The organism is Actinomadura rugatobispora, assembly GCF_055379765.1.
In genome coordinates this window covers 12104160-12159525 of sequence record NZ_AP029191.1, presented here as the reverse complement: position 1 = coordinate 12159525, position 55366 = coordinate 12104160, and the positions used below count along the sequence as shown (strand labels likewise).

Here is a 55366-nt window from a genome sequence, read left to right as displayed (position 1 = left end):
GCGACCGGGCTGGTCCCGCGCAGGCTGCCGCACCAGCCCGAGGGGGTGGCGACGTTGCGCACCCTCGACGACGCTTTGGCGCTGCGGAAGGCCCTCGGCTCCGCCCGGTCCCTGATCGTCATCGGGGCCGGGTTCATCGGGGCGGAGGTCGCCTGGGCCGCCCGCCGCGCGGGCGTCGAGGTGACCGTGCTGGAGGCGCTGAGCGTGCCGTGCGAGCGGGTGCTCGGGCGCCGGGTCGGCGCGCTCGCGGCCCGCCTGGTCACCGGCGCCGGGGTCGACCTGCGCTGCGGGTCGCGGATCGCCCGGCTGGTGGACGGGCGCACGGTCGAGATGGCGGACGGCACCGTGCTGTCGGCCGATGTCGTGCTGGCCGCCGTCGGCGCCGTCCCCGACCTGACCTGGCTCGGCGGCGCGGGGGTCCGCGTCCAGGACGGCCTGGCCTGCGACGAGCGCGGCCGCGTGGTGGGCATGAGCGGCGTCTGGGCGGTCGGGGACGCGGCCGCCTGGTGGAACCCCGCCGCCGGCCACCACCACCGCGGCGAGCACTGGACCATGACGTGCGACCAGGCGGCGACGGCGGCGTGCGACATCCTCGGCGCCGAGCTCCCGCCGACGAGCCCGCCCTACGTGTGGTCCGACCAGTTCGAGCTGAAGATCCAGGCGATCGGGCGGACCGACCTCGCGGACGAGGTCGTCCCGCTGCACGGTGACGGCCTGGGCGGCGGCCCCGTCAAGGGCACCGTCGCCGCGTACTTCGCGGGGGACACGCTGACCGGGGTCGTCTCCTTCGGCGCCCCGGCGCTCGTCATGCGCTACCGGCCGCTGGTCGTTGCACGCGCCGGCCGTTCGGAGGTCCTCGCCCGGGCCGCCGGCGGCAACGGGCGGGTCCCCGGCTGAGAGCCCCGGCCGGTCAGCCGAGCCGCCCGGAGCGGACGGCGGCGACGACGCCCCCGTCCACGAGCAGGTCGGTTCCGGACAGGAAGCCCGCCGTGGGGCCGAGCAGGAAGTCGGCGGCGGCGGCGATGTCGGCGGGCGTGCCGAGGCGCCCGGCGTTGGAGGCGTCGACCATCGCCTTCATGCCGGCGCCGTGCTCGCCGGCCAGTTCGGCCTGGCCCATGGGGGTGGCGATGACGCCGGGGCTGATCGAGTTGATCCGGGCGCCGCGTGCGCCCCAGGACGGGCTCGCGCCCTGGACGCGCAGCAGGTTGGCGTACTTGGCGAAGGAGTAGGCGGCGCCGGAGTCGGCGAAGGCCGCGGCGTCGGCGGCGGGCAGGGACAGCAGTTCGTCGGCCGGGGCCGTGGCCAGCCGCAGCGCGTCCTCGGGAGGGAGGCCGGGGTGGAAGTGGCCGGCCATGCTGGCGATGACGACCCCGGCCCCGCCGGGGGCGACGACCTTGCCGAACTCCTCCAGGACCAGGGCGACCCCCAGCAGGTCGACCGCCAGGATCGCCGCCACCGGCGCCTGGACGGGGGACAGCCCGGCGGTGTGCGCCACGGAGTGGACCTTGCCCAGCGAGGCGGCCCGCCCGGCGAGCGCGGTGACCGACTCGCGGGAGGAGACGTCGACCGCCTGGGGGGTCACGTCGTAACCCTCGTCGCGGAGCGAGCCGGTCACCGTCTCCAGCAGATCCTGGTCGAAGTCCGCGGCCAGGACGCGGGCCCCGACCCCCTGGCGGCGGGCGATGGCCTGCCCCATCCCGCCGACTCCGATGACCACCGCCACGTTCCGGGTCATGCGATCGCCCCTTCCCCGCTCGTCTCCGCCGGCACCGCCTCTACTCCGACATATGCCGGTTTTCCAACATCTGTCGGAAACAATACAGTAGGGAGTGTGCACGCCCACCGGTCCACCGATCCCCGCGTCCACCGCTCCCGCACCGCGCTCGAGACGGCGGTGCTGGACCTGATCAAGGAGCGGGATCTGGCGCGGATCACCATCCGGGACATCACCCGGCGGGCCGGCGTCAACCGGTCGACGTTCTACGAGCACTACAGCGGCGTGGACGACCTGGCGGCCGGCGCGTGCGCCGCGCTGTTCGACGAGCTGATCGCCGCCGCCCCCGTCGTCGGCCGGTCCTACCGGCCCGGCGGCGAGGACTTCGCCGCCGGCGCGCTGACCGCGGTGTTCGCGCACGTCGCCGAGCACGCCCGCCTGTACCGGGCGCTGGTCGGGGACGGCGGCAGCGCGCGCGTGATCAACCGCATGCACCAGCGGCTCGCCATCGCGATCCACGTCAACTTCACCGGTGCCGAGGACGGGCGGCGGACCCACGTCGACGACCCGCTCGAGATCCCGCACGACTCCGACGCGGCGTTCCTCGCCGGCGCCCTGCTCGGGACCATCCTGGACTGGCTGCGCCGCGGCTGCCCCGGCGGCGCGGACGAGATGAGCGCCGCGGTCTGGCCGCTGCTCCGGGCCGTCGGCGAGGCCGATGGCGGGGGCCCGGGACCGTCAGTCGATATCGGTGTCGAGTAAAGTCCGGGCGGGGACCGTACCGGACGGTGCGCCGTGAACGATGGGACGAACCGCATGGCAGGGGACGAGGCCGCGGAGCGCGCCGCCGACCGGGAGTGGCTGGCGCTGAAGGTGGACGAGCGCGGCGAGACCGCCACGGTCGAGCTCGGCGAGCGGCATCTCGCGCCGTTCGGGCGGATCTACGGCGGCACCGGCGCCGCGCTGGTGTCCGCGCTCATCGAGGCGTCGACCGGCCGGCGGCTGCTGTGGGCGACGACCCAGTTCGTCGGGGCGTGCGGCGAGGGCGACCGCCTCGACCTGAAGGCGGACGTCGTCGCGGCCGGGAGGCGGACGTCGCAGGTCCGCGTCACCGCCCATGTCGGCGACGAGCTCGTCCTGCAGGCTTTGGGGGCCTCCGGCGAGGCCGGGACCGACATCCCCGAGGGCGCGGTCGCCGAGGCCCCGGCCGTGCCGCCGCCCGCGGACTGCCCCGAGATGGAGCTGGCGATCCCCGACGGCCTCCCGGCGGGGTTCTTCGGCGGCATCGAGCGGCGTTCGGTGGACGAGGGCGCCCACCGCTGGTGGATGCGGCTGCCCGACCGTCCGCTGGCCCGTCCGGCGCTGCTCGGCCTGGCGGGCGACTGCCTGCCGCCGATGGTGATGCGCGAGCTCGGCGAGCCGGGCGCCGGGACGAGCCTCGACCTCACGGTCCGGGTCGGGGTGCCCTCGGCCGCCGAGTGGCTGCTGATCGACGGGCGGCCGGACATGGCGGCCGGCGGGTACGGTCACGGCCGCGTGCGGCTGTGGGCGGAGGACGGCGCGCTCGTCGGCACGGTCGCGCAGACCACCGCGCTGTGGCGCGCGCTGGGCTGACACGGGCGACCGGGCCCTCAGCCGCCGGCCGCGCCCTCCATCCACTCCGGGTTCGGGGTTCGGCGCAGGTCGACGGCGCGGATCCAGATGTCGTTGACCGTGGCGGCGGCCCCGCCGATGTCGAGTCGGCCCTCCTCGTCCCCGGCGACGAACAGCCAGTAGGCGACGTTCGAGATCATCGAGATCAGCGCCGCCGCGGTCGGGATCGGGTCGACCCGCGGATCGGCGACGCCCCGGTCCTGCCAGCGGCGGATCAGGTGGCCGACCCGGTCGATGGTCTGGTTCCGGCGCCGGACGGAGGTGGCGTGGAGGTCCTCGCCGATGTGGGCGAGCTGCTCCCGCAGGGCGTAGATCCGGGCGTTCTCGCGGTACACGTCGAAGTAGCGCAGGTTGGCCCGGCACAGGGCGTCGACCGGATCGAGGCCGTCCTCCCCGTCCACCCGCCGGCCCACCGCCTGGTCCACGACCTCGGAGACCTCGGCGCAGACGACGTTGAACACCTCGAGCTTGGAGGAGAAGTAGGTGTAGAAGCTGCCGTGGGCGACGCCGGCCTCGCGGGCGATGTCGGCGACGCCGACGTCCAGGTAGCCGTCCCGTTCGAAGACCCGGCGCGCGGCCTCCATGATCCGCCGCCGGGTGCGCTCGCCGCGGGCCGTGCCGCGCTCGGCGTGGACGGCGCGCCGCTCCGCCGCGGTCCCGGCCGGGGTCCATCCGCCGCGGGTGCGCGGGCCCTCCGCCGTGGCACGGGCGCCGCGGCCTCCCTTGCGGGTGCCGCCGGACGGGGATGCGGGTCGTGCCACGTGGACCGGATCTCCCTTCCCTTTCTGGGCCGCGCCGGCCGGGGCGGGCCGCCTCGACTATATCGGCGCGACATCGCGGGCAGGGGTGACGGTCGACATCGATGTCGAAAGGCGATAGACCATACAACTTTAGACTTGTGTCCTGTCTAGCTGGACGGTACGTTGATCGCGTGCGGACTCACGGATGGGGCGGCTCGCCCCCCGCCAGCGACGAGGAAGCGGTCGGCCGGATCAAGGAGGCCACCCACCGCTGCGTCCAGGAGCTGGGCGGCGCCACCACCATCGCGCACGTGGCGTCGGCCCTCGGGGTCAGCCGCCAGACCGTCTACCGCTACTTCCCCAGCACGGACGCGCTGCTGATCGCGGCGGCCCTCGACGGCACGCAGGACTTCCTGGCCCGCCTGGCGCGGCGGCTGCGCACCATCACCGCCCCCGACGAGGCGCTGGTCGAGGCCGTGGCGTACACGATCAACCAGATCCCCGGCGAACCCTACCTGCGCCTCCTGCTGGACTCCGGCAGCGGACGATCCCTGCTGCGGAGCGTCACCTCCGACACCTCGCGCGCCATCGGCCGGTCCCTGCTGGACCAGACCGCGGTGGACTGGGACGCCTCAGGGTTCGGTCCCGAGCGGCGCAACGAACTGATCGAATGGACGCTGAGAATCGTGCAGTCCTTCCTCCTGGACCCCGGCGACCCGCTGCGGACCAGCTCCGAACTCCGCGAGTTCCTGCGGCGCTGGCTCGCCCCCGGCGTCGCCGCCCTCACCGCCGGGGCCGGCGACCCGAGGGTGGCCTCATGACCGTCGGAAGCGGGCCCGCCCCGGCCCCCGAGGCCGTCACCGAGCCGGCCGTCCCCGGCGGCGCCGCCCTGTACGAACGGGACGGGGCCCTGGTCGTGCCCACCGACCGCGCCCGCGGTCCGTGGCGCCGGGACGCGCTGCACGGCGCCGCCGTCGCGGCACTGCTGGCCGCCGCCGTCGACGTGCCGGGATGGACGCCCGCACGCATCACCTTCGACCTGCTCGGGCCGGTCCGGGCCGTCCCGATGACGCTGTCGGTGACCCCGCCCGAGGGCGGCCGCCGGGTCGTGCGCCAGGACGTCACCCTGCTGGAGGGGGACGAGCCGGTGGCGCGCGCCCGGTGCCTGGCGGTGCGCCGTGCCGACCTCGACCTGCCCGAGGGCGCGACCGACCACCCGGATCCGTTCGCGGGCGCGGCGGTGCCCGACCTGACCACCCCCAAGACCGGGGTCAGCGAGTACGTCGGCTGGGAGTGCTTCGACAGCTCCGCGGTCAGCGTCCGCTCGCTGCGGTCGCCCGACCTCGGCCCGGACTCGGTCGGCCTGTGGATCAACCTGCTGGTCCCGGTCATCGCCGGCGAGCCGACCCCCGCGATCGCGCGGGCCGCCGCGGCGGCGGACTACGCCTCCACCGCCACCCACATGCGGCTGCCCTTCGACCGGTGGAGCTTCATGAACGCCGAGCTGAGCCTGCACGTCTCCCGCGAGCCCACCGGCCCCTGGGTGGGCCTGGTCTGCGCCGGCGTCGTCCAGCCCGTGGGCTGCGGCTTCAGCGCGGCCACCCTCTACGACTCGGCCGGACGCCTCGGGCAGTCGGCGCAGGCGCTGGTCGTCGAGGCGCGGGAGCAGGCGGCCCGGAGCCGGTGAGCGCCGGAGGCCGGCCCGCCGGCTCAGGGCGACTGGCAGGGCGTGGAGATCAGCGAGTCCGGGGTGATGCAGGGAGGGGCCCCGGCCCGCTGGATGAGCCTCCTGGCGGAGTCCCCGGCGAGGAAGGTGAGGAACGCCGCGGCGGGGCTGTTGTTCGGCGGCGTCCCGTAGGTGTAGAAGACCTCGGGCGCGACGAACGGGTAGCGGTGCTCCGCCGGGGAGGTGTCCGCCCTCCTGCCGTCGAGGGTGAGGATGCGCAGGTTGGGGTAGCGGCGGGTGTCGGTGGCGATCTGCAACTCGGCGTAGCCGATCGCGCCGGGGAGCCGGTTGACGGTGTCGAGGATCTGCGCCTGGCTGCTGCGCTCGCAGCGGATGACGCGGGCGGCGGCGCGGATCTCGTCCTTGCGCCGGCAGTCCCGGGACGACAGCTCCGGTTCGGGCTCGTTGAGCACCTGCTCCTCGAAGATCGTACGGGTGCCGGAGCCCTCGGTCCTGCTGACCATCCGGATCGGAAGGCCGGCTCCGCCCCTGAACCGCTTCCATTCGGTGGGCGCGCCGTCCCGCGCGTAGATGGAGCGCAGGTCCCGCACCGACAGGCCGGTGAGGCCGGTGTCCTTGTGGACGACGACGGCGAAGGCGGTCAGCGCGACGGGCAGGCCGCGGAAACCCCGCAGCCTGATCTCCTCGGAGTCGCGTTTGAGATGCCCGTCGTGCATCGCGATCGTCGTCGCGGCGTTGGCCGCGGTGAGGGTGCGCACGCCCTCGTTCGAGCCGATGGAGCGCACCTCGATCCGCGCGTCCTCGCACTGGGCCTCATAGCCTCGCCGGATGGCGTGGGCCGTCCGCTCGAAGGCGGTGGAGCCGACGAGGCGGAGCGTGCCGCTGAAGCACACGGAACGTTCCCGTGGGGAGCCCTCCCCGCCGGCCACCCGGCCCACCCCGACGCCGCCGGCGAACACCAGCGCGGCCAGTCCCACCGCCAGCGGCCGCCGCCCGCGGGTGACCCACCGCGCACGCCCGCGGGGCTCTCGCGCGACCGGGACGGCCTCGACCGGCTCGGCGGGCTCGCCGGGCTCGGCGGGTGTGATGGCCTCGGCGGCCGCCAGCCGCGCGCGCAGGTCTTCGGCTTCCGCCTCGGCGCCGGACAGCCGCCGCCGCAGCTCGGCCGCCTCGGCGCGGGCCTGGGCCAGGTCGTCGGGCGGGGCGATGTGCCGGAGCCGCTCGTACGCCTCGACCCAGCGCGCGACCTCCGCCTCGGGCAGCCCGCAGGCCGCCGCGAAGTACCCGACCCTGACCCGCTCGCGGTCGTTGGTCGTGCGCCACCGGTCCTTCTGGAGCATCGCGCTGATCGTGGCGTCGGGCAGCGTGCCCCACGAGCGCCGCTCGATCTCCGACTGCCTGGGCGACCCCGCCCACCCGCGCAGCCCGGCCAGCAGCCGGTAGAAGTCCCGGATGTCACCGGCCTCCGCCGGGTCGGGCAGCCTGCGCCCGGTGCCGAACGCCGGAACCGTCCAGGGCTCGAAGGTCACCGGATGCCGGGAGGCCAGCCGCCGCCACGGCGCCTTCTCCCGGTGCGCCCCGACCACCGCGGCGGGCTTGCCGTTCCTGTTCCGCTCGAACGCCGCGCGCAGGTCGTCGCCCCGCTCGTCCCACTGGGCCTGCTCGGCCGCCGACCACCGGTCGCGCACCGCCGCCGCCCCGCCGCCGTCGACTCCCGCGGCCGCGAGGCAGGCGCTGACGACCTCCCAGGACATCAGTTCGCCGTCCCCGGCCAGCAGCGTCCGGACCGTCTTCTCCCGCAGGCCCGTGCGCCGCGCCAGCGCGGCGGGCTCGTCACCGTCCAGGCGGTGCCGCAGGTCGCGGGTGAAATCCGCCTTCCGGTCGAGATAGGAGGTCAACGCCCGCTCCGTCCGTCTCCCGCAACTCCGCACAGGCGCCCGTCCAGGGGCGATCACTCAACCCGATCACTCATCATTCCGCCGGTATCGGCATACCCTCCGCGAGTTGTCCAGAAGTTCGCGAACTGGTGTCCGACTGGACACCGGGGCGGCGGCCTCGCGCCGCCGCGAAGGGCCCGTTCCGGACGTGCCCGGCGGGTCTTGACTTCTGGGCCCGCCGGACCCGAAATTAAACGAGACAGTCAAGTATCAAAACTCCGCCCGCCCCGGCGAACGGCCGTCCCCGGCGGCCCGCCGCCTCGAAGGGAGCATCCATGAAGCTCGAGGACATGATCCTGGTCAGCATCGACGACCACATGATCGAGCCGCCGGACATGTACAAGAACCACGTCCCGGCCAAGTGGGCCGACGCCGTCCCCAAGGTCGTCCGGAACGAGCAGGGCGTCGACGAGTGGGAGTTCCAGGGGCAGAAGACCTCCACGCCCTTCGGCATGGCGGCGACCGTCGGCTGGCCGCGCGAGCAGTGGGGGTTCAACCCCGGCGCCTACTCCGAGCTCCGCCCCGGCTGCTTCGACGTCCACGAGCGCGTGCGCGACATGAACGTCAACGGCGTGCTGGCCTCGATGTGCTTCCCGACCATGGCCGGCTTCAACGCCCGCACCTTCCACGAGTCCCGCGACAAGGAGATCGCGCTCGTCATGCTCCAGGCGTACAACGACTGGGCGATCGACGAGTGGTGCGGCACCTACCCGGGCCGCTTCATCCCGCTGGGCATCGTCCCCATGTGGGACGTCGACCTCGCGGTGCAGGAGATCCACCGCCTCGGCAAGAAGGGCTGCCGGTCCATCAGCTTCCTCGAGACGCCGCACGTCCAGGGCTTCCCGAGCTTCCTGTCCGGCCACTGGGACCCGATGATCAAGGCGCTGGTCGACGAGAACATGGTCCTGTCGCTGCACATCGGCGCGGGCTTCGACGTCATCAAGCGGGCGCCCGAGGCGCCGGTCGACCACCTGATGGTGCTCGCCTGCCAGATCAGCGCCATCACCGCCCAGGACCTGCTGTTCGGGCCGACGCTGCGCAAGTTCCCCGACCTCAAGGTCGCCCTCTCCGAGGGCGGGATCGGCTGGATCCCCTTCTACTTCGACCGGGTCGACCGGCACTTCCAGAACCAGGCGTGGCTCGGCAACGACTTCGGCGGCAAGCTCCCCTCCGAGGTCTTCCGCGACCACATCCTCGCCTGCTACATCACCGACCCCTCGGGCCTGCTGCTGCGCGACCGGATCGGCATCGACAACATCGCCTGGGAGTGCGACTACCCGCACACCGACACGACCTGGCCGGAGTCGCCGGAGTTCTCCTGGAAGGAGTTCCAGGACGCCCGCTGCTCTCCCGCCGAGATCCACAAGATCACCTGGGAGAACTCGACCAGGTTCTTCGACTGGGACCCGTTCAAGCACACCCCCAAGGAGGAGGCGACCGTCGGCGCCCTGCGCGGCCTGGCCGAGGACGTCGACACCACCCGCATGTCCCGCGAGGAGTGGAAGCAGCGCAACGAGGCCGCCGGCGTCGGCGTCTTCTGACCGGCCCGCCGCGGCTCCGCACGACGCCCGGTGCCTAGGATGATGCGCGATGTCACCGCGTCCGCGTAGCTCAGAGAGCGCCGTCATCCGCGCCACCCTCGACCTCATCGCCGAGCACGGCGTCACCGCGGTCACGGTGGACGCGGTGGCCGACCGCTCGGGCGTCAGCCGGCCGACGATCTACCGTCGGTGGGGCTCGCGCGACAGCCTCATCCGCGCGGCCTACGCGCGGATGCTGCGGTCGCTGGTCGAGATGGACACCGGATCGGTGCGCGGCGACCTCCTCGCGCTGCTGCGGCAACTGGTCGCCTACCTCAACCGGGTCCGCGTGTTCCCGTCCCTGATGGAGGCCGCGGCACGCGACCCGGAGCTGGCGGCGATGAGCGAGCAGGCCGAGCGGAGGACCCGGGCCATCTACGAACGGGTCCTCCGCAGGGGCGTCGAACGCGGCGAACTGCCCGCCGGCGTGGACGTCCTGCTGTTCACCGAGCTCGTGGTGTCCCCGTTCGTCTACCGGCGGGTCGTCAGCCGGGACGAGATCGACCCGGCGAGCATCGAACCCGTCGTCGACGCCGTGCTCGCCGCCTTCGGCCGGATCCCCGCCCGGCCCCGGCAGCAGGACGTTCACACTGTGTGAACCGAGATGCTTGTCTTCCGACAACTTGTGTCATGTGGTTAGGGTGGTCCGGTAGATCCACATACGAGCGGTCGGCTTCAGGGAAGGAGAGTCCCACCGCAGGCTCACGCGCATGGAACCCACTCAGGGCACGAACGGTCCTCATGATGTCCTCGAACCGGTGCCGCGGCGAGCGGCGTACGCGGCGGTGGTCGTGGACGCGGCCGGATCCGTCGCGCAGCTCAACGACGCGGCGCGCCTGCTGCTCGGGGCGTCGCCCGGCGTCCTGCTGGCCGACGCCGTACCCCGCTGGCTCGCCGAGGCCCACCGGTCGCTCGGCGGTCGCCGCGGCGCGTCCGGCCGGGCGGAGTCCGGAGGGGCGGAGGCCGGAGGGGCGGAGGCGTCCGGGACCGGGTCCGTCGCGCGGGGGCCGATCGGCGAGGCGGTGTACGAGGCCCACCCGATGCCGGCGCTCGGCGTGCCGGGCGGCGCGGCGTCCACCACGTGGTGGCTGATCGACGTCACCGAGCGGCGCCGGCTGGCCGACGAGCTCGCGACCGAGCGGCGGCGGACGGCGTTCCTGGCCGAGGCGTCCAGCCGGTTGCTGGCGTCGCTCAATTTGGAACGTTGCATGGAGGTGACCGTGCGGCTGGCCGCGCGGCACCTGGCCGACGCGGCCCTGGTCATCGCACCGGCGTCCGGGCGCGCCCATCCCATCTCCTACTGCGGCCCCGGCGACCGGTTCGACCACCGGGAGCTGGTCGTCGACCCCGCGGAGGTGCCCGGCCTGGACGAGGCGATGAAGGGCTTCCCCCCGGTGCCGTCGCGCTGGATCGACCCGTCCGCCGCCCCGGACTGGATCGCGCGCCAGGGCGTGGGCGAGCCCGGCGCGATGGTGGTGACGGCGCTGCCCGGCCACGGCGTCCCGGCGGGGGCGCTGGTGCTGCTGCGCCGGCACGGCCAGGAGGCCTTCTCCGACGGCGAGGAGGTGTTCGCCCGGCTCTTCGCGGCGCGGGCGGGCGCGGCGATGTCGGCGGCCCGGCTGTACGCCGAGCAGGCCTCCATCACCGAGACGCTGATGCGCGAGCTGCTGCCGCCGCGGGCGCGGGAACTGGGCGGCGTGGAGCTGGCGGCGCGCTACCGGCCGTCCGGCGACGGCGAACGCGTCGGAGGCGACTTCTACGACCTGTACCCCGCCGACCCGCAGGACCCCGGCGCCGAGTCGCTGGTGGTCCTGGGCGACGTGTGCGGCAAGGGCCTGGAGGCCGCGGTGCTGACCGGCAAGATCCGCAACACGCTGCACGCCCTGCTGCCGATGGCCGGCGACCACCAGCGCGTGCTCGAACTGCTGAACGGAACGCTGCTGAACAGCGACACCACCCGGTTCGTGACGCTGGTGCTGGCCTCGGTCCGGCGGCGGGGCGCGGAGGTCCGGATGCGGCTCACCAGCGCGGGCCACAGCGCCCCGCTGATCGTCCGGGCCGGGGGCGCCGTCGAGAAGGCGCCGACCGGGGGCTCGCTGATCGGCGTGCTGGAGGAGATCACCTCCACCACGGCGACCGTCTCGCTGCGGCCCGGCGACACCTGCCTGCTCTACACCGACGGCATCACCGAGGCCGTCGGCGGGCCGCTCGGCGACGAGATGTTCGGGGACGAGCGGCTGCACGCCGAACTGGTCCAGTGCGGCGGGATGCCCCCCGAGGCGCTGGTGGAGCGGGTGCACATGCTCGCCGCCGAGTGGGTGCGGTCCGGCGGGCACGACGACATGGCGATGGTCGCGCTGACCGCTCCCCGGCGCGTCCACCTGAGCGCCGTCGGGGGGCAGGGACCCGGAAGGTTCACCGCATGACGCGGGTGACCGAGCGAACGGATCGGCCGGCCGGGCCGGACGCCTGGTCGGAGCGGCTCTGGGCGGCCGTCACCGGCGGCGACGAGTACGCCGCCGCCGACACCGCGACCGCGGCGCTGGACGCCGGCCTGGACGTCGAGGACCTGCTGCTCGACGTCATCGCGCCGCTGCAGGCCCGCGTGGGCCGGGAGTGGGCGGCCAACCGGTTCACCGTGGCGCAGGAGCACACCGCCACCGCCGTCAGCGAACGCGTGATCGGCGCCCTGGCGCATCACCCGGCCGTGCGGGAACGCCTGGACGAGCGGGCCGGGGAGCGTCCCGGCCGGATCGCGGTGGCGTGCATCGACGGCGAGTGGCACGCCCTGCCCGCCCGGCTCGTGGCCGAGGTGCTGCGGCTGCGCGGCTGGCAGGTGGACTTCCTCGGCGCCCAGGTGCCGACCCCGCACCTCATCGCCCACCTGCACCGCTCCGGCCCGGCGGTGGTGGCGCTGTCGTCGTCGCTGGCGCCGCGGCTGCCCGCGGCGCACGCCGCCATCACGGCCTGCCAGGCGACCGGCACGCCCGTCCTGGTGGGCGGCGCCGCGTTCGGCCCCGGCGGCCGCTACGCCACCCTGCTGGGCGCGGACGTCTGGGCGCCCGACGCCCGCGTCGCGGCCGACCGGCTGGCGGACGAGCCGCCGCCCAAGCCGCCGCCCCTGCACCAGGCCATCGACGACCTGCCGCACCTGGCCGACCAGGAGTTCACGCACATCAGCCGGACGGCCCCGAAGCTGGTCCGGCACGTGATGGACGCGCTGCGGTCCCGCTTCCCGGCGATGGCCGGCTACACCGAGCAGCAGCTGCGCCACACCGCGGAGGACGTCGCCCACATCGTCGACTTCCTCGGCACCGCCCTGTACGTGGACGATCCCGACCTGTTCACCGGGTTCGCGGCCTGGACCGCCGCCATCCTCGACGCCCGCGGCGTCCCGGCGCGCAGCCTGCTGCCCGCCCTGGACCTGCTCGCCGAGCGGCTCACCGACTACCCCCGCGCACGGGACCTGCTCGCCCGCGGCCACGCCGCCGTGCTGGAGGCGTCCTGAGGCAAGGAAGGACCGCATGACCGCCCCCGTTCCCGACATCCCGCTGCGCCTGGTCACCGGCACGGCCGGCGGGCGCACGCTGCGGGTCGAGATCCACGGCGAACTGGACTACGCCACCGCGGGCGTCCTGGTGGCCGCCGTCGACGAGGCCCTGGCCGAACACCCCGGGCTGGACGCTCTGGACCTGAACTGCTCGGGGCTGGGCCTGTGCGACTCGTCCGGGCTCGCGGCCCTGCTCATGGCGCACCGCCGCGCGTCCGCGCGCTCGGTCCGCCTCCGGCTGACCGCTCGCAGCGCCCGGCTGGACCGGCTGCTGGACCTGACCGGCACGCTGCGGCATCTGACCGGTGAGACCGCCGCCGCCTCCGACGGGGACGGCGAGGAAGTGCCCCACTGATAGCCCGCACCGCCGGTCTCAGGGGCGGCGGTTGTGGGCGCCGGGGGTGTAGCCGAACGCGCGGCGGAACACGTCGATGAACGCGCTCGCCGAGGACCAGCCGCACCGGTGGGCGACCGCGGTCACCGGCATGCCGTCGGCCAGCATGCGCAGCGCGTGGTACAGGCGCAGCTGGGTGCGCCACTGCGGGAACGTCATGCCCAGATCGTGGCGGAACAGGCGGCTGAGGGTGCGTTCACTGGCGCCCGTCGCCGTCGCCAGGGCCGCCAGCGAAAGCGGATCGGCCGGGTCGCGATGCAGGAGTTCGCAGACCGCCGCGAGGCGCGGGTCGGAGGGCGCGGGCAGGTGAACGGGCTGCTGCGGCGAGGCCCGCAACTGGTCGAGGAGCACCGCGCGCAGCCGCAGCCGTTCGGGGGAGTCGCCGTACGGAGCGCGGGTGCAGGCGAGGATCAGCTCGCGCAGCAGCGGGCTCACGGCCAGCACGGCGGGCGCGTCCAGGGCGAGGGGATTGGTACCGGCGGGCAGGCCGAGCAGGTGCAGGGCGAGGTGGCCGTGGGCGCGATGCGCGTGGACGCACCCGGCCGGGACCCAGATGGCCCGGGTGCCGGGGGCGAACCAGGTCCCGGCGTCGGTGGTGACCGCCACGACGCCCGAGCCCGCGTAGACGATCTGGTGGTCGTCGTGGCGGTGCGCGTCGATGCTCTCGCCGGGGGCCAGCGTCCGGGTGCGGGTGGGCGCCTCGGGAGTGTGGCGAATAATCGGCATACATTGGCATTTTATCGGAAGCGCGCCGGGCCGCTCCGTACCGACGATGGGCGGGTGGCAACCAACAGCGACGCGCGCACCGGCCCCATCACGCTGCTGTCCCTGGGACACGGCTGCGTGGACGTCTACCAGGGCGCGGTGGCCGCCCTGGTGCCGTTCCTCGTCACCGAGCGCGCCTACACCTACGCCGCCGCCTCCGGCGTCGTGCTGGCCGCGTCCCTGCTGTCGTCGGTGGTGCAGCCGATGTTCGGAGCCCTGACCGACAGGTGGGCCATGCCGTGGCTGCTGCCGGTGAGCACCCTCGCGGGCGGCGCGGGGGTCGCGCTCGCCGGCGTCAGCGGCTCCTACGCCCTCACCCTCGCGGTCATCGCGATCTCCGGGATCGGCGTCGCCGCGTACCACCCGGAGGCCGCGCGCGTGGCGCGCGACGCCAGCCGCGGCAGCCACACCGCGATGGGCTGGTTCTCCCTCGGCGGCAACCTCGGCTTCGCCGCAGCGCCGCCGATGGTCGCCGCCGTCATCGCCACGGGCGGCCTGCGCGCCTCCCCGCTGCTGATCGTCCCGGCACTGGCGGGCGCGGTCCTGTGCGCGGCCGCGCTGCGGGGCGTCGCGGCCTCCGCCGCCGCGGAGCCGGGAGCGGTCCGGGTGAGCCGCGCGGGCGCCATGGACGACTGGCCGTCGTTCGCCAGGCTGTCCGGCGCCATCGTCTGCCGTTCGATCGTCTTCGTCGGGCTCAGCGCGTTCATCTCCCTGTACGTCCGGGAGCGCACCGGCGGCGGCGCGGCGTCCGGCACGGCCGCGCTGTTCGTGCTCTACCTCGGCGGGGCGGTGGGGACCGTGACGGGTGGCGCGCTCGCCACCCGTCACGGCCGCCTTTCCGTCGTCCGGTGGTCCTACGCCCTCACCGTCCTCGCCGTGGCGGGCGTGGTGCTCGTCCCGGGACCCGCGCTGTACGCGTTCGTCGCCCTCACGTCGGCCGGCCTGTACGTGCCGTTCTCCCTCCACGTCACCCTCGGCCAGGACTACCTGCCGCGGCGCGTGGGCGTCGCGGGCGGGGTCACGCTGGGCCTGACGGTCAGCATCGGCGGCATCGCCAGCCCGTTCATCGGCGCCGTCGCCGACGTCACGTCCCTGCAGACCGCCCTCGCGCCGCTGATCGCACTGCCCGTCCTCGGCTGGCTGCTCGTCCGGCCCCTGCGCGAGCCCGCCATGCTCGAAGCCGCCCCGGCGTGACCGGGACGGTGCGTCACCAGGGGCTCGTGGGGACTCCCTCGGGCCAGTCCTGGGGCTCGGCGACCCACCCGGCCAGCAGCACGAGGCCGCTGGGACGGTGGCGGGCGAGGAAGCCGAAGGGCCGGTCGAACGCCGCGTGCAGCATGTACGCCTCGTTCAGCGGCGCCCCCGTGGCCAGCACGGTCATCGCGGTGACCGCCGCCGCGGTGAACCCCTCGGCGCTGAAGGTGGCGGTGACGTCCTGGGCGGCCTGGCCGAGCGCCAGCGGTTCCCTGCTGATCCCGGGGAAGTGGCCGGCCGGGTCGTGGGTGGAGACGGTGGCCAGCCCGAACAGCTCGGCGCGGGCCATCAGGTCGTGCTCGGCGGTGACGTCGAACCGCGCGGTGGTCACGCTCAGCGTGGGCTGCGCGTCGAAGGCCGCGATCTTGTGCAGCGTCACCCCGGGCGCCGGATCGGCGTCCGGACGTGCCAGCAGCGTGCCGCGCAGGACCGGGTGCAGGCCGCCGACCGCCTCCACCGCGGCGGCGAGCACCTCGCCGGCCGGGCGCGCTGCCTCGCCCAGGCACAGGTGCACGTCGACGTCGTTCCCGCCCTGCACGGTCAGCAGGGTCACCGGTCCCGCCGGGGTCCGCGCCAGGACGAGCTGGTCGAGGTCCTCGGTCTGGCGCGCCAGCCCGGCCGCCTCCCGGTCCCGCCCCGACCAGGGGCCCCGCTGCGGGCGGAACGGGATGTCGCTGAACGGCTCCAGCCAGCGCGTCTCGATGGTCAGCGCGGTGGCCAGCACCAGTTGCGTGTCCGGCGGCACGCTCACCGGCATCCGCGTCAGCCGGCCGCCGGTGTTCCGGGCGACCCACGCGTCCAGCCGCGCCTGATCGGCGGCCGGGTCACCGCTCAGCTCACCGCGGGCGCCGCCGGGCACGGCGTCGAGCCACCACGGCTCCAGGGGGAGCCCGGCGCGCGCCCACACGCCCAGGGCGCCCTCGACCGCGGTGCTGCGGGCGAGGATCTCCAGCAGTGCGCGGGCGTGCCGGTCCGCGTCCGCGGCGTCGACCCCGACGGCCTCCTGGAGTTCGCCGCGTCCCGGCTCGCGGGCGGCGGCGGCCAGCAGCGCCAGCAGCGGCCACGCACCGGCCCCCGACAGCGCGCCGCCCGCCCCGCCCCAGGACTCCCTCCGCGCCCACTTCGCGGTCAGGGCGTTGGACGCGCGGACGAGTTCGTCGGTCATGCCGTCTCCTTGCTCCGTTGGCCGCCGTGCTGCAGCGAATTGTGCACTCCGGCCGGAATCGGCGCACCGGATTCGGCCGTGGCACGGTCGGCGCCCGCATCGCCGCAAGCCACGCCGACGCCGGCCAACGCCTCCCTAGATTTGGATCAAGCCATCGCCAAATGGTTTTCGGGTGCGGTTGGCGCTAGGCCTCGAATGGGGACTTTCTGCACGTTGGATCCGCGGTGGTCCGACCGTGGATCGCCGATGGGGGAGGTTCCATGACGACTGGCAGTACGGCTCACGGCCCGGCTCCCGCGAGGGAGGAAGGGCGCCGCATGACGTCGGGGTGGCTGGCGTTCGCCGGCACGGTGGCCCTGGTGGTCGGCGCCTTCAACTTCATCGACGGCCTGGTGGCCCTGTTCAACCGCAGCTACTACCTGGTCGGCGACGACAAGATCATGGTGTTCAACTACACCGCGTGGGGCTGGATCTGGCTCGTGGTCGGCATCATCCAGATCGCGGTGGGCGGGGGCATCATGGCCGGGCAGATGTGGGCCCGCGTCGCCGGGGTGGTGCTCGCCGCCCTGTCCGCGATCGGGCACCTGGCCTTCCTGCAGGCGTTCCCGTGGTGGTCGGTGCTCACCATCGCGCTGTGCGTCCTGCTCATCTACGCGCTCACCGCGCCGCCCGCGGGCGCCCGCGGCGCCTGAGCACGGCGCCGCGGCGCCGGTACGGGCCGCGGCCGGGGGGAGAAGGGCGAGCCGTGCACCGGAGGACCCTCCGGTGGCGGGCTCGCCCATCCCCGGCCCGCGGCCGCGTCGTCACGCAGACCGCACACGACCGCGCGAGGTACTCATGCGCTTTCCGATGAAACTGCGGCACGCGCCGCTGCGGCTGGCGGCCGGAGCGGTCATCCTGGACTCCGGTCTCTCCAAACGCGACCTGGACGAGGCGGCCGCGGCGCACCTGCGGGAGATCGCCGCCGGCACCTATCCGTTCCTCAAGAAGCTCGAGCCCAGGACCTTCGGCCGGATGCTGTCCAGCGGGGAGATCGCCCTCGGCACCGCGCTGCTGCTGCCCGCCGTGCCGACGGCGCTGGCCGCGGCCGGACTGGCCGCGTTCTCCTCCGGGCTGCTGGGCATCTACCTGCGCACGCCCGGGATGCGCCGGCCGGGCAGCCTCGGCCCCACCCAGGAGGGCATCCCGATGTCCAAGGACGCCTGGATGCTCGGCATCGCGCTCGGCCTCCTCCTCGACGAGGCCACGCGCAAGCGCTGATCGCTCAGGCGGAAGCGGAGGGGGCGGGACCACCGGCCGAGGCGAGCCCGGGCGGCGCGGCGGCCAGGGCCTTCTGGATGGCCTCGATCAGGCCCAGCGCCGCCTCCTCGGTCAGCTCGACCGCGACCCGCGCCGACGGCCCCTCGCCCGGGTTGGTGAAGTCGATGTTCACCGTGTGCTCGTGGCAGGCGTGGTACGGGTGGTCGACGTAGACCGCTCCGTCGGTGAGCGTGAACCAGCCGGACGCCCCCTTGGCCGCGCCGTCGAGCTCCACCTTCTCGGTGAGGTATGTGCACACGGGAGGTTCCCTCCAGATCTCAGGACGGGGACAGGACGAAGGAACGGGACGGTCAGGCCGCGAGGTGGCGGCCGTAGAAGGCGAAGATCTTCTTCCAGCCGTCCACGGCGGCCTTGGCCTGGTAGGACGGCCGGTCCGTCAGGAAGAAGGCGTGCCCGGCGCCGGGGTAGCTGTGGAACTCGTGCTCCTTGCCCAGCCGGGTCAGCTCGGCCGACAGCGCCGCGACCTCGTCGGGGGTCGGGTACTGGTCCTCGTCGCCGAACAGCCCCAGCAGCGGGCAGGCCAGGTCGGGCGCCCTGGAGATCAGCGGGGTCGCCTTGAGCGGGAAGCCCTCGGGCGGGTCGTTCACGACGAACGCGCCGTAGCAGTCGACGGCGGCGTCGATGCCGTCCAGCGAGCAGGCGACCAGGAAGCTCTGCCGTCCGCCCGAGCAGTAGCCGATCACGCCGATCCTGCCGTTGGCGTGGTCGAGTCCGTTGAGGTGCGCGGCGGCCCCGGCGATGTCGCCGACGACCTGCTCGTCGGGCACGCCGCCCTTGGCCCGCGCCGCCGCGGCCTGGTCGTCGGGACTGACGCCGGCGCCCTCGCGCGAGTAGAGGTTGGGGCAGATCGCCGCGTACCCCTCGGCGGCGAAGCGGCGGACGACCTCCTTGGTGGCCGGGTCGTAGCCGGGCATGTGGTGGATCACCACCACGCCGCCGCGCGGCTCGTCGTTGAGCGGCCGTGCCAGGTACGCCTCCAGCTCGGCGCCGTCATGCCCGCCGATCGCGACCGTTCCGGCCCATAGCGCGTCGTTCATCGCCTCAGTGCGCTCCGTTCTCCCGCTTCGCGGATGGGCGTCCTTCCGATCATCCGATCATGACATCCTGCCGCAACCGCGGCGCGGAGGCGGGGCGGGGTCAGCGGCTGAACGCGGTCAGGAAGCGGTCGCGGAAGGCGTGCATGGGCCAGACGGGCACGTTAGGGCCGGGCTTCAGGCCGTCCTGCCAGCCCCACCCGGAGATCCGGTCCAGGACGGCCTTGTCACGGGCGACGATCGTGATCGGCACGTCCCGGCCGGCCCCCTCGCCGGTGACGACCGGGAGCGGCTGGTGGTCCCCGACGAAGACGAGCACGAGGTCGTCGTCGCCGTGCGTCTCCACGTAGGAGACGAGGGTGCCGAGGGTGTACTCGATGGAACGCCGGTACTCGGTGCGGATCCGTGCGGGGTCGCGCCACACGGCGGCCCTTCGCTCGCCCGCGGCCGCGATGGGGTGGTAGACCGAGCCGTCCCCGACGTCCTTCCAGTCGATGAGCCGGGGCAGGGGCGCCCACGGCGCGTGGCTGGAGACGAGCGGGATCTCCGCCAGGACGGGGGCGTGGTCCGGCTTCTCCCGCTCGAGGCGTTCGAAGGCCGCGAGGGTGTACTGGTCGGGCATGGTCGCGAAGCTGAAGCGCGGCCCGCGGTAGCCGAGGTTGTTGGCGTCGTAGACCCGGTCGTAGCCGAAGAAGTCGCCCTCGGGCCAGGCTCGGGTGACGCCCGGCACGACCGCGACGCTCCGCCAGCTCGCCCGCCGGAACGCCTGGTTGAGGGTCAGGCGGTCGCTGGAGACCAGGCTGCGGTAGCGCTGCTGGTTGTCGATCCAGAGGCCGGAGAGCAGGGTGGAGTGCGCCAGCCAGCTGCTCCCGCCCGCGGTCGGCGAGGTGAGCCACCCGCTCCGGGCGCCGACCCCGGCGGCGCGCAGCCGCCGGGTCCCGTCGTCGAGCACCGCGCCGACCTGCCGCGCGAAGAGCGGGTCCTCGACCGCGTCGCGCCCGTAGCTCTCGACGAAGGCCAGCAGGACGTCCTTGCCGCGCAGGCCCCGCAGGAGGTCCGCCCCCGCGGTGCCGCGGAAGGCGTCGACGGCGGCCTGCTCGGCGAACGCCCGCCGGTCCAGCAGGCTCGCGTGCACCTGCCGGGTGTGGGCGAGGGTGAGCCCGGCGGTGTTCCTGGCGGCGACCGGCACGCCCGGGACGACCTGCGCGCCGAGCGCGGCGCAGACGATCCAGACCGTCCCGGCGACCCCCACGGTGGCGGTCGCCGTGGCGTTGTACCGGACCACGAGGCGGGCCAGGCGCAGCACCGACAACGCCATGAGCACGAGCAGCGCGGCCGCCAGCAGCACGATCCCGATGACGGCGGCGATCGCCCCGGCCCGCCCGAACGAGGAGTCCAGGAACTCCACGCCGGAGCCGATCAGCACCCAGTCCAGCACCGGATCGAACGGCCGCGCGAGCACCTGGTAGAAGCCCATGTCGACGACCTTCACGATCGTCATCACGCCGATGGCCGCGCCGGCGAGCACCGCCACCGTCCGTCGCGCCCGCGCCGGGACGATGACGACCAGGGCGACGAGCAGCACCCCCTCGACCGGGACCCGCGCGAACGCCCCCGGCGTCAGGCGCCCGACCTTGTGCGGGAACAGCAGCGCGCCCAGCACGAGCAGGCCCGCCAGGGCGGTGGCCGCCCACCCCGCGGCGCGGCGCGCGCCCGCGAGACGACGACCCGGGACCACATCGTCCGCCGCCGCGTCATCCGCGGGCGTCTCTCCGGGGGAAGGGACGGGCCCGTCGACGTTCTCGTCCGGGACGTGGTCCAGCGGGCTGTCCGCCGTCAGTTCCTTCCTCACGGCCGTCCGCCCTGGGACCGGTGACCGCAGCGCCTGAAGAAAGACAATCCGAAGGTCCTCCCGTGCGAAGCCTGATGACGCCCGTATCGGCGACACCGGCTGTACGCGCGCCGCGCCCCCCGCGGTTCAGCGCGCCGCCGGTCCGGACCGCGAAGGGCGATCGGCCCCTAAAGTGTCGGTTTCACACCGGAGCCGCGACGAGGGGAACGCATGACGACGACGCACGAGCTCGGCGAGGTCGTGGCCGAGCGGCGGGTGGAGGCCGTCGCCGAGGACGGCCGCCGCACGCCGGTGATCCTGAAGTTCGGCAGGCCGCACCCCGACCCCCTGTCGGCCCACGACGACTGGTGCTGCCCCCACCAGATCGTCGGCCTGGGCGACGAGACCGTCCAGGCCGCCTTCGGGGTCGACTCCCTGCAGGCCCTCCTGCTGTCCGTCTACGCCGTCCGGCTGAAACTGGTCGAGCGCGCCGCCGGCGCGTCCGTGAGCCTCGAATGGGAGGGCGGGCCGGATCTGGGCCTGACCGTCGTCCCAGAACCCCACGAGGCCGTCCCGCCCGCGACATGTCGGGGTTTCTGAGGGTGTTGTGCAGTGTGTTGGGCACTGGCATGAGCGCGCTTGTTGTACGGTTTTCTGCCGTGGGGCGGGAGGTCGGGCCGGCCGGATAGCCGGGCGTGCGTTCCAGGGGGTGCCGCGGTCACGTGGTGATGCATCGGCGCGCGGCGAAGAGGCCGCGCGCCCGGACGACGTTCTCCCCGCTCGGCCGCTTCCACCATCCGGCGCAGGTCGTCGTCAGCGGGTTCTGCTCGGCGATCCTGATCGGGACGGGGCTGCTGTCGCTGCCGGCCGCGACCGCGTCGGGCGAGCCCGCGCGGTTCCTGGACGCGCTGTTCACCGCGACCTCGGCCGTGTGCGTCACCGGGCTGGCGGCCGTCGACACCGGCACGCACTGGTCCACCCTCGGCCTGGTGATCATCGCCTGCCTGTTCCAGATCGGCGGGCTGGGCATCATGACGCTGGCCACGCTGCTGGCCGTGGTGGTGTCGGGACGGCTCGGGCTGCGCGCCCGGCTGGCGGTGCAGGCCGAGACCAAGACGCTGCGGATGGCGGACGTGCGGCGGCTGGTCCGCAACGTGGTGCTCTTCAGCCTGGTGTGCGAGGCGGTCGCGGCGGTGGTGCTGGCGGTGCGGTTCGCGACCGCCTACGGGCAGCCCCCCGGGCGCGCGGCGTTCTGGGGCGTCTTCCACTCGGTGTCGGCGTTCAACAACGCCGGGTTCGCGGTGTGGCCCGACAGCCTGGTGCGCTTCGCCGCCGACCCGTGGATCTGCCTGCCGGTCGCGCTGGCGGTCATCGTGGGCGGGCTGGGGTTCCCGGTGGTGTTCGAGCTGGCCAGGTCGTGGCGCAGGCCCGCGGAGTGGACGGTGCTGACCCGGATCACGGTGGGTGTGACGGCGGTCCTGCTGGTCGCCGGGACGCTCGTGCTGACCCTCACCGAATGGAACAACCCCCGCACGCTCGGCGCGCTGTCGGGCGGGGCCCGGCTGCAGGCGGGGTTCTTCGCCGCGGTGATGCCGCGCAGCGGCGGATTCAACAGCATCGACATCGGTCAGATGCGGCCGGAGAGCTGGCTGGTCATCGACGTGCTGATGTTCATCGGCGGCGGCAGCGCGGCGACCGCGGGCGGGATCAAGGTGACCACCTTCGGGCTGCTGGCCTACGTGGTCTGGGCGGAGCTGCGCGGCGAGGCCCGGGTGAACGTGGGACGCCGCCGGGTCCCCGAGGGGACGCAGCGGCAGGCGGTCGCGATCGCGCTGATGGCGGTCGGGCTGGTGGTGTCGGCCACCTTCGCGATGATGGCCCTCACCGGGCACGCCCTGGACCGGGTGCTGTTCGAGGTGATCTCGGCGTTCGCGACCGTGGGCCTGTCGACCGGCATCACCGCCGACCTGCCGCCCGCCGCCCACGGGCTGCTGGTGGCGCTGATGTTCGTCGGAAGGATCGGCCCCCTGACCCTGGGGACCGCGCTGGCGCTGCGGGACCGGACCCGCCGCCACGAGTTGCCGGAGGAGCGACCCATCGTTGGCTGACATCCAGAACGACCCCGTGGTGGTGGTCGGGCTCGGCAGGTTCGGCACCTCGCTGGCGCTGGAACTGGTCCAGCGCGGCACCGAGGTGCTGGCCATCGACGAACGGCCCAAGATCGTGCAGAGCCTGGCGGGGCGGCTGACGCACATCGTCACCGCCGACGCCACCGACATCGACACGCTGCGGGAACTGGGCGTGGCCGAGTTCTACCGGGCGGTCGTGGCGATCGGCGGCGACCTGGAGGCCAGCATCCTGTGCACGTCGCTGCTGGTCGAGCTGGGCATCGACGACATCTGGGCCAAGGCGATCAGCCACCAGCACGCCCGGATCCTGGAGCGAATCGGCGCCCACCACATCGTGCTGCCCGAGCACGACATGGGGGAGCGGGTCGCGCACCTGGTCAGCGGGCGGATGCTCGACTACGTCGAGGTGGACGACAACTTCGCGCTGGTCAAGACCCGCCCGCCCAAGGAGATCGTCGGCGTCCCGCTGGGCGACACCCGGCTGCGCGGCCGGCACGGGGTGACGGTGGTGTGCGTCAAGAGCCCCGGCGAGGACTTCACCTACGCCTCGGCGGACACGATCCTGGAGTACGGGGACGTCATCATCGTGGCCGGTCCGATCGCGAAGGTGGAGCGGTTCGCCGACCGCGCGTGAGCCCGTCCGGGCGGGCCGCGGTCAGTGGTGGCGGCGGCGGAGCAGCAGCATCGCCGCGTCGTCGGTGATCGGCGCGCCGACGTGGCGGAGCAGGTCGGCCTGCAGGTCGTCCAGCGCCTTCTCGGGGTCGGCGGCCCGCAGCACCTCCAGCCGCTCGGCCAGCGGGTAGAACTCGCCCCTGCCGTCGCGCGCCTCGATCACCCCGTCGGTGTAGAAGAGCAGCTGGTCGCGGGGCGCGAACGGCACCTCGTACACCGGGGGGCACTGCCCGGCCAGCGACGCCATGCCCAGCGGCGGGGCGACGTCGGGCGGCTCGGCGGCCTCGATGCGGCCGTCGGCGTGCAGGAGCAGCGGCGGCGGATGGCCGAAGTTCATCAGCAGGATCCGGTCGGCGGAGCCGAGCTCGGCCAGCACCGCCGTCACGAACTGCTCGCTGGTGAGATGGCGGGTGAGCGCCTTCTCCAGCCGGGCCGCGACGCCGTGCAGGTCCTCCTCGTCGTAGGCGGCCTCCCGGAACGCGCCCAGCACGACCGCGGCGGTCTCGACGGCCCCCAGCCCCTTGCCCTGGACGTCGCCGACGATCACCCGCACGCCCTTGGGCGTGGTGACGACCTCGTACAGGTCGCCGCCGATGCGGGCGCGGGCGGCGGCGGAGATGTAGCGGACGGCCGCGTGGATCGGCCCCACCCGGCGCGGCACGGGACGCAGCAGCACCCGCTGGGCGGCCTCGGCGACGGTGCGGATGTCGGCCAGCTCCCGCTCGTTGCGCACCCTGATCGCGCTGGCCAGCATGCCCGCGGCGGTGACCCCGGTGATCGAGATGAACGTGAGGGTGTTCGGCCGGGTGCCGAAGATGTCGTTGTGCGCCGCCAGGCCGACGCACAGCAGCAGGGCCAGCGCGCCGACCGCCGCCGCGCGCCGCACCCCTCCGCTGAGGCTGGCGAACGCCGGGCCCAGGGACAGCAGCGGCAGGTAGCCCGTCCCGGTGCCCTCGAGCAGCTCCAGGACGGCGACGACGGCCATGACCAGGAACGGGAGCAGGCTCAGGAACGGTCTGCCACGCCCCCGCGACGTCGCTGCCACCCCTGCTCCCGCCCGCCATGAATTCCCCGTTCTTCCCGCAGCATAGTGTCACTTCCGCGGTCAAAAACGCACTTCAGGCACGCGTTCGGGGGCGTTCCGGATGTCCGGAGCGGTGGTCGCCATCGGCCCGGGGGGCGCTGCCCGCCGCGCCGTCCCGGACCCGCCGGCGCGGTGCGGCGAAGGTAGCGTGGGCGCGTGACGGGTGGAGCGGAAGGAGGGCAAGGTCGTGCTCTACCGGAGCGACGGGGAACGCTCCGCCCGGGCCCTGGTCGACCTCCAGGCCTACCTGCGGTTCTACTGCTGACGCGGGGGTGTCAGTCGTCGTCCCCGCCGTCGTCGTCGTCCCCGTCGTCCCCGTCGTCCCCGTCGTCGCCGTCATCGTCGCCGTCGTCGACGGCGCAGCCCGCCGCGGAGAGGACGACCGCCGAGCCGACGGCCGCCACGGTGACGACGGCGGGCACGGACGCGGGCGTCAGCGCCGCCACGATCGCCAGCAGGCCCTTGGCAAGAGCGTGCAATGTCCTGGTGAGCATGGATCCTCCAGGGTCCGGTGAACGCAAAGCCTAGGGCACCGCCGGTGATCGTCCGCCGACGTTCGCGTGTACACGGGATGACGGACGGAGAGCGCGCGCACTGCGTCCCCAACGGGCGCGAGTCCACCGCTTCGGCCAGGGCGCGATGTCGCTTAATCTCGGTGCAGGCAGGCCGGGAGGGGATGAACGGGTGGTCACCAAGGCGGCGGCGCGGCGCAGCCAGCAGGAGCGCACCAGGGCGACCACGGCGGCCCTGGTCGCGGCGGCGCGGGAGTTGTTCGTCGAGAGCGGGTTCTCGGGCACCTCGCTGGGCGCCATCTGCGACCGCGCGGGCGTGACGCGGGGCGCGTTCTACCACCACTTCGACAACAAGGAGCAGATCTTCCGCGAGGTGTTCGCGGCCGAGCAGGAGGAGCTGGCCGCGATCGTCCGGCGCGCGTTCCTGGCCGAGCCGGACCCGTGGGACGGGCTGCTGGCCGGGGCCCGGGCCATGCTGGAGAGCTCCCTCGATCCGGCGGTGCGCCGGATCACCCTCATCGAGGCGCCCGTCGCGCTCGACTGGACCGTCCTGCGCGACCTCCAGGCGAGCTGCAAGGAGCAGTTGCGCGCCGGGCTGGCCATCGCGATCGAGGCCGGCTGCATCCCCGACCGCCCGCTGGCCCCGCTGACCTCGCTGCTCTATGGGGGGCTGTGCGAGAGCGCGCTGGACATCGCGCGCGCGGACGACCCGCCCGCCGTCCTGCGCGACACGCTCGCCCAGCTGGAGGCCATGCTCGCGGGCGTCGCCGGCCGGGTCTCCGGCTGCGCCCACACCGGCTGACCTGCTTCTTTCTCTGTCCAGGTGGTTCCGCGGTTCCGCACACCCATTGACATACATTCTGTATGTATGTAAGTTCCGGGACGTACTCCGGGTACGAAAGGGCGGGGCGATGCGCAGAGGGGGGCCCGACCTGTCCGGCCAACTGGAGCCGTCGCCGACCGGCGGCGCTGATGAACGGAGCGAGCGGATGACCACGACGCAGAACCCGCCCCGAGAGGCCACCGTCAAGGGGGCGATCGCCGAGTACGACGCGCTCGCCGCCCTGCTGGACGGGCTGACCCCCGCCCAGTGGGAGACCGCCACGCGCTGCACCGGCTGGCGGGTCCGCGACGTCGCCGGGCACGTCCTCGGCGGCGCGGCCGACATCCTCGCGGGCGCCGTCGGCACCAGAACCGCCGACGAGCAGGCCCGTGCACACGGCGGCGGAAGCCCGGCGGAGACGGCGCGCGACCTTCGTGAGGCGTCCGGGCGCGTCCGGCAGGCGCTGGAGCGGCTCGACGACAAGGTCTGGTCGCTGCCGGGCCCGCTGGCCGACCGCAGCGTCGGCGAGGCCGTGCTGAGCCTGTGGCAGGACACGTTCGTGCACGCCGACGACGTCCGCGCCGCGCTCGGCCTGCCGCCGGACCGCGGGCCGGGGCTGGAGGCCACCGTGCGCTGGCTGCGGCTGGCCCTCGAACGCAAGGGTTGGGGTCCGGTCACGCTGGTCCTGGACGGTCTGGGGACCCACCCCGTCGGGGAGGGCGGGCCGGAGCTGCGCGGCGACCCGGTGACGTTCGTGCTGGTCGCGACCGGGCGCGCGGAGCCGGAGCGGTTCGGCGCCGACGCGGGTGTGAACGTGTACGCCTGACCGCATATTTACTAGTTGGCCGTCCAGCTTGTATCTTCGGTCTCCCATCGCCCTTCAGGGAGAGCGCCGTGCACGCGTGGGACGAGCTGTACATCGGCGGTACCTGGGTCCCCTCGACCGGCCCCGGCCGCATCGAGGTCGAGAACCCCGCCACCGAGCGCACCGTCGGGCGGGTTCCCGACGGCACGCCCGCCGACATGGAGCGGGCCGTGGACGCCGCCCGCGACGCGTTCGACACCGGCCCCTGGCCGCGCATGACCCCGGACGATCGCGCCGCCGCGCTGGAGGACATGGCGGACGCGCTCACCGCCCGCGCCGGCGAACTGGCCGTAACGATCACGATGGAGACCGGCCTGCCGATCACCATCGTCGAGCTCGCGCACGCCCGCCCCGCGATCGCCGCCCTGCGCCACTACGCGCGGCTGGTCAGGACCACCGCCTTCGAGGAGGATCGTCCCGGCGCGCGCTCGCCGTTCCGGCTGCGCCGGCTCCCGTCCGGCGTGGTCGCCGCGATCGTGCCGTGGAACATCCCGGTGCTGGGCGCCTGCGCCAAGATCGGCCCGGCGCTGGCCGCCGGCTGCGCCGTCGTGCTCAAACCGTCTCCCGAGACCCCGCTGAGCGCCTTCCTGCTCGCGGAGGCCGCGCACGAGGCGCGGCTGCCGCCCGGCGTGCTGAACCTCGTCCCCGGCGGGCGGGAGGCGGGCGCCGCGCTGGTCGCCCACCCCGGCGTCGACAAGGTCACCTTCACCGGCAGCACCGCCGTCGGCAAGCGGATCGCCGCCGTCTGCGCGGAGCGGATGAAGCGCTACTCGCTCGAACTGGGCGGCAACGCCGCCACGATCGTGCTGGACGACGCCCCGGCCGAGCGCGTCGCGGCCGGGGCGGTCGCGATGGGGCTGATCAACAACAACGGCGAGGCGTGCATCGTGCAGGGCCGGATCCTGGTGCCGCGGGCCCGCGAGAAGGAGCTGGCCGGCGCGATCGCGGCCGCCGCCGGCGCCATCCCGGTGGGCGACCCCGCCGACCCGCGCACTCTGCTCGGCCCGATGATCACGAGGACGCACCGCGATCGGGTCCTCGGCTACGTCGCCTCCGGGATCGCCGAGGGCGCCGAGCTGGTGCACGGCGGGCGCGTCCCCGCCGGGTTCGACCGCGGCTGGTACGTCGAGCCGACCGTGTTCACGGGCGTCCACAACGGCATGCGGATCGCCCGCGAGGAGATCTTCGGCCCGGTGCTCACGGTCATCCCCTACGACGGCGAGGAGGAGGCGGTCGCCATCGCCAACGACACCGAGTACGGGCTGTCCGGCTCGGTCTGGGCCGCCGACCCCGAGCGCGCCGCCGCCGTCGGCACCCGGATCCGAGCCGGATCGATCTTCGTCAACGGAACGCTGCGCCTGGACGCCGACGCGCCCTTCGGCGGCTTCAAGGAATCCGGGATCGGCCGCGAGGGCGGCCCGGAGGCACTGGCCGAGTACCTGGAACCCCAGGTCATGTTCCTCCCGGCGGGAGAGGGCCGGGCCCCGGGCCCGGCCCTCTCCGGCGACCTCACCTGACCCGCTTCAGCCCGTGGTCAGGTCCCGGCGGCGGAAGCCGGTCAGTCCGGCGGCGCCGAGTGCCAGGACGGCCGCCGTCAGCCACAGCAGGGGCGTCGCGGTCACGTCCGCTCCGGGCAGCTTGGGGATGTGGGTGAACGGCGAGATGTCCATGAGCCACTGGTCGGCCTGGAGGGCGCCGCCGAACAGCATCAGCACGGCGGCGACGGCGAGCGCACCCCAGCCGGCCGAGGAGAAGCGGGGCAGCAGCCCGAAGAACGCGACCGTCACCGCCGCGATCAGCCACACGGCCGGGAGCTGTGCCAGGGCCGCGCCGACGAGCTTGGGCACCTGGCCGCCCACGTCGCCCTCGTCGATGCCGTGGGTCAGGCCCGTCGCGAGGCCGCCGACCAGCAGTGCCGCGGCGGATCCGAGCAGCGCGAAGGCCAGGTGGGAGGCCGCCCACCGGATCCGGCCCAGGGGCGTGGCCAGGAGCGGTTCGGCGCGCAGCGCGGTCTCCTCCGTGCGCAGCCGCAGCGTCGCCGACACCGCGTACCCCGCCGCGAGGAGCCCGGTCATGCCCATGATCGAGGAGAAATATATGTCGACGATGCCGCCCGACCCGCCGATCAGGTCGAAGATCTCCTTGAGGTCGGGGTTCTCCTCCAGCATCTGCTCCACGCCGCCCGCGACGCCGCCGAACACCATGCCGAGGGCGGCGAATCCGGCGAGCCAGGCGAGCAGCGGCCGGCTGTGCAGCCGCCAGGCGAGGGAGAACGGGCCGCGCAGTCCGGGCGACGCGGCCGCCGGGCCCGGCTTGGGCGGCACGAGCCCGGCGCCGACGTCGCGGCGTGCCGACAGCATCCCGGCCGCCACCACCAGGACGAGCGTCAGCGCCAGGGGGAGCGCCGCCACCCACCACCGCTCGTCGCCGAAGGCGCCCAGCCTGGTGCCCCAGCCGAGCGGGGACAGCCAGGACAGCCACGACAGGCCGTTGCCGGCGCCGCCGACGTCGGCGGCCAGCCGGACCACGAACGACGCGCCCAGAACGGTGACGGCGATGCCGCGCGCGGCCCCGGCGCCCTCGGAGATCTGCGCGGCCACTCCGGCGACGCCCGCGAACACCCAGCCCGCCAGCGCGAACTGCAGGCCGAGGGCGAGCGCGCCGCCGAAGCCCAGGTCCTGCCCGGTCATGCCGAGGGTGAGGATCACCCCGATCAGCGCGCTCGCGACGAAGGTGACCAGCAGGGCGGCGGCCAGCGCGGCGCCGCGGCCGAGGACGGTGGCGCCGAGCAGCTCGCGCCGTCCCGCCTCCTCCTCGGTGCGGGTGTGCCGGATGACGGTCAGCGCGCAGATCAGCGCGATCATCACCGGGATGAACCCGGACCGCTGGCCGACGATCCCGCCGATGCCGGTGTCGTGCAGCGGTCCGTACAGCGCCAGGAACGTGGGGTTGTTCCCGGTGGTGCGGGCGTAGCTGAGCTGTTCGGCGGCGGTGGGGTAGAGCTCCTTGGACGCGACCACGAAGTTGAGCGGCATGACGGCCAGGAACAGGATCCAGATCGGCAGCAGGAAGCGGTCGCGGCGCAGGATCAGCCGGACCATGCCGCCGGTTCCGACGAGCGCGGTCATTTCACGGCCCCTTCCGGCACCTCGTCCTTGTAGTGGCGCAGGAACAGCTCCTCCAGCGTCGGCGGCTGGCTGACCAGGCTGCGGACGCCGGTGTCGGTGAGCTGCCGCAGCACCGCGTCCAGGCGGGCGGTGTCGACCTCGCAGCGCACCCGGTTGCCCTCGACGACCAGGTCGTGCACGCCGGGCAGGTCGGTGATCCCGTTGGGCGGGGCGGCCAGTTCGGCCTGGATGGAGGTGCGGGTCAGGTGCCGCAGCTCGGCCAGCGTCCCGCTCTCGACCGAGAAGCCGTTGCGGATGATGGTGACGCGGTCGCAGAGGGCCTCGACCTCGCTGAGGATGTGGCTGGAGAGCAGGACGGTGCGTCCGCTCTGCTTCTCCTCGCGGATGCACTCCTGGAAGACCTCCTCCATGAGGGGGTCCAGGCCCGAGGTGGGCTCGTCCAGGATGAGGAGTTCGGCGTCGGAGGCCAGGGCGGCGACGAGGCCGACCTTCTGGCGGTTGCCCTTGGAGTAGGTGCGGCCCTTCTTCTTGGGGTCGAGCTCGAAACGTTCCAGCAGATCGGCGCGGCGGCGGGGGTCGAGCCCGCCGCGCATGCGCCCGAGCAGGTCGATGACCTCGCCGCCGGAGAGGTTGGGCCACAGGGTGACGTCGCCGGGGACGTAGGCCAGCCGTCGGTGGAGGCGGGTGGCGTCGCGCCAGGGGTTGCCGCCCAAAAGGGTGGCGCTGCCGGCGTCGGGGCGCAGCAGGCCGAGCAGGACGCGGATGGTGGTGGACTTGCCCGCGCCGTTCGGGCCGAGGAAGCCGTGCACCTCTCCGGCGCGGACGGTCAGGTTGAGGCCGTCCAGCGCGCGGGTGCGGCCGAAGGTCTTGACCAGGCCGGTGACGGCTATGGGTGTGTCACTGGATGTGAGGGAAGGCATGGCGAACACCTCGTCTGGGGGGTGGATTCGTTTTCGGGCACGCGACCGCCGCCCCGTTCGCGTTTCGAGGGAGCTGGGGCGGTGCGGTCGCGCACCGGGACAGGAGGTGTGGCGGAGTCAGGCCCGCCGGTGCCCGCGGGGCGGATCGGAGTCGGCCTTGCGCGCGGCCGCGTCCGTGGTGGAGATGCGGCCCGAGACCGTGCCGTCCACGACCTCCGGGGCCCCGGCCGCCGGGTGGCGGGCCCGCGCACCGGACGCGCGTGCGCAGCGCGTGCGCGAGCTAGGCATCGCCGTCTCCGGACGCGCCGTTCCCGGTGGAGTGGCGGTCGCGCATCTCGGCGAGTGCGGCCTTGCCCTTCTGGACGAGGTCGTCGTCCACCACGTTGTCGGTGTAGACGTCCATCATGGCCATGCCCAGGCGGGGGTAGCCCTCCATGGTGAGGGTGTTGGCGCCCAGGGCCCGGGACAGGTGCTCGTGCAGCACGATCGAGCCGAAGGTCATCGCGACCATGGCCGCGGAGTAGGCGTGCAGGTCGGAGGTCCGGGGCTTGCTCAGCCCCAGACCCGGGTCCTCGAACATCGCCTTGGTGACGGCCACCGCCTCGTCGAACAGCTGCGCCGCGCCGGGGGAGCCGTCGACCAGGGCGCGGGCGAGGTAGCGCTGGATGGGCAGGCCGGTCTGCATCGCCAACGCGATGAACCCTGGATCGCCCATTCCTCCCTTGAGCGACTCCTGCTTGGTGGTGCGGAGGGCTTCCATGGCGTACTCGTCGCACGCCTCGCGCAGCTTCTCCTTGGACCCGAAGTGGTGCTGGACGAGACCGGGGGACACGCCCGCCGCGGCGGCGACACCGCGGATCGTGGTGCCGCGCACCCCGTGCGTCGCGAACTGGTCGAGCGCGGCGTCCCGGATCCTTGCCCGGGCCGTCAGGTCCTGGTCGCGCGCCGCCTCGTCGGGTGTGGCCGGGCCGGTCGTGCCGGGCTCTTCGCCCCCCGCCATGGTGCCGCTCCTCGCTTCGCGCGGACCGGTGCGCGGCCGTTCGCGACCGGCCCGCCCCGCGCTCTCCAATACAAGCGTTCAGTTTCCAATACAGTTGTATACCCACCTGGGCGCGGGCGGCAACCGGGGCGGCGGGACCAGTGTGCTAAGACTTCGTTAAGATCGCTCCCGTCGAAGAAAGCGCAGGTCAGGCCCGGCTTCGCGGCGAGCCGAGCCGGGCGTGGCCGCGGACCTCGGCGGCGACGGTCGCCCAGGCGTGCTCGGGCAGGTCGTGGCCGACCCCGGGCAGGACGACCAGGCGGGAGCCGGGGACGGCGGCGGCGATGCGGCGTGCGGCGGAAGGGCGGATGAGCGGGTCGTCCTCGCCGTGCAGTACCAGCGTCGGGGTGCGCAGCGCGGAGATGGGCGGGCCGTGCCACCGGGCGCCGATCTGGCGGCTCTGCGCGCGCTGGTCGCGGATGCCGGGATCGGCGGAGCGCTCGATGCCCGCCCGCGCGGCCTCCTCGTCGAAGGGGCGGGCCGGGGAGGCGAGGATGCGGGCGACGGCGACGCCGGCCTCGACGTCCCCTTCCGGGGTGTCGGGGAACTTCAGGCGGGCCAGCTTGGCCAGCGTGCCGAGGCGGATGTGGCGCAGCGTCCTCAGCCCCGCCAGGTCGCCGGGCACCGCGGAGGACGAGGTGAGGGTGCGGACCCGGCCGGGATGGCGGAGCGCCAGGCGCTGCGCGGCGGCGCCGCCCAGCGAGGCCCCGAGCAGGTGCGCCGACTCCCAGCCGAGCGCGTCCATGACGGCGATCGCGTCGTCGGCCATGTCCTCGGCGGTGTAGGCCTCGCCGCGCCCGTGGAGGAGCGCGTCGATCGGGCCGCGGGACGCGGTGTCCGGCAGGTGGGTGGACTCGCCCGCGTCGCGCTGGTCGAAGCGCGCCACCGCGAAGCCGTGCGCGGCCAGCGCGGCGCAGAAGCCGTCCGGCCACCACCTGCGGGACGCCCCCAGCCCCATGAGCAGGAGCAGTGGCTCCCCGTCCCGGGGGCTGTCCAGCAGCCGGTCGTAGGCGATCCGGACGCCTTTGTTGTCGGCCCAGCGGACGGGGCTCCAGACCTTCGGCGGTGCGGTCACGGCCGGCCTCCAATACTGCGATCGTCGTTCGCAGTTTCTAGGATAGGGGATCCGTCATGAGGAAGGACAGGTGGCCCGTGCCCGACGAACCGGGGACCGTCGACAGAGGAACGGTCTGGGACCGTCCCGAACGGGGCTCGCGCGGCCCCGCCCCCGAGCGCAGCCGCGCCCAGCTCACCGCGGTGGCCGTCGCGCTGGCCGACGCCGAGGGCCTCGCCGCGGTGTCGATGCGCAGGGTCGCCGGGGAGATGGGCACCGGCCCGGCGACCCTGTACCGGTACGTGCGCGGGCGCGACGACCTCGTCGACCTGATGATCGACGCCGCCGCCGGAGAGATCGACGTGACCGCCCCGCTGACCGGCGACCCCGTCGAGGACCTGGTCGCCCTCGCCCTGCAGATCAGGCGGGTGAACCTGCGGCACCCGTGGATGCTCGACCTGCCCCCGGAACCCGAACGCCTCGGCCCGCGGGCCATCGACTACCTCGAGTACGGGCTGCGCGCCCTGGAGCCCGCGGAGTCGATGAACGGCCAGGCCAAGCTGGAGACCATCGCACTGATGAGCGGGATGGTGTCGCTGTTCGCCCGCACCGAGATCCAGGAGCGGCGCTCGCCCACCGAGCGGCAGGCCGCCTTCGCCGCCCATTTCGCGCACGTCATCGCCGAGGGACGCCACCCGCTGCTGGCCGGGCATCTCGCGAACCAGGCGCCGGGCGGGCTCGAGGAGCCGGCGGCCCTGTTCGAACGCCTCGTCCGGCGGGTGCTCACCGGCCTCATCGCCACCGGCTGAGCGGCCCGCCCGCCCGGTTCAGCGCACCAGGGCCAGCAGCATCGCGCCCAGGAAGCCCGCCATGAGCACGCCCTGCACGACGATCGCGGGCGCCGACGCGGCGAGGCGGACCGGCACGGGCCTGCGCCCGCCCCCCGGCATCCGCCGCAGCCGCTCGAGGTCGGCGTCGAAGCCCGGGCTGCGCAGCAGCAGCCCGTTGCGCGGCGCGGCCAAGCTGATCCGGGCGCCGTCGCGCTCCTCGACCTGGACGGAGCGCCCGAAGAGGCTTCGCGTCACGACCAGGGCGTCGACCCGTTCCCACGGCGTCTCGGCGGCGCGCCCGACCAGCCGGTTGCTCAGGCCGTCCGGCCACGCCTCGGTGAGCCCGCCGCACAGGATCAGCGCGCTGCGCAGCAGGGCCCCGCTCAGGCCCAGCCCGACCAGCAGGAGTGTGGAGGAGGGCATCCACGCGCCCGCGCACACCAGCGCGGGCCCGGCCAACGCCGGCGGCACGGCGAGCAGGACGTGGCGCCCCCGCGGCCGCAGCCGCAACGCCGGACCGCCGCCGGTCCTCGGGCTCGCCGGACCCGCCGGGCTTGTCGGGCTCGTCGTCATGCGCCACATGGTGAAGGGCGTGTGCCCGCCGCACAATACGCTCGCGCGGCCTACTCCGGTAGCGCTCCGGTGCCGATCCGGTCGAGCACGGCGGTGTAGAGGCCGCGGCGGTCGGGACGGGCGCGCCCGGCCGCGTGCCGCAGCGCGCGGGCGGCGGGCGTCCCGTACCGCACCAGCCCGTCGGCGGCGGCACGGCGGACGGTGGGACGGGGATGGGAGAGCAGCCCGACCAGCGCCGGGATCGCCGGCAGCCACGCCGCGTACGACACGCTCCTGATCGCCGAGCGGACGATGTCGGGCCGCGGATCGTCCAGCAGCCGGCACGTCTGCTCCAGGTAGGCCGGGGCGTCCAAAACGCGGCGGGAGATGCGGTGGGCGTGCAGCCGGATCCGCGCCTCCCGGTGACCGATCGCCTCGGCGAGCAGCTCCTCCAGCTCCGGATCGCGGTGGCCGCCGCCCCGCTCGTCGTGCCGCTCGGCGAGGACGGTCAGCGCCCGGCGGGCCTGCTCGGTGGTGCCGGTGCGGGCGAGGCCGAGCAGCGCCTCCCGGGACGGGCCCCGGCCTCCGTCCGCGTCGGCGGGCGGCGGGGTGCGGGTGCGGAGCGCGGCCAGCGTCTCGCCGTCCCGGCGTGCGGCGGCGGGGTCGCGGAGCGGGCCGTCGACCAGGTCGATCCGGTCGGCCAGGTCGTCGCGTCCCTCGGCGCGCAGCCGTTCGCGAGCCCGCTCCAGGGCCGGGGTGCGCAGGAGCGGACGGCCTGCGAGGAGGTCGAGCACGCCCCACGCGCCGGAGTCGAGCCGTCCGGCGAGGGCCTCGGCCAGCAGGTCGGGGTCGGCCCGGCGCAGCGCCTGCCCGGCCGGCGTGCGGGTGGCGGGGGCGCCGTGCTCCCACCAGCGCAGCAGCAGCGGGACCAGCCGGGCCAGGGTGTCGGGCTCCAGGTGGGCGGCGACGCGGGCGGCCCGTTCCGCGACGGTGTCGTCCACGGGGTCCTGCGGCCCGGTCCCGCTCAGTACGGAGGGCAGAGCGGGCGCGAGGGCGGCGGTGTTCGCCGGGTCGATCCGGCCGTCCAGGAACGCGCGCAGGACGGTGCGGCGTACGCCGGGCTCCGGCCAGCCCACGAGCGTGCGCGCGGCGGCCTCGCGCCGCTCCCGCGCGGGGTCGTCGAGCATCGCCAGCAGCCGCTCGCGCTGCGCGGCCGAGCGGGGCTGGTCCAGATCGGAGGAACGCGGCGCGCGGGCGTCCGCGACGGGGCGGCCGGCCTCTTCGGCGAGGGTCCAGGCCGGCGCGCCGAGCGGCTGGAGCTCCAGCATCCAGTTCAGGAGGGCGTCGCGGACGGCGGCGCCGGCGTCCGCGTAGACGGCGGCCAGCGCCGCGAGCCGGTGCCGCGAGCCGACCGGACGCTCCGGGAGAGGGGCCGCGTCGCGGAAACGCCGGAGCGCCTCGGGCGTGCGTGCCGCGTCCTCCAGCCGCTTGCTCCATTCGCGTTCGGCGGGCGCGGACGATGCCTCGGTGAGACCGGGGATGAATGCCTCGCGCAGGACCGTTTCCTCGGCCGACCCGGGATCGGGATCGCGTCCTGCCGCGTCCAGAGCGTGTCCCAGGTCGGCGCGGGTCAGAACGGCACCGCAGGCGCGCAGCAGGCTCAGCAGCGACCGGCCGCCGACGGCTTCCAGTGGAAGCGCCCGGAGGCGGGCGGCGATCGCAAGAGCCTCGGCCGCTGCCAGCCGTGGCACCGCCTCCCCGAGCACGGCGACCAGGCCCTTGCGGTCGGCGCCGTCGAGCCGGGCCAGCCCGGAGGTCAGGACCGCCGCCGAACGCGCGAACAGCTCCAGCTCCCGATCGTCCCAGGGCGGCGGGCACAGCCGCAGCGTGAAGCGCAGGACCGGACCCGGATCGCGGTCGGCCCCGGCCAGCTCCAACCAGCGGTCGAGCAGCGGCCGCAGCCCTTTCAGCGACTGCCAGACCGGAAACCCGTCGTGGCCGTCGTGCCGGACGAGCAGGCGCGCCATCTTCGCGTCCCAGCCGAGGCTTTCCAGGGCCTTGATGGCGGCGATCGCGTCGGCGCCGGGCGAGGGGGCGTGGCGCGGTGGGCGGAGGCCGTGCTCGGCCATCGGCTCCGCCAGGTCCGCCACCGTGCCGGAGGCCAGGGCAACCCGCCCGTCCGCGACGAGCGACAGGAGCGTCCGGCCGGACGGGGACCCCTGCGCGGCGAGCGCGGCGATCGCGCGGGCGGGGAGCCGCCGGTCCAGGCGGCGCAGCAGCAGCTCGCGGGTGCGCTCGTCACCGGCGCGGTCGGCCGCCGCGACGAGCGCGGCCGCGAATCCGTCGCCGAGAACGGCCCGCAGCGCGCGGTCGAGCGCGTCCCGCAGCCCGGGGTTGTCGTGGCGGCCGAGCCAGGACAGCAGGGCGGGCACCGCCTCCGGCGCGCCCGCGCGGGCCAGCGCCTCGGCCGCGGCCTTCTTCACGTTCATGACGGGGTGGTCCAGGCACGCGGCGAGTGCGGGCGCGGCCCCGCGGGCGCGGGCGTGGCCGAGAGCGAGCACCGCCTGCCGCACGGTCTGCGCGTCCCCGGCGGATGTCAGCGCGATCAGGCCGGCCGACAGCGCCCGCGCGTCCGTCCCGTCGGCGTCCTGGGCGAGCAGGGCGATCGCCTGCTTGCGGACGTGCCGGTCGCGGTCGCGCAGCAGCGGGTGCACGCGGGCGCGGACGCCGCCGTACGACGGGACGCGCCGCAGCATCTCCAGCAGGATCGCGCGCTCGGAGGGTTCGAGCCCGCCGTCGTCGAGCAGGTCGAGGGCCATGGTCGCGGCGAGTGCGTCGCCCGCCTCCCGGGGGCCGGGCGCGTCGAGCAGGCAGCGCGGCCGGATCCGTCCCCGTGCGTGGAGTCGTCCGCCCAGGTCGCGGATCGCGGCGAGGACCTCGTCCGGGACCTGCGGCACGACCGTCCCCGGCGCGTCCGCGTCCGGCGCCCGCGACGCCGCGAGATCGGACACCACCCGCAGCAGCAGGTCCGCGACGGCCGGGACCGTGCCCGCGTCGCCGTTGCGGGCCAGCACGCACAGCGCCGCGGCCGGTTCGTCCGGGTCCAGCCCGGCGCGCAGCAGCTCCAGCTCGCGCGGGTCGGGACCACCGAGGTCGGACAGGATCCGCCGGGGAAGGTCGCGCGGGTCAAGCCGTGCCAGCAGCGCGTGCCGCTCCCCGGCGTCGGCGGTGAGATGCCACAGCAGCTCAAGGGCCCGGTGGCGGACGGCCCGCAGGTGCGGGGCGATGCCCGTGCCGTCCGGTTCCAGACCCAGGCCCTCCCGGAGCGCCGCGGCCGCCGCCTCCGCGCCGACGGCTTCGAGAGCGTCCAGCGCGGCGGCGGGGAAGCGGGGCAGCAGCGCCAGGACGGCCCGCTCGGCCGGGACGTGGCGCAGCGCCCGGATCGCCCGCAGGAACGGCACCGGGTCGGCCGCCGCGGGCAGCAGCCGGGAGATCGTCTCGCCGATCGGCAGGTTGCCGGTGCCCTGGGCGGCCAGCGCCACCAGCAGCTCCAGGCGCCGCGGCCAGTCGTCCGGCCCCGGCTCCGAACCGTCCGGCGCCGTGCGGGTGAGCTCCCGCAGCGTCTCCGCGCGGCAGGTGAAGAGGAGCGTCGCCACCTCGTCCGCGGGTACCGAGTGGTCGGCCAGCGCCAGGCCCAGGATCGCGGGCACGTGCTCGCCGGACGGAAAGTGGCCGCGCCGGTGCAGGCCCAGCAGGCAGGCGATCCCGGCCCCGGCGAGCAGCAGCGGGTCGGCGGCGGCGATGCCCGCCAGCGCGGCGACGTCTTCGCGCCGGGCCGGTCCGCCCGCCAGTTCGAGCGCCCGGCGGCGCAGGACCGGCGGACGGTCCGCGTCGGCGGCCACGTCCAGGAGCAGGTCCAGGTGCCCGTGGCGGGCCGCCGCCTCGACCGCCGCGCCGGATGCCGCCGCGTCCGATGCGAAGGAGGACGAGTCGAGGAGGCGCCGGAGCGGGCCGTGGGGGATCGGGTCCAGGGCCGCCCAGGGCTCGGCCAGCTCCCGCAGCGCGCCCTCCGCCGCCGGGCCGGAACCGCCGTGCGCGGCGATCTCCAGCAGGAACGCCCTCGTCTTTGAGGGGGCGAGCAGGGCCGCCCGGACGGCCTCGCGCGTGATCCGCAGGGCCTCCGCGCGCAGCGCCGCGTCGCGACGCTCCAGCAGCACGCGGACCAGTTGCTCCGGCTCGTCCACGTCCGTCGCCCGCAACCCGTGAACGGCCTGGTAGAGCGGTTCGCCCGCGGGTTCGCCCGCGACGTTCGCGGGCCGTGCGGCGATCTCGGCGCGCAGCCAGGCGATCCGTACCGGCACGGGCAGATCGGTCTCCCGCCACCGGGGCCACGGCCGGTCCCGGAGGTGGCGCCGCAGCAGGAGGTGGAGGCGCGCCAGCGCGAGGGCGGCCTCGGGCGGCGCGTCCGCGGGCAGCGAGCGGGGGAGCGTCCGGGCGTGCGCGGCGGCGTCCTCGCCGTCCGCGCCGGCGGCATCGAGCCGTTCGGCGAGCCGCGGGAGGTCGTCGGGCGAGGTCATGGCGGCGGGCGTCCGTCAGCCGCCGCTGCGCGAACCGCTGCCGAAGCCCGCCCGGGCCGTGGTCCCGGAGCGTGTGGTGATCGTGCCGCTCGCGGGCGCGGTGAGCTCTCCGCCGGAGACGTAGCCGGAGCGGTGGCGGCCGCCGTAGTACCAGAAGTAGCTGTACCGCGAGCTCGACGCACCGGGCGAACCGGCGGAGGGAGGCGTGGAGTCGGAGCCGAGATCGTCGTCGTCGCACAGGTCGTCGTCCACGACCCGGTAGCCCTGGTCGGGCTCCTCGTCCGGGACCCCGCCCTTGGGACTCCGCACGCAGTAGGCGGTCACCTCGTCGTCATCGTCATCGTCGTCGTCCGAGGGGGACGCGGTCGGCTCCGGTGTGGTCGGCGTCGCCGGGCTGGACGGCGTCGCCAGGCCGGAGGCGGACGGCGTGGTGTCCGAGGAGCAGCCCGCCACGACCAGCGAGAGCACGCTCACCATGCCGACCTGGACCGCCCGCGAACTCAGCCGGCGCCCGGGCTGCGGTGGGATCATCCGCCCGTCCCTTCATCGACTGCGGAAGATCATGCCAGAGAGGAGGGGAGGGCAGGGGGTCAGCCGATGGTCCGCCATTGCTGTTCGATGGCCATCGCGCGGCTGCGCCAGCCGTCCGGGGTCAGGAGCAGGCGGTGGTGGTAGAGGCCGCCGCCCCGGATGAGCCCTGGGGCGTCCGCTCTGACCAGGTCCCGCGAGGGGGAGAGGGTGTCGGAGAACGGCGCCCGGGCCGTGGCCGTGAGGCCGTCGTCCTCGTCCGGGCCGAAGGCGATCGAGGGGACGCCGAGCAGGTGCTGGCGGCCCGGCCAGGCGGGCAGCGTCTCGGCGAGCCAGGCCTTCACCTCCTCCCGGGCGCCCCTGGGGCCGCCGGGGGCGGAGAGGTCGAGCTCGGCGCCTTCCGTGAAGACGGTGTCCAGCAGGTCCCAGTCGCCGTCGTCGACGGCGCGCGCGTACCGGACCAGCAGCTCACCGATCTCGGCGCGATGGAGCGGTTCCCGGTCGGGCATCGGCCACCTCCAGGCTTCTCAAGCAAGCGTTAGGTTACACGTCGCCCGCCGGAAGGGCGGTTCATCCCGATTTGCATAGGCTACTTATATGAGTTACTGATATAAGAGTCTTATGGAACAGTCGCCGTCGTTCGACGAGCTGGAGCTCGCGGCAGCGCTGGGCCGGGTCTCCTCACTGATGAGGGCGCTGGCCCTGCCCCGCGACCTGTCGATGACCACGCTCTCGGTGCTGGCCAACGTGGAGCGGTTCGGCCCTCGCCGGATCACCGAGCTGGCCGGTGACGAGGGCGTCACCCAGCCGGCCATGACCCAGCTGGTCTCCCGGCTGGAACGGCTCGGCCTGGCCGAGCGGCACAGCGAGCCCGGCGACCGCCGGGCCGTGGTGGTGCGCGTCACCGGCGCCGGACGGGCCGAGCTGGCCCGCCGCCGCCAGGTCCAGGCCAAGCGCCTGGCCGAGCTGCTGGCCGAGCTGCCCGCCGCCGACCGCGCCGCCATCGCGGCCGCGCTGCCGGCCCTCAACCGGCTCACCGGCCGCGGCCTGGAGGCCGCGAGGCCGGACGACGACGCCCCGACCCACCGGAGCGATGGATGACCAACTCCCGAACCGGCCGCCGAGCGGGCGACCCGACCGGAACCGGAACCGGGACCGCGGCGGCGCCGCCCGCCGCGGCGCCGAGCCAGAACCCCTTCCGCCAGCCCAAGGCGGTCTGGGCGGTCGCGTTCGCCTGCGTGATCTCGTTCATGGGCATCGGCCTGGTGGACCCGATCCTGCCCGCGATCTCCGATGACCTGCACGCCTCGCCGAGCCAGGTGACCCTGCTGTTCACCAGCTACCTGGTGGTGATGGCGGTGGCGATGCTGGTCACCGGCTGGGTGTCCAGCCGGATCGGGGCCAAGCGCACGCTGATCGCCGGGCTGGTGCTGATCGTGGTGTTCAGCGCGCTGGCCGGGACCTCCGGCAGCGTCGAGGGCATCATCGGCTTCCGCGCGGGCTGGGGCCTGGGCAACGCCCTGTTCGTCGCCACCTCGCTCGCCGTCATCGTCGCCTCCGCCAGCGGCGGGTTCGGCGGCGCCATCATCCTGTACGAGGCGGCGCTGGGCCTCGGCATCGCGGTGGGCCCGCTGCTGGGCGGCGTGCTGGGCGACATCAGCTGGCGCGGCCCGTTCTTCGGCGTCGCCGTCCTGATGGCCCTGGCGCTCGCCGCCACGATCACGCTGGTCCGGCCGCAGCCCGCGCCCGCGCGCCGGACCTCGCTGGCCGACCCGCTCAGGGCGCTGCGCCACCGCGGCCTGCTGATCATGAGCCTGACCGCGCTCTGCTACAACTGGGGCTTCTTCACCGTGCTCGGCTACGCCCCGTTCCCGATGGAACTGGACGCCCTCCGGCTCGGCCTGGTCTTCACCGGCTGGGGGCTGCTCGTCGCGGTGTTCTCGGTGTTCGGCGCGCCGTGGCTGCAACGCAGGTTCGGCCTCGCCCGCACCCTGTACGGCACCCTGGCGCTGTTCGCCGTGGACGTCCTGGTCATCGCGCTGTTCGTGGACTCCAGGCCGGTGCTGATCACGGCCGTGATCGTGGCCGGGGCGTTCATCGGCGTGAACAACACGGTGACCACGCAGGCGGTGATGATGGTGGCGCCGGTCGAGCGCCCGGTCGCCTCGGCCGCCTACGGGTTCGTCCGCTTCATCGGCGGCGGGCTGGCGCCCTACGCCGCCGGGCGGCTGGCCGAGCACTTCAACGTGCACGTGCCGTTCGCCGTCGGGGCCGCCGCGATCCTGGCCGGCGTCGCCATCCTGGCCACCGGCCACCGCGACCTCGGCCGGGCCGAGCGCGCCCAGGCCGAGCTCGACGGGCGGGCCGGCCACGGCGACCCGGACGCGAAGGTGTCCGAGGCCGCCGAGGCGAGCGGCGGCTCCTCCTCCTGACCCGGCGTCAGCGGGCTTCGAGGAGCCCGGCGACCGGGCGGGTGGCCCCGTACCGCACGGGCACGGCGGTGAGGAGCGCGACGGCCGCGAGCGTCACCGGCACCGTGGCCGCCAGCGCGAGCACCGGGACCTCGGTCCGGCTCGTGGAACCGGCGGCGATCCGGGCGGCGGCGTACACCAGCAGGCCCAGCGGGACCCCGCCCACCGCCGCGACCGCCGCGGGGACCAGCTGGGCGGCGGCCAGCCCGGCGGTGACCTGCCGCGGCGTCGCCCCCAGTGCCCGGGTGAGCGCCGCGGCGCGCAGGTTGTCCAGCGAGGTCGTCCAGGCGGTGAGCACCGCGTTGACGGCCGCGAGCGCGACCATGGCCAGCGACAGCACCAGCACGATCTGGCTCACCCGCTCGGTCACCGGGTTGCCCGCGCCCGGCACGAAGTCGGGGCCGAGGAGCACGGTGTTCCTGCGCGCCACGTCGCGGCTCATGACCAGGGCGGCCACGACCATCGCGACGGTGACCGCCATGCTCAGCCCGGCCAGCACCGTGCGGCGCGGCCGACGCGCGGCGATCCGCGTGCCGATCAGCAGCGGCACGGGCAGCCCGGAGGCCGCGGCGGCCAGCCGGGAGCGCCGGCCCGGGCCGCGCACCGGATCGGCCAGCGCCCGCACCGTGCTGATCCGGGCGCCGCGCAGCGCCGGTACCGCCGTCGCCGCCGCGGTGACCCCCACCGCCACGGCCAGGACCGCCAGCGCGGTCCCGGGGGTGGGCGCGGGCGTGCCGGCGTCCAGCAGGCCGGTGATCGGCCCGGTCAGCAGCGGGGCCGCGGCCCAGCCGCCCAGGACACCGACCGCGGTGGCCGCGACCGCCACCGCCAGATGCTCGGCCAGCAGCACGGCCGCGACCAGCGCGGGCGTGGCGCCCGCGACCTTCAGCAGGCCCACCCGCCGGCCCTGCTCGGCCAGCCGCCCGCCGACCAGCAGCGCGACGCTCATCGCCGCCAGCAGCGCCAGCGCCCAGGCGCCGATCAGCAGCGCGCCGTTGGCCCGCCGCAGCTCCGCGGTCGCGTACGCGCCCATGTCCTGCCAGGACCGCACGCCCTGGTGGCGGGCGGCGAAGGCGGGCGCCGAGGCGGGATCGTCCAGCCGCAGCGGCATCGTGTACCGCCGCGGGCCGGGCGCGGCGGACGGCAGCCGCGCCGCGTCGCCGCGGGTCACCCACACCAGCCCGGGGGTGGACGACGGGTACGGCACCCGCCCGGTGCCGATCGCGATCCCCGCGACGGTGAAACCGCGCCCCGCGATCGTCACCCGATCGCCTGGCCGCACCTCCAGCGCCTCCGCGAACGCGCGCTCGACCACCGCCGTACCGGGACGCAGCCAGCGGCCGTCGGTGACCAGCGGGCGGTCGAGCGAGGCGGGCGCCGTGTCGCGGCCGTGCACGACCGCGTTGACCGTGACGTCCCGCACCCGCAGGGCGCCGCTCACCGTCGGATAAGGGCGCCCGGCGGCGGCCACGCCCGGCTCCCTCGCCAGCGCGGCCAGCGTCCGGGCGTCGCCGATCGCCACCGCGTCCGGTCCGGCGGTGGCGGCCCGGGTGCGGTCCCACGGCTCGCCGGCCACGTTTCCCACCAGCAGGCCCAGCGTCAGCGTCGTGGTCGTCGCGGCGATCGCCACCAGCAGCAGCGCCGCCTGCGCCGGCCGCCTGCGCAGGTCGCGCAGCGTCAGCCGCAGCACCGTGCCGATCGCCGGGGCGCCGCGCTCCCCTCGGGCCATCAGAGGTCCAGCCCGGCGAGCGCGGCGGATCCGGCGGCGGGACGGCCGAGGACGGTCTCGTCGGTGAACGCGCCGTCCCGCATCGTGATCAACCGGTCGGCGGTCCCGGCGACCCGCGAGTCATGGGTGACGATGACCACGGTGCGGCCCTCGGCGCGCAGCGCGCCGAACAGCCGCAGCACGTCGGTCGCGGCGGCGCTGTCGAGGTTGCCGGTCGGCTCGTCGGCCAGCAGCAGGCCGGGGTCGTTCACCAGCGCCCGCGCCACCGCGACCCGCTGCCGCTGCCCGCCCGACAGCCGCCCCGGGAGCTGCCCGACGCGGTCGGCCAGGCCCACCCGCTCCAGCAGGTCCTCGGCCCGCCGCCGCGCCGCCCGCCGGGACGTCCCGGCCAGCAGCGCGGGCAGCTCCACGTTCTCCCGCGCGGTCAGCTCGTCGACCAGATGGAAGGCCTGGAACACGAACCCGATCCCGCGCCGCCGGACCCGCGCCGCCGCCGTCTCCGACAGCCCGTCCAGCCGCCGGCCGGCCAGCCACACCTCGCCGCCGTCGGGACGGTCGAGCCCGCCGAGCAGGTGCAGCAGGGTGGACTTGCCGCTGCCGCTCGCGCCGACGATGCCCACCGTCTCGCCCGGCGCGACCGCCAGGTCGACATCGTCGACCGCGCGCACCAGGGACGGCCCGCTCCCGTAGTGCCTGCGCAGGCCACGCGCCCACAGGGTGTACTCCACGTCCTCAATCCCCTCTCGCCGACCAGTGCGCGGCGCACGACTCCAGCCAGGTCAGGTCGGCGCGCAGCCGCAGCACGGCCCCCTCCAGCAGCAGCGCCGCGTCCGAGCCCGCGGGCTGCTCCAGCGCGGCCCGCTGCGCCTCGGCCAGCCGCCGCAGCAGCTCGCGGCGCTGCGCGTCGGCCAGCGCCACCGGATCGGCCAGCCTCGACACCGCCGCGGCCACCAGCTTCAGGTGGAACTCCGCGGGCGCGGGACGGCTCCAGCTCACATCGGCCAGCCAGCCCGCCACCCGGTCCCGGCCCGCCGCGGTCAGCTCGTAGACCTTGCGGTCGGGCCGGTCGGCCTGCACCGCCGGCCGCGACTCCACCAGACCCGCCTTCTCCAGGCGCCGCAGCGTCACGTACACCTGGCCGGCGTTGAGCTCCTCGCCCAGCGGGCCGAGGGCCTCCCGCAGCCGGGCGCGCAACCCGTACCCGTGCGAGGGCTCCTTGGCCAGCAGCGCGAGCACCACGTCCTGCACGGCGCCCACCTCCCTGACGACAGGGCCATAGCTAACCGTTATCCATGGCGCCGGTCAAGCGGAACGGCCGGGAACCGTGCCCGGGCCGGCGGGGGCGGACCAGCCCGTTTTCTCCCGTTATTGTCATTCTCATACAGGCGGGACGACGCGACTTCGATCCGTGGGACAATCCGGGCGCCGGCCCGCCGGGACCGAGGCTGACGTGCGCGTTCTGTCAGAGGCACGCGAGATGATGAGCCCATGACCGAGACCCCAGCCCGTACCGAGATCGTCGACCAGGCGGCCTACGCCGACGCCGTGGAGACCGCCGTCGTCTCCGCCGCCGCCTACTACGGCGAGGGTGACTCCGCGCTCGACGACGACGCCTACGACCGCCTGGTGCGGGGCATCGCCGCCTACGAGGCCGAGCATCCCGAGCACGTCCTGCCGGACTCGCCGACCGGCAAGGTCGCCGGGGGAGCGGTGGTCGGCGACGTGCCGCACACCGTGCCGATGCTGAGCCTCGACAACGTCTTCTCCGCCGAGGGCCTGGAGGGCTGGGTCGCCGGTCTGGAGCGCCGGCTCGACCGCCCCGTCGCGGTCTGGAGCGTGGAGCCCAAGCTGGACGGCCTGGCGATCTCCGCCCGCTACCGCGACGGGCGCCTGGTCCAGCTGGTGACCCGCGGCGACGGCGCCGCCGGCGAGGACGTCTCGCACGGCATCGGCATGGTCGCGGGGCTGCCCGCGCGGCTGGCCGAGCCGGTCACGGTGGAGCTGCGCGGCGAGGTGCTGATGACCCACGCCCAGTTCGAGGACGCCAACGCCGCCCGCACCGGCGCGGGGCACCCGGCCTTCGCCAACCCGCGCAGCGCCGCGGCGGGCTCGCTGCGCGCCCGCGACCGCGAATACCAGGTGGAGATGACCTTCTTCGCCTACGGCGCGCTCCCGCTCGAGGGCACCGCCCCCGAGCTGGCCGGGCGGCTGGGCGAGCTGCCGCACAGCGAGATCATGACGCAGATCGCCGGGTGGGGCGCGCTGACCACCGCCTCCACCCCGGTCGCCGGCGTCACCCGCACCGAGGTCGCCGAGATCCAGCAGCGGGTGGAGCAGATCGCGGGGCTGCGGGCCGAGCTGGAGTTCGGCATCGACGGGATCGTGATCAAGGCCGATCTGGCCGCCGACCAGCGCGAGGCCGGCAACTCCTCGCGCGCGCCGCGGTGGGCGATCGCCTACAAGCTCCCGGCCACCGAGAAGATCACCAGGCTGGTCGGGGTGGAGTGGAACGTCGGCCGCACCGGCATCATCGCGCCGCGCGCGGTGCTGGAGCCGGTCGAGGTCGACGGCTCGGTGATCACCTACGCCACCCTGCACAACGCGGGCGACATCGCCCGCCGCGATCTGAAGATCGGCGACCATGTCACCGTCTACAAGGCCGGCGACGTGATCCCGCGGGTGGAGGCGCCGGTCGCGCACCTGCGCACCGGCGAGGAGACGCCGATCCCGATCCCCGAGACCTGCCCGCGCTGCGGCGACGCCATCGACGACTCCCAGAAGCGCTGGCGCTGCGTGCGCGGCCGGGCCTGCCACGCGATCGCCTCGGTCCGCTACGCCGTGGGCCGCGACCAGCTCGACATCGAGGGCCTGGGCGAGAACCGCATCGACCAGATGGTGGCCGCGGGCCTGATCACCGACTTCGCCGACCTGTTCACGCTGCAGCGCGAGCCGCTGCTGGAGCTGGAGCGGATGGGCGAGACCAGCACCGACAACCTGCTGGCCGCCATCGAGGCCGCCAAGGCCAAGCCGCTCAACAAGGTCTTCTGCGCCCTCGGGGTGCGCGGCACCGGACGGTCCATGTCCCGCCGCATCGCCCGCCACTTCGCCACCATGGACAACATCCGCGCCGCCGACGCCGAGGCCTTCCAGGAGGTCGACGGCATCGGCCCGGAGAAGGCGCCCGTCCTGGTCGAGGAGATCGCCGAGCTGGCCCCCCTCATCGACAAGCTGGTCGCCGCCGGCGTCACCATGACCGAGCCCGGCGCCACGCCCCCCGCCCCCCGCTCCCAGGACGGGCAGGGCGAGGACGGCGACGCGGGCGAGTCCGGGGAGGCCGCCGACGAGGGCCCGCTGGCCGGGCTGTCGATCGTGGTCACCGGCTCGATGAGCGGCCCGCTGGCCGACCTGTCCCGCAACGAGGTGAACGAGCTGATCGAACGCGCCGGCGGCCGCGCCTCCTCCTCGGTCTCGGCCCGCACGAGCCTGCTGGTCGCGGGCGAGAAGGCCGGCTCCAAGAAGGCCAAGGCCGACAAGCTCGGCATCGAGGTCACCACCCCCGAGGAGTTCGCCACCCGCGTCGCCGACTACCTCTAGAAGACTGCTGAAGATCTTGTTAGAGGGGCTGTCCGGCCGTGGGCCGGACAGCCCCTCTGTGGTCATGCGTTGGCCGAGGACAGATGCCAGGTGCTGTTGGTCCGGGTGAGTCCGAGGTTGATGAGTCGGCGGAGGTTGAGGGCGGCGGCCCGGGTGTGCAGCCAGGCGTCGCCTGCGATGGTGCCGCGGTGGCGCAGGCGGCGGTTGCCGTGGTGGACGAGCCAGGCGACGGCGCGTTCGACCGGTGGTCTCCAGCGGCGGTAGTCGGCTTGCCAGGCCGGATCGCCGGCCGCCTGGCGGCGGGCGGCGGCCTGGAGGTCGTGGTGGGGGCGGATGGTCAGGATGCGGCCGGCCTTGGCGTTGGTGCACCGCTCGCGCAGGGGGCACCCGGTGCAGAGCTTTCCGAACGTGGCTTTGCGCTGGTGGTGTCGCCCGCCGGGTTCCGTTAAGGGAGCGGTGTGCCCGGCGGGGCAGGTCACGGTGCCGGTGGTGGTGTCGATGGCGAAGTCGTCCAGGGTGAAGCCGCCGGGGATGGCGGGCCGCAGCGGGGCGGGTTTGATGAACAGCCGGTGCCCGGCGGCGGTGAGGGCCCGGCGGGCCTGGCCGGTGGAGTAGGCGGTGTCGCCGAAGACCTCCACCGGCGTGTCCTCGCAGGAGAGCAGGTCCAGGCCGACGACGGCCTCATGGTGGGCGGGCCCGGCGCCCGGTCGCAGGGCCACGGCGGTGAACAGGCCGGTTTCGGGCTCGACGGCCAGGTGGGCCTTGAAGCCGTCCTGGCGGTGGCTGCGGGTCTTGTGGACATGCCTGGCCTGGGGATCGACGACCGAGATCACCCGGTCGGGGGCGGTGCCGTCGGTGATGCGCCAGCGTCCGTCGCGGCCGTCGGACCCGCCGGCCGGTTCGACGTCCTGACCGGCGACCAGGGCCAGGATGCCGACCGCGTTCGCGGCCCGTTCGCCCAGTTCCTGCTCGGGCAGGTGCCCCAGCAGCCGCAGCGCGTCGGTGACCAGCGCGTCCACCAGCTCGGCGCGGGCCTGCTCATCGTCCCAGGCGATGCGGGGCTTGCCCGCCTGGGCGTAGTCGTGCGCGGTGCACCGGGCGGCGGCGACCCCGGCCGCTCCCGGCACCTCGCGGATCACCGCCCGGACGGCGGCGATCAGCTGGGTGACGGTGTCCTGGGTGGCCACCGCATCGTCCAGCACGGTCGAGTCCAGCGCCCGCCGCTGCCGGCCCTTGAGCACCCCGGTCGCCTGGACGACCTGCCGGACGGCCTCGAAAATCCGGTCCGGCCGGGCCGAACGCGCCAGCCGGCGACGGAAGTAGGCCAGCAGCGACGGGTGGAACGCGGTGTCGTGAAGGCCCAGCCCGCAGGCGGCCTTCCACCGCAGGTCACACCGCAACTCCTGCACCGTCTCAAAGTCCGACAGCCCGTGCAGGGCCTGCAGCAGGATCGCCGCGGCAAGGATCTGCGGCGGCATCGAGGGCCGCCCGTTGGCCGAGGGATACATGTCGGCGAACATCTCCGCCGGGAACAACGCGCCACGGTGCTCGGCCAGGAACGCGAACACGCTCCCGGCCGGGATCAGCTCCCGGCACGTCTCCCACACATCCGGACCGACCCTCTCCCCGGCCCATTCACCCATCACCACACCACACCACACTGGCCCCGCCGCAACCGCGACGGGGCCAGAACCCCAAGATCTTCAGCAGTCTTCTAGGCCGTGTCTCAAAGTCCCGGCCTACGGCGCTCGCCTGGCGGCTCGCCCCTAACCGGGCCTTGGCGAGCGCGGCATCGCTTCGCGATCTGGCCGGTGACGCTCGCCTCCGGCATCGCGCCACCGCCCAGGTAACGCGCTCGCGCGGCACCTGAGGCCACTTCGAGACAGGCCCTAGTACTCCATGGCTTGGTCTTTCGCCTCGGCGAAGCAACGCGGGTCAGTTCGAACGCGGTGGGGTCGACGGCGGCCATCTCGCCGTCACGGTTCCGATGCGTCCGCCGGGTCGGAACCGTGACGGCGGCGGTGACCGGGCGGCCACGCCACTGCCGTCGAACCCGATGACGGCGCCGTCCGGATGGCCCTGAAAGGGCCCCGGGGCAACATCAATTTTCGTGTATTTTGCGACAATGTAACCGTGGTGCTGCTTTTATCTTGTTAGTGTTGCGTGCGGGGATGAAGGTGATTTTCTTGAATAGAAATGACGTCCCGGATCGTGACCGCGTCATGGGATCGGCGAAGAGGCTCTTCGCCGATCTCGGCTATGACCAGACGACGAGCGAGATGATCGCACAGGCGGCAGGGGTGTCCTCCTCGTTCGTCAGCACGGAGCTCGGCGGGAAGCGGCAGGTTTACGAGGATGTCTTCCGGAAGATCCAGACTCGATCGCGAGAGTGGATCGAGCCGAACCCCGAGGACGGGGGGCTGCCCGCTCGGGCCAGGTTCCACACGTTTCTCGATCGGCTGCTGGACTACATTCTCGAGGAGCCGGACAATGCCGCGATGTGGCGGCAGCGCCGCATGGGGGACGCCGCGGATCTTCGCGGTATCGAGGAGATATACGCCAAGCCGCAGTTCGACATGATTCTCGATTTCAGCCGCGACGCGTTCCGTGCGGACGTGGACCTGGAGATGATGATCGGGACGGTGGTCTGGACCGTCGACTCCTTCTTCTTCAACGGCCTGCCGCACGGTGAGGGCCCGGCGAACCCCAGCGCCGCAACTGTGGCTCGCTTTCGCCGCCACATGCATGCTCTTGTGGAACCCTTTCTCGCCGAATCGACGTGAGGGATCTCGCCACCGGGGTTTTCCGGCCGGGGTCCCTGCTGCCTGCCGATGCCCATGACAGGCTTCGCGCCGCTACCTCTCCGGGGAGGTAGCGGCGCGAAGGGGAAGGGGGTCAGGGGACGAGTGCCTCCCCCAAGGGGGTGAGGTCGGGGAGCCGGGGCAGGCCGTAGGTCAGCTCGGTGATCCGGTCGGCGCGCTCCGAAGGGACGCGGCGGGAGGCGTTGAGGCGGAACTTGGTGGCCAGCTCGTCGGCCGACAGCGGGTTGCCGGGGCCGCCCCGGTTGACCTCGACGCGTTCCTCCAGCTGCTGCCCGTCGCGCAGGCGGACGCGCAGCACGGCGGGGAACTGGTGCGGGAAGATCTCGTCGCAGCGGGCGTCCGGGACGCACCGCACCTTCGCGGCCAGCTCCAGCCGGGCCGGATCCGCGGCGGCCGCGTCGGTGAAGTCCTCGTGGAAGACCCCCAGCCCGCCGCCGCCGAGCAGGGCCGCGGCCACCGTGTACGGGCCGGAGAAGGCCGCGTGGTAGCCCGACTTCGGCCTGATCTTGTCCGCGCGGGGCTCCCCGATGGTGCGGAGCACGGCGGTCGGCGCGCCCAGCTCGATGGACTCGATCGCCGCCGGGTCCACGCCGCGGGCCCGCAGCCGCAGCGCCGCGTCGATCCCGGCGTGGGTGAAGTGGTTGCACGGGTAGGGCTTGAAGAAGATCCCCGGCAGCTCCCAGTCCTCGCCCAGGCCGCGGGTGATCGCGTCCGGGTCGGTCTGGTCGCCGCAGTAGGCCTGGAGCAGCCCGAACCGTCCCTCCAGCACGGTCGGCGGCCCGGTCAGGCCGGTGCGGGCGAGCCCGGCGGCGGTGACGGCGCCGTGCGCGGCCCAGCCGCAGTGCACCCGCTTGACGGTGCCGCCGGTGCGGTTGGCCTCCAGCAGTCCCGAGCCCATGCTGGCGGCGATCCCGATGGCGTCGGCGACGCCGCCCGCGTCCAGGCCGGACAGCATCGCGCCGGCCGCGGCGCCGCCGAGGGCCCCGCAGATCGCGGTGGCGTGCAGCCCGCGTTCGAAGAACACCGAGTTGCCCAGCTCGCGGTCGTAGCCGGCCATGCCGATCCGGACGGCGATCTCGATGCCCGCGCCGATCGCGTCCAGCAGCGCGGCGCCGCTCGCGCCGCGGGACTCGGCGACCGCCAGCGCGGCCGGGACGACCGACGCCGACGGGTGCAGCACGGACGGCAGGTGGGTGTCGTCGAAGTCCAGCGAATGGGCGAGGGTGCCGTTGAGCAGGGCGGCGCTGGGTTCGGGCAGTTTGCCGGGGGTGCCGATCGCGGTGGCGCGGCCGGCCCCGCCCCACTCGGCGATCAGCGCGCCGACGGCGCGGGCGGGCGGTTCGGCGGTGGCTGCCAGGCTGTTGCCGAGGACGTCCAGGACGCGGCGTGCCGCGTCGGCGCGCAGCTCGGCGGGCAGGCCCCGCTCCCGGACTCCGACGGCGAACCCGCCGAGCCGCTGGACGAGGGTCTCGCCGTCGGCGGGGCCGGTCACGCGCTCACCGCCGCGAGCGGCCGCACGGGAGAGCCGGTGCCGCCGACGATGCGCAGCGGGGCCAGCACGAACACGAACTCGTGCACGCCCTCGTCCGCGAGCGCCTCCAGGTTGAGGTGCTCCATGATGAAGATCCCCGACTCGACCAGCAGGATCCGGTGGACGGGCAGCACGGCGTGCCCGGCGCCCGCGGGGATCTGCTCGTAGGCGGTGGTGTCGGCACCGGTGGCCACGACGCCGCGCCCGGCCAGCCACTGCGCGGCCTCCGCGGTGGCGCCGGGGACGCCGGTCTCCTTGCCGAGGTAGGCGGTGGTGTCGCCGAAGTTGCGCGCCCATCCGGTGCGGATCAGCGCGACGTCGCCCGCGCCGGGCTCGGCGCCGGCGCGTTCGGCGGCCGCGTCCAGGTCGGCGGCGGTCACGCCGTAGCCGGGCGGCAGGGTGGGGACGCCGTGCACGGCGGCGACGTCCAGCAGCACGCCGCGGCGCAGCAGGCCGGGCAGGTTCTCGGCGCCGTGCGCGGTGAAGGCGCCGCCGCGCTGGGCCTCGGCGGCGTCGACGCCGCCGTGCAGCTCGCCGCGGTGGCTGACGTGGGAGAGCGCGTCGATGTGGGTGCCCACGTGCCCGCCGGTGACGATGATCTCGTTGGCGGCCGAGCCGCCGTCCGGGCGCTCCATGTCGCCGTGCCGCCGGATCAGCGTCATCCGGAACCCGGGGTGGTTGGGGGAGCAGGGCATGCCGGTGAAGTGCGGCTGGCCGAGCTCGATGGTGCGGACCCCGCCGGCGACCGCCGCCAGCAGCGGGTCGCGGGCCCGGCGGGCGGGGGCGGTGGTGTCGGTCATGAATGGTGTCCTTCCGTGCCGGCGAGCGCGAGGAGCCAGCGGGCCCGCTCCACGACCGCCTTGTCGACGAATCGTCCGTCGCTGTCGATCCAGGCCGCCTCGCCCGCGGTCTCCAGCCGTTCCACCAGGGCGCGGGCCCGGTCCAGCTCCGCGGGGTCGGGCGCGCAGACCTCGTGGACGACGGGGATCTGCGCGGGGTGGATCACCGAGCGGCCGAAGAACCCGGCGCGGCGGCCGGTCTCGGTGTCGGCGCGCAGGCCGTCCAGGTCGCGCACCGCGGTCCACACGCTCTGCGCCGGGCTGGGCAGGCCGGCGGCGCGGGCCGCGACCACGATCCGGGAGCGGGGCCAGGTGAGGCCCTCGGCGCCGGTGGCGCGCAGGTCGGCGGCGAGGTCGGCCTCGCCGAGCGAGATGCCGGCGACGAGGGGGTGGGCCGTGGCCAGGGCGAAGGCGTTCTCCACGCCCAGGGCGGACTCCAGGACGGGGAAGACCGGGACGCCGAGCGCGTCGGCGACGAGGGCGAGCTCGCCCGGGTCCTCGCTCTTGGGGACGCGCACCCCGGCGGGGGCGGCGGAGGACTTGGCGAGGGCCTCGATGTCGGCCCGCCCCTCCGCGGTGCCGGGGGCGTTGATCCGCACGTAGGCGGGCGGGCCGGAGGCGAGGGCGTCCAGGACGGTGCGCCGCGCCTCCTCCTTGGCCGTGGGGGCGACGGCGTCCTCCAGGTCGAGGATCACCGCGTCGGCCTGGCTCGCCAGCGCCTTGCCGATCCGGGCCGGGCGGTCGCCGGGGACGTAGAGCCAACTCCGCACGGGCGCGCCCGTGGGTCCGCCCGCCGGTCCGGTCATCGGACCACGCCCTTGTCGCGCAGTTCGGCCAGCCGGGCCTCGTCCACCCCGTAGCGGCCGAGGATCTCGGCGGTGTGCGCGCCCAGCGGCGGGCCCGCCGACTCGATGCGGCCGGGGGTCTCCGAGAGCCGGAACAGCACGTTCTGCATCCGCAGCGGCCCGAGTTCGTCGTCGGGTACGGTGGCGATGGTGCCCAGCGCCTCGAACTGCGGGTCGGCCATGACGTCGGCGGCGTCGTAGATCGGCGCGACGGCGGCCTGCGCCTCCTCGAACGCCTTGACGACCTCGTCGCGGTCGCGCCCGGCGATCCAGGAGCCGACGGCCTCGTCGAGCTCGTCGGCGTGCTCGGCGCGCTGCGCGCCGGAGGCGAACCAGGGCTCGTCGATGAACTCGGGCCGCCCGACCAGCCGCATCACCCGTTCGGCGATCGACTGGGCGCTGGTGGAGACCGCGACCCACCTGCCGTCGCGGGTGCGGTAGGTGTTGCGGGGCGCGTTGTTGTGGGACCGGTTGCCGGTGCGCTTCTGGAGCTCGCCGAGCTGGTCGTAGGTGATGATCTGGGGGCCGAGCAGGGTGAGGATCGGCTCGATGATCGCCAGGTCGATCTGCTGGCCGCGGCCGGTCTCCTCGCGCGCCCGCAGCGCGGTCATGACCGCGAACGCGGTGGTCAGCGCGGCGATGCCGTCGGCGAGCCCGAACGGCGGCAGGGTCGGCGGACCGTCCGGCTCGCCGGTGATGGCGGCGAACCCGCTCATCGCCTCGGCGAGCGTGCCGAACCCGGGGCGCTTGGCGTACGGGCCGGTCTGCCCGAACCCGGTGACCCGGGCCAGCACCAGCCGGGGGTTGATCTCGCGGAGGTCGTCGTAGCCGAGGCCCCAGCGCTCCAGCGTGCCGGGCCGGAAGTTCTCGATCACCACGTCGGCGTCGGCGGCCAGCCGGCGGAAGAGCTCCTGCCCCTCGGGGGAGCCGAGGTAGAGGGTGACCGTCTTCTTGCCGCGGCCGAGCATCTTCCACCACAGGCCGACGCCGTCGCGCTGGGCGCCGTGGGTGCGCACCGGGTCGCCGCGGGGGTGCTCGATCTTGATGACCTCGGCCCCGTAGTCGGCGAGCAGCGTCGCGGCCAGCGGACCGGCGAAGAGCGTGGCGGTGTCGAGGACCCGGATTCCGGACAAAGCCCCCGTCATAGGGCATACCTGCCTTTCGTGTCGGTCCCCCGTCCCCGTCCTTCGGGGCCGGGACGCTGGGACCGTGTCCACATGTTTCGCTTAGAGAAACGATAGTAAACAACATGGTGCGGGCCCCGCTCGGGCGGCCATCCCCAACTTCGCACTGGTCCGAGATGGCAGTCAAGTGACCGGGAAGTATTGACCGAGCAACGGGACCGGTGCCACCATAACCGGACATCGGAGGTGTGTTCCTCTAAGCGGAACGCCAGGAGGAGCGGGAACGGGATCCGATGCACGTCCGGAGACGGTCCGGCGGAGAGAGGTGGAATGTCCGCTAAGAAGCTCGGCGCAGCGCCACGCCAGGGGGCCCTGCGAGGGCCCCTCGCGTGGCTGGGCGCATGCGCGCTCGCGCTCGGCCTCGCCGGCTGCGGGGGCTCGGCGCCCTCCGGCGCCGCGGGCGCCGCGGCCGGCCGCGACGAGGGCCCGGTCAAGATCGGCGCGCTGCACCCGGTCAGCGGCGCCAACGCCGTGGACGGCCAGCAGATGCGCCGCGGTGCCGAGATGGCCGTCGAGGCCATCAACGCCGCGGGCGGCATCAAGTCCCTGGGCGGCCGCGAGGTCGAACTGCTCAAGGGCGACACCCAGGGCAAGGCGGAGGTCGGCCAGAGCGAGGCGCAGCGGCTGATCTCCGAGGGCGTGGTCGGGTTCACCGGCACGTACCAGAGCGCCGTCAGCACCAACGTGGCCGTGGTCGCCGAGCGCAACCGGGTGCCGTTCGTCATGGACGTCACGGCCTCCGACGCGATCTTCGCCAACGGCTACCGCTACTCCTTCCGCGTGCAGCCCGGCAGCAGGGCGATCTCGACCGCCGCGGCGCGCTACCTCAAGGAGGTGGCGGACAAGGCCGGCAAGCCGGTGCGCAAGGTGGCGATCCTGCACGAGCAGACCGACTTCGGCACCGGCGCCGCCGAGGCGTTCGTCGAGGCCGCCAAGGGCCTCGGCCTGCCGATCGGCCCCAACATCAGCTACGACGCCCTCACCACCTCCGACCTCACCGCGCAGGTCACCCAG

At 74.5% G+C, this 55366-nt stretch carries 52 protein-coding genes (2 of these 52 only partly in view); 25 read left to right on the top strand and 27 right to left on the bottom strand.

Annotated elements, in window-relative coordinates; all coding sequences use genetic code 11:
• A protein-coding gene (locus ACZ466_RS54590; RefSeq protein ID WP_378281974.1) for an NAD(P)/FAD-dependent oxidoreductase crosses the window boundary here: on the top strand, positions 1–897 show its 3' portion. The gene continues 324 nt to the left of window position 1, outside the view; only the last 897 of its 1221 coding nucleotides appear in the window; its start codon lies beyond the left edge, outside the window; it ends in the stop codon at positions 895–897.
• Between the two features lie 13 nt (positions 898–910).
• Here the strand turns inward: ACZ466_RS54590 and ACZ466_RS54585 are convergent, their stop codons facing one another.
• On the bottom strand, positions 911–1735 hold the full coding sequence (locus tag ACZ466_RS54585; protein WP_378281975.1) for an SDR family oxidoreductase: 825 nt from the start codon (positions 1733–1735) through the stop codon (positions 911–913).
• A gap of 96 nt (positions 1736–1831) precedes the next feature.
• Between ACZ466_RS54585 and ACZ466_RS54580 the strand changes: the two genes are divergently transcribed.
• Positions 1832–2476 (top strand): TetR/AcrR family transcriptional regulator, encoded by a 645-nt coding sequence (locus tag ACZ466_RS54580; protein WP_378281976.1) that lies wholly within the window; start codon positions 1832–1834, stop codon positions 2474–2476.
• Between the two features lie 54 nt (positions 2477–2530).
• On the top strand, positions 2531–3328 hold the full coding sequence (locus ACZ466_RS54575) for an acyl-CoA thioesterase (protein ID WP_378281977.1): 798 nt from the start codon (positions 2531–2533) through the stop codon (positions 3326–3328).
• Positions 3329–3345: 17 nt separating this feature from the next.
• Here ACZ466_RS54575 and ACZ466_RS54570 read toward each other — a convergent pair whose 3' ends face one another.
• Positions 3346–4128 (bottom strand): TetR/AcrR family transcriptional regulator, encoded by a 783-nt coding sequence (locus ACZ466_RS54570; RefSeq protein ID WP_378281978.1) that lies wholly within the window; start codon positions 4126–4128, stop codon positions 3346–3348.
• Positions 4129–4298: 170 nt separating this feature from the next.
• Here ACZ466_RS54570 and ACZ466_RS54565 point away from each other — a divergent pair, with 170 nt between their 5' ends.
• Positions 4299–4928, top strand: a complete 630-nt coding sequence (locus ACZ466_RS54565; protein ID WP_378281979.1) for a TetR/AcrR family transcriptional regulator — start codon at positions 4299–4301, stop codon at positions 4926–4928.
• The gene (locus tag ACZ466_RS54560; protein WP_378281980.1) at positions 4925–5794 is read left to right on the top strand and encodes an acyl-CoA thioesterase domain-containing protein; all 870 of its coding nucleotides are present in this window, start codon (positions 4925–4927) and stop codon (positions 5792–5794) included. The genes ACZ466_RS54565 and ACZ466_RS54560 overlap by 4 nt, the downstream gene beginning before the upstream one ends.
• A 23-nt stretch (positions 5795–5817) precedes the next feature.
• On the opposite strand, the gene ACZ466_RS54555 is transcribed toward ACZ466_RS54560, so the two are convergent.
• Complete coding sequence (locus ACZ466_RS54555; protein ID WP_378281981.1) at positions 5818–7692, bottom strand: substrate-binding domain-containing protein; 1875 nt, start codon at positions 7690–7692, stop codon at positions 5818–5820.
• A gap of 314 nt (positions 7693–8006) precedes the next feature.
• Between ACZ466_RS54555 and ACZ466_RS54550 the strand changes: the two genes are divergently transcribed.
• The 5 genes from ACZ466_RS54550 (at position 8007) to ACZ466_RS54530 (ending at position 13216) form a co-directional block, all read left to right on the top strand.
• Complete coding sequence (locus tag ACZ466_RS54550; protein WP_378281982.1) at positions 8007–9272, top strand: amidohydrolase family protein; 1266 nt, start codon at positions 8007–8009, stop codon at positions 9270–9272.
• A gap of 49 nt (positions 9273–9321) precedes the next feature.
• On the top strand, positions 9322–9909 hold the full coding sequence (locus ACZ466_RS54545) for a TetR/AcrR family transcriptional regulator (protein ID WP_378281983.1): 588 nt from the start codon (positions 9322–9324) through the stop codon (positions 9907–9909).
• Between the two features lie 112 nt (positions 9910–10021).
• Positions 10022–11737 (top strand): PP2C family protein-serine/threonine phosphatase, encoded by a 1716-nt coding sequence (locus tag ACZ466_RS54540; protein ID WP_378281984.1) that lies wholly within the window; start codon positions 10022–10024, stop codon positions 11735–11737.
• On the top strand, positions 11734–12819 hold the full coding sequence (locus ACZ466_RS54535) for a cobalamin B12-binding domain-containing protein (protein WP_378281985.1): 1086 nt from the start codon (positions 11734–11736) through the stop codon (positions 12817–12819). The genes ACZ466_RS54540 and ACZ466_RS54535 overlap by 4 nt, the downstream gene beginning before the upstream one ends.
• Before the next feature lie 16 nt (positions 12820–12835).
• Positions 12836–13216: an STAS domain-containing protein gene (locus tag ACZ466_RS54530; protein ID WP_378281986.1), complete on the top strand. Its 381-nt coding sequence runs from the start codon at positions 12836–12838 to the stop codon at positions 13214–13216.
• An 18-nt stretch (positions 13217–13234) separates the two neighbouring features.
• Here ACZ466_RS54530 and ACZ466_RS54525 read toward each other — a convergent pair whose 3' ends face one another.
• The gene (locus tag ACZ466_RS54525) at positions 13235–13981 is read right to left on the bottom strand and encodes an AraC family transcriptional regulator (RefSeq protein WP_378281987.1); all 747 of its coding nucleotides are present in this window, start codon (positions 13979–13981) and stop codon (positions 13235–13237) included.
• Between the two features lie 54 nt (positions 13982–14035).
• Between ACZ466_RS54525 and ACZ466_RS54520 the strand changes: the two genes are divergently transcribed.
• Positions 14036–15214, top strand: coding sequence for an MFS transporter (locus tag ACZ466_RS54520; RefSeq protein ID WP_378281988.1), 1179 nt, complete (start codon positions 14036–14038; stop codon positions 15212–15214).
• A 13-nt stretch (positions 15215–15227) separates the two neighbouring features.
• On the opposite strand, the gene ACZ466_RS54515 is transcribed toward ACZ466_RS54520, so the two are convergent.
• A complete protein-coding gene (locus ACZ466_RS54515; RefSeq protein WP_378281989.1) occupies positions 15228–16439 on the bottom strand; it encodes a serpin family protein in 1212 nt (403 codons plus the stop codon).
• Between the two features lie 317 nt (positions 16440–16756).
• Between ACZ466_RS54515 and ACZ466_RS54510 the strand changes: the two genes are divergently transcribed.
• Together ACZ466_RS54510 and ACZ466_RS54505 are read left to right on the top strand one after the other, a co-directional pair.
• Entirely contained in the window at positions 16757–17131 is a 375-nt protein-coding gene (locus ACZ466_RS54510) for a DUF7144 family membrane protein (protein ID WP_378281990.1), read from the top strand.
• Positions 17132–17288: 157 nt separating this feature from the next.
• A complete protein-coding gene (locus ACZ466_RS54505) occupies positions 17289–17699 on the top strand; it encodes a hypothetical protein (protein ID WP_378281991.1) in 411 nt (136 codons plus the stop codon).
• 4 nt (positions 17700–17703) lie between these two features.
• On the opposite strand, the gene ACZ466_RS54500 is transcribed toward ACZ466_RS54505, so the two are convergent.
• The 3 genes from ACZ466_RS54500 to ACZ466_RS54490 all read right to left on the bottom strand — a co-directional run bounded on the left by ACZ466_RS54500 (position 17704) and on the right by ACZ466_RS54490 (position 20645).
• Positions 17704–17997, bottom strand: a complete 294-nt coding sequence (locus ACZ466_RS54500) for a DUF6295 family protein (RefSeq protein WP_378281992.1) — start codon at positions 17995–17997, stop codon at positions 17704–17706.
• A 52-nt stretch (positions 17998–18049) separates the two neighbouring features.
• A complete protein-coding gene (locus ACZ466_RS54495; RefSeq protein WP_378281993.1) occupies positions 18050–18796 on the bottom strand; it encodes a dienelactone hydrolase family protein in 747 nt (248 codons plus the stop codon).
• 100 nt (positions 18797–18896) lie between these two features.
• A complete protein-coding gene (locus ACZ466_RS54490; protein ID WP_378281994.1) occupies positions 18897–20645 on the bottom strand; it encodes an alkaline phosphatase family protein in 1749 nt (582 codons plus the stop codon).
• Between the two features lie 210 nt (positions 20646–20855).
• On the opposite strand from ACZ466_RS54490, the gene ACZ466_RS54485 reads away from it, so the two are divergent.
• The 3 genes from ACZ466_RS54485 (at position 20856) to ACZ466_RS54475 (ending at position 23387) form a co-directional block, all read left to right on the top strand.
• Positions 20856–21224, top strand: a complete 369-nt coding sequence (locus tag ACZ466_RS54485) for a DUF6968 family protein (protein WP_378281995.1) — start codon at positions 20856–20858, stop codon at positions 21222–21224.
• Between the two features lie 128 nt (positions 21225–21352).
• Complete coding sequence (locus tag ACZ466_RS54480; RefSeq protein ID WP_378282019.1) at positions 21353–22732, top strand: TrkH family potassium uptake protein; 1380 nt, start codon at positions 21353–21355, stop codon at positions 22730–22732.
• Positions 22725–23387 (top strand): potassium channel family protein, encoded by a 663-nt coding sequence (locus tag ACZ466_RS54475; RefSeq protein WP_378281996.1) that lies wholly within the window; start codon positions 22725–22727, stop codon positions 23385–23387. The genes ACZ466_RS54480 and ACZ466_RS54475 overlap by 8 nt, the downstream gene beginning before the upstream one ends.
• 21 nt (positions 23388–23408) lie before the next feature.
• Here the strand turns inward: ACZ466_RS54475 and ACZ466_RS54470 are convergent, their stop codons facing one another.
• Both ACZ466_RS54470 and ACZ466_RS54465 read right to left on the bottom strand, forming a co-directional pair.
• Positions 23409–24470 carry a PP2C family protein-serine/threonine phosphatase gene (locus ACZ466_RS54470; protein WP_378281997.1) on the bottom strand — a complete coding sequence of 354 codons (1062 nt, stop codon included), beginning with the start codon at positions 24468–24470 and terminating at the stop codon, positions 23409–23411.
• A gap of 314 nt (positions 24471–24784) precedes the next feature.
• The gene (locus ACZ466_RS54465) at positions 24785–25003 is read right to left on the bottom strand and encodes a hypothetical protein (RefSeq protein WP_378281998.1); all 219 of its coding nucleotides are present in this window, start codon (positions 25001–25003) and stop codon (positions 24785–24787) included.
• A 190-nt stretch (positions 25004–25193) separates the two neighbouring features.
• Here ACZ466_RS54465 and ACZ466_RS54460 point away from each other — a divergent pair, with 190 nt between their 5' ends.
• The 3 genes from ACZ466_RS54460 to ACZ466_RS54450 all read left to right on the top strand — a co-directional run bounded on the left by ACZ466_RS54460 (position 25194) and on the right by ACZ466_RS54450 (position 28226).
• Positions 25194–25823, top strand: coding sequence for a TetR/AcrR family transcriptional regulator (locus ACZ466_RS54460; RefSeq protein WP_378281999.1), 630 nt, complete (start codon positions 25194–25196; stop codon positions 25821–25823).
• A gap of 187 nt (positions 25824–26010) precedes the next feature.
• Complete coding sequence (locus ACZ466_RS54455; RefSeq protein WP_378282000.1) at positions 26011–26670, top strand: maleylpyruvate isomerase family mycothiol-dependent enzyme; 660 nt, start codon at positions 26011–26013, stop codon at positions 26668–26670.
• Between the two features lie 68 nt (positions 26671–26738).
• Positions 26739–28226 carry an aldehyde dehydrogenase gene (locus tag ACZ466_RS54450; RefSeq protein ID WP_378282001.1) on the top strand — a complete coding sequence of 496 codons (1488 nt, stop codon included), beginning with the start codon at positions 26739–26741 and terminating at the stop codon, positions 28224–28226.
• 6 nt (positions 28227–28232) lie between these two features.
• Here the strand turns inward: ACZ466_RS54450 and ACZ466_RS54445 are convergent, their stop codons facing one another.
• The 5 genes from ACZ466_RS54445 to ACZ466_RS54425 all read right to left on the bottom strand — a co-directional run bounded on the left by ACZ466_RS54445 (position 28233) and on the right by ACZ466_RS54425 (position 32871).
• Positions 28233–29837 carry an ABC transporter permease gene (locus ACZ466_RS54445; protein ID WP_378282002.1) on the bottom strand — a complete coding sequence of 535 codons (1605 nt, stop codon included), beginning with the start codon at positions 29835–29837 and terminating at the stop codon, positions 28233–28235.
• A complete protein-coding gene (locus tag ACZ466_RS54440) occupies positions 29834–30757 on the bottom strand; it encodes an ABC transporter ATP-binding protein (protein ID WP_378282003.1) in 924 nt (307 codons plus the stop codon). The genes ACZ466_RS54445 and ACZ466_RS54440 overlap by 4 nt, the downstream gene beginning before the upstream one ends.
• A 117-nt stretch (positions 30758–30874) precedes the next feature.
• Positions 30875–31045 (bottom strand): hypothetical protein, encoded by a 171-nt coding sequence (locus ACZ466_RS54435; protein WP_378282004.1) that lies wholly within the window; start codon positions 31043–31045, stop codon positions 30875–30877.
• Entirely contained in the window at positions 31038–31757 is a 720-nt protein-coding gene (locus ACZ466_RS54430) for a TetR/AcrR family transcriptional regulator (RefSeq protein ID WP_378282005.1), read from the bottom strand. The genes ACZ466_RS54435 and ACZ466_RS54430 overlap by 8 nt, the downstream gene beginning before the upstream one ends.
• Before the next feature lie 187 nt (positions 31758–31944).
• Entirely contained in the window at positions 31945–32871 is a 927-nt protein-coding gene (locus ACZ466_RS54425) for an alpha/beta fold hydrolase (RefSeq protein ID WP_378282006.1), read from the bottom strand.
• A gap of 56 nt (positions 32872–32927) precedes the next feature.
• Between ACZ466_RS54425 and ACZ466_RS54420 the strand changes: the two genes are divergently transcribed.
• Positions 32928–33659: a TetR/AcrR family transcriptional regulator gene (locus tag ACZ466_RS54420; protein ID WP_378282007.1), complete on the top strand. Its 732-nt coding sequence runs from the start codon at positions 32928–32930 to the stop codon at positions 33657–33659.
• A gap of 18 nt (positions 33660–33677) precedes the next feature.
• On the opposite strand, the gene ACZ466_RS54415 is transcribed toward ACZ466_RS54420, so the two are convergent.
• Genes ACZ466_RS54415 through ACZ466_RS54400 form a run of 4 tightly spaced genes read right to left on the bottom strand, consistent with a single transcriptional unit; the run spans position 33678 to position 39846 of the window.
• Positions 33678–34253: a hypothetical protein gene (locus tag ACZ466_RS54415; protein ID WP_378282008.1), complete on the bottom strand. Its 576-nt coding sequence runs from the start codon at positions 34251–34253 to the stop codon at positions 33678–33680.
• A 50-nt stretch (positions 34254–34303) separates the two neighbouring features.
• A complete protein-coding gene (locus tag ACZ466_RS54410; RefSeq protein ID WP_378282009.1) occupies positions 34304–38809 on the bottom strand; it encodes a HEAT repeat domain-containing protein in 4506 nt (1501 codons plus the stop codon).
• A gap of 15 nt (positions 38810–38824) precedes the next feature.
• On the bottom strand, positions 38825–39340 hold the full coding sequence (locus ACZ466_RS54405; protein ID WP_378282010.1) for a hypothetical protein: 516 nt from the start codon (positions 39338–39340) through the stop codon (positions 38825–38827).
• Between the two features lie 59 nt (positions 39341–39399).
• Entirely contained in the window at positions 39400–39846 is a 447-nt protein-coding gene (locus tag ACZ466_RS54400) for a nuclear transport factor 2 family protein (RefSeq protein WP_378282011.1), read from the bottom strand.
• A gap of 112 nt (positions 39847–39958) precedes the next feature.
• On the opposite strand from ACZ466_RS54400, the gene ACZ466_RS54395 reads away from it, so the two are divergent.
• Together ACZ466_RS54395 and ACZ466_RS54390 are read left to right on the top strand one after the other, a co-directional pair.
• Positions 39959–40438, top strand: coding sequence for a MarR family winged helix-turn-helix transcriptional regulator (locus tag ACZ466_RS54395; protein ID WP_378282012.1), 480 nt, complete (start codon positions 39959–39961; stop codon positions 40436–40438).
• Entirely contained in the window at positions 40435–41769 is a 1335-nt protein-coding gene (locus ACZ466_RS54390) for an MFS transporter (RefSeq protein WP_378282013.1), read from the top strand. The genes ACZ466_RS54395 and ACZ466_RS54390 overlap by 4 nt, the downstream gene beginning before the upstream one ends.
• 7 nt (positions 41770–41776) lie before the next feature.
• On the opposite strand, the gene ACZ466_RS54385 is transcribed toward ACZ466_RS54390, so the two are convergent.
• From ACZ466_RS54385 to ACZ466_RS54375, 3 genes are read right to left on the bottom strand one after another with little or no spacing between them, the layout of a single operon-like run.
• Positions 41777–43537, bottom strand: coding sequence for an FtsX-like permease family protein (locus tag ACZ466_RS54385; RefSeq protein ID WP_378282014.1), 1761 nt, complete (start codon positions 43535–43537; stop codon positions 41777–41779).
• The gene (locus tag ACZ466_RS54380) at positions 43537–44265 is read right to left on the bottom strand and encodes an ABC transporter ATP-binding protein (RefSeq protein WP_378282015.1); all 729 of its coding nucleotides are present in this window, start codon (positions 44263–44265) and stop codon (positions 43537–43539) included. The genes ACZ466_RS54385 and ACZ466_RS54380 overlap by 1 nt, the downstream gene beginning before the upstream one ends.
• A gap of 4 nt (positions 44266–44269) precedes the next feature.
• The gene (locus ACZ466_RS54375; protein ID WP_378282016.1) at positions 44270–44794 is read right to left on the bottom strand and encodes a PadR family transcriptional regulator; all 525 of its coding nucleotides are present in this window, start codon (positions 44792–44794) and stop codon (positions 44270–44272) included.
• A 231-nt stretch (positions 44795–45025) separates the two neighbouring features.
• Here ACZ466_RS54375 and ligA point away from each other — a divergent pair, with 231 nt between their 5' ends.
• Complete coding sequence (ligA, locus tag ACZ466_RS54370; protein ID WP_378282017.1) at positions 45026–47131, top strand: NAD-dependent DNA ligase LigA; 2106 nt, start codon at positions 45026–45028, stop codon at positions 47129–47131.
• 62 nt (positions 47132–47193) lie between these two features.
• Here the strand turns inward: ligA and ACZ466_RS54365 are convergent, their stop codons facing one another.
• Complete coding sequence (locus ACZ466_RS54365; RefSeq protein WP_378293548.1) at positions 47194–48777, bottom strand: IS1182 family transposase; 1584 nt, start codon at positions 48775–48777, stop codon at positions 47194–47196.
• Between the two features lie 525 nt (positions 48778–49302).
• Between ACZ466_RS54365 and ACZ466_RS54360 the strand changes: the two genes are divergently transcribed.
• Positions 49303–49914 carry a TetR/AcrR family transcriptional regulator gene (locus ACZ466_RS54360; protein WP_378291453.1) on the top strand — a complete coding sequence of 204 codons (612 nt, stop codon included), beginning with the start codon at positions 49303–49305 and terminating at the stop codon, positions 49912–49914.
• Positions 49915–50026: 112 nt separating this feature from the next.
• Here ACZ466_RS54360 and ACZ466_RS54355 read toward each other — a convergent pair whose 3' ends face one another.
• From ACZ466_RS54355 to ACZ466_RS54340, 4 genes are read right to left on the bottom strand one after another with little or no spacing between them, the layout of a single operon-like run.
• On the bottom strand, positions 50027–51445 hold the full coding sequence (locus ACZ466_RS54355) for an MmgE/PrpD family protein (RefSeq protein ID WP_378291455.1): 1419 nt from the start codon (positions 51443–51445) through the stop codon (positions 50027–50029).
• Complete coding sequence (locus ACZ466_RS54350; RefSeq protein WP_378291457.1) at positions 51442–52284, bottom strand: cyclase family protein; 843 nt, start codon at positions 52282–52284, stop codon at positions 51442–51444. The genes ACZ466_RS54355 and ACZ466_RS54350 overlap by 4 nt, the downstream gene beginning before the upstream one ends.
• Entirely contained in the window at positions 52281–53129 is an 849-nt protein-coding gene (locus ACZ466_RS54345; protein WP_378291459.1) for an HpcH/HpaI aldolase/citrate lyase family protein, read from the bottom strand. Before ACZ466_RS54345 ends, ACZ466_RS54350 begins: the two co-directional genes overlap by 4 nt.
• Positions 53126–54301, bottom strand: coding sequence for a CaiB/BaiF CoA transferase family protein (locus ACZ466_RS54340; protein WP_464042475.1), 1176 nt, complete (start codon positions 54299–54301; stop codon positions 53126–53128). Before ACZ466_RS54340 ends, ACZ466_RS54345 begins: the two co-directional genes overlap by 4 nt.
• 321 nt (positions 54302–54622) lie before the next feature.
• Between ACZ466_RS54340 and ACZ466_RS54335 the strand changes: the two genes are divergently transcribed.
• Positions 54623–55366, top strand: the 5' portion of a protein-coding gene (locus tag ACZ466_RS54335; RefSeq protein ID WP_378291463.1) for an ABC transporter substrate-binding protein. The gene runs 543 nt beyond the window's last position; the window shows 744 of its 1287 coding nt (coding positions 1–744); it begins with the start codon at positions 54623–54625; its stop codon lies beyond the right edge, outside the window.

What these genes read in the sequence shown, in the direction of transcription:
- ACZ466_RS54585 (WP_378281975.1), bottom strand. Translation starts at nt 1,735, where the DNA reads ATGACCCGGAACGTGGCGGTGGTCATCGGAGTCGGCGGGATGGGGCAG.
- ACZ466_RS54575 (WP_378281977.1), top strand. Translation starts at nt 2,531, where the DNA reads ATGGCAGGGGACGAGGCCGCGGAGCGCGCCGCCGACCGGGAGTGGCTG.
- ACZ466_RS54560 (WP_378281980.1), top strand. Translation starts at nt 4,925, where the DNA reads ATGACCGTCGGAAGCGGGCCCGCCCCGGCCCCCGAGGCCGTCACCGAG.
- ACZ466_RS54550 (WP_378281982.1), top strand. Translation starts at nt 8,007, where the DNA reads ATGAAGCTCGAGGACATGATCCTGGTCAGCATCGACGACCACATGATC.
- ACZ466_RS54545 (WP_378281983.1), top strand. Translation starts at nt 9,322, where the DNA reads ATGTCACCGCGTCCGCGTAGCTCAGAGAGCGCCGTCATCCGCGCCACC.
- ACZ466_RS54540 (WP_378281984.1), top strand. Translation starts at nt 10,022, where the DNA reads ATGGAACCCACTCAGGGCACGAACGGTCCTCATGATGTCCTCGAACCG.
- ACZ466_RS54535 (WP_378281985.1), top strand. Translation starts at nt 11,734, where the DNA reads ATGACGCGGGTGACCGAGCGAACGGATCGGCCGGCCGGGCCGGACGCC.
- ACZ466_RS54530 (WP_378281986.1), top strand. Translation starts at nt 12,836, where the DNA reads ATGACCGCCCCCGTTCCCGACATCCCGCTGCGCCTGGTCACCGGCACG.
- ACZ466_RS54525 (WP_378281987.1), bottom strand. Translation starts at nt 13,981, where the DNA reads ATGCCGATTATTCGCCACACTCCCGAGGCGCCCACCCGCACCCGGACG.
- ACZ466_RS54515 (WP_378281989.1), bottom strand. Translation starts at nt 16,439, where the DNA reads ATGACCGACGAACTCGTCCGCGCGTCCAACGCCCTGACCGCGAAGTGG.
- ACZ466_RS54510 (WP_378281990.1), top strand. Translation starts at nt 16,757, where the DNA reads ATGACGTCGGGGTGGCTGGCGTTCGCCGGCACGGTGGCCCTGGTGGTC.
- ACZ466_RS54505 (WP_378281991.1), top strand. Translation starts at nt 17,289, where the DNA reads ATGAAACTGCGGCACGCGCCGCTGCGGCTGGCGGCCGGAGCGGTCATC.
- ACZ466_RS54495 (WP_378281993.1), bottom strand. Translation starts at nt 18,796, where the DNA reads ATGAACGACGCGCTATGGGCCGGAACGGTCGCGATCGGCGGGCATGAC.
- ACZ466_RS54485 (WP_378281995.1), top strand. Translation starts at nt 20,856, where the DNA reads ATGACGACGACGCACGAGCTCGGCGAGGTCGTGGCCGAGCGGCGGGTG.
- ACZ466_RS54480 (WP_378282019.1), top strand. Translation starts at nt 21,353, where the DNA reads ATGCATCGGCGCGCGGCGAAGAGGCCGCGCGCCCGGACGACGTTCTCC.
- ACZ466_RS54465 (WP_378281998.1), bottom strand. Translation starts at nt 25,003, where the DNA reads ATGCTCACCAGGACATTGCACGCTCTTGCCAAGGGCCTGCTGGCGATC.
- ACZ466_RS54455 (WP_378282000.1), top strand. Translation starts at nt 26,011, where the DNA reads ATGACCACGACGCAGAACCCGCCCCGAGAGGCCACCGTCAAGGGGGCG.
- ACZ466_RS54445 (WP_378282002.1), bottom strand. Translation starts at nt 29,837, where the DNA reads ATGACCGCGCTCGTCGGAACCGGCGGCATGGTCCGGCTGATCCTGCGC.
- ACZ466_RS54440 (WP_378282003.1), bottom strand. Translation starts at nt 30,757, where the DNA reads ATGCCTTCCCTCACATCCAGTGACACACCCATAGCCGTCACCGGCCTG.
- ACZ466_RS54435 (WP_378282004.1), bottom strand. Translation starts at nt 31,045, where the DNA reads ATGCCTAGCTCGCGCACGCGCTGCGCACGCGCGTCCGGTGCGCGGGCC.
- ACZ466_RS54430 (WP_378282005.1), bottom strand. Translation starts at nt 31,757, where the DNA reads ATGGCGGGGGGCGAAGAGCCCGGCACGACCGGCCCGGCCACACCCGAC.
- ACZ466_RS54420 (WP_378282007.1), top strand. Translation starts at nt 32,928, where the DNA reads ATGAGGAAGGACAGGTGGCCCGTGCCCGACGAACCGGGGACCGTCGAC.
- ACZ466_RS54415 (WP_378282008.1), bottom strand. Translation starts at nt 34,253, where the DNA reads ATGACGACGAGCCCGACAAGCCCGGCGGGTCCGGCGAGCCCGAGGACC.
- ACZ466_RS54410 (WP_378282009.1), bottom strand. Translation starts at nt 38,809, where the DNA reads ATGACCTCGCCCGACGACCTCCCGCGGCTCGCCGAACGGCTCGATGCC.
- ACZ466_RS54405 (WP_378282010.1), bottom strand. Translation starts at nt 39,340, where the DNA reads ATGATCCCACCGCAGCCCGGGCGCCGGCTGAGTTCGCGGGCGGTCCAG.
- ACZ466_RS54400 (WP_378282011.1), bottom strand. Translation starts at nt 39,846, where the DNA reads ATGCCCGACCGGGAACCGCTCCATCGCGCCGAGATCGGTGAGCTGCTG.
- ACZ466_RS54395 (WP_378282012.1), top strand. Translation starts at nt 39,959, where the DNA reads ATGGAACAGTCGCCGTCGTTCGACGAGCTGGAGCTCGCGGCAGCGCTG.
- ACZ466_RS54390 (WP_378282013.1), top strand. Translation starts at nt 40,435, where the DNA reads ATGACCAACTCCCGAACCGGCCGCCGAGCGGGCGACCCGACCGGAACC.
- ACZ466_RS54385 (WP_378282014.1), bottom strand. Translation starts at nt 43,537, where the DNA reads ATGGCCCGAGGGGAGCGCGGCGCCCCGGCGATCGGCACGGTGCTGCGG.
- ligA (WP_378282017.1), top strand. Translation starts at nt 45,026, where the DNA reads ATGACCGAGACCCCAGCCCGTACCGAGATCGTCGACCAGGCGGCCTAC.
- ACZ466_RS54360 (WP_378291453.1), top strand. Translation starts at nt 49,303, where the DNA reads ATGAAGGTGATTTTCTTGAATAGAAATGACGTCCCGGATCGTGACCGC.
- ACZ466_RS54350 (WP_378291457.1), bottom strand. Translation starts at nt 52,284, where the DNA reads ATGACCGACACCACCGCCCCCGCCCGCCGGGCCCGCGACCCGCTGCTG.
- ACZ466_RS54345 (WP_378291459.1), bottom strand. Translation starts at nt 53,129, where the DNA reads ATGACCGGACCGGCGGGCGGACCCACGGGCGCGCCCGTGCGGAGTTGG.